Here is a 55612-nt window from a genome sequence, read left to right on the forward strand (position 1 = left end):
TGACGACCATACGCCAGCCGGCCGACATGCTGGCACGGCGCGCGGTCGGGCTCCTCCTGAGCGAACCACCGGGGACAGGAGACGAAATGGTGGACGGGTCGCTGATCGTGCGTGGCTCCAGCGGCCCGTGCCCGCAACCCAAAGCGGATCGCGCCTGACATACAAATTGAAGCAAGGCCAGTGCTGCGGCCATGAGAAAAGGATGGAAGATCAATGCTCAAGGGAATTCGCGCCGAGCTCAACGGCGACATTCTTCAGGCCCTTTGCAACATGGGACACGGCGATTATCTCGTCGTATCCGACACGAACTTTCCATCGGATTCGATAGCCCGCCAGACCCGCCTGGGTAAGCTGCTGACCATGGAAAACATTCCCGCGCCGCAGGCGATCGGCGCGATCCTTTCGGTCTTCCCGCTGGACACGCCGATCCAGCCTTCGGTGGGCCGCATGGAAGTGATCGGCAAACCGGACGAAATTCCGCCGATTCAGCAGGAAGTCCAGGCCGTTGTCGATCATGCCGAAGGCCGGCCGTCGCCCATGTATCCGGTCGAACGGATGGCGTTTTATGACATCGCCAAGAAGGCTTATTGCGTCATAGCAACGGGGGAACTCCGGTTCTACGGATGCTTCCTTCTGACCAAGGGCGTCATTCCGGCGGAGGACGCTTTGAGATGAGCGAGAAAAGCGGGATCGTCATTCTCGGCATTTTTGCCGCCGATACAGCCTACAAGGCAAAGCGCCTGCCCCATATTGCCGAAACGCTGATGGGGTCAGGCTTCACGCTCGGGCCGGGAGGCAAGGGTTCCAACCAGGCGATTGCCGCAGCCAAGGCCGGCGGTAAGGTGACTTTCATCTCCCGCGTCGGCAACGACCCGTTCGGCGAGATGGCTCTTGCGGCCTATGCGGCGGCGGGTGTCAAAGCCAATGTGATGAAAATGGACGGAGTTTCCAGCGGCGCTGCCTTCATCTTCGTCGACGAAGTGACCGGCGATAACGCCATCATCGTCGCGCCGGGTGCCGCGGGCCTCATCGGCATTGAAGATGTCGACGCGAACCGCGCAGAGATCGAAAGCGCCGCCATCTTTATGACCCAGCTCGAGCAGCCGCTCGAGGCCGCCATCCACGGCCTCTCGATGGCGAAGAGGGCAGGAGCCACGACGATCTTTAACCCCGCGCCGGCCCGCGCCATCCCGGACAATATCTACGGCTTGTGCGATTTCATCGTGCCCAATGAGGTGGAAGCGGCCGAATTGGTAGGCCACGCAATCGCAACCGATGAAGAAGTTCGCGCGGCGGGCCGCACGCTGCTGGATCGAGGCGCGGGGGCAGTGATCATCACGCTCGGCGCACGCGGCGCATTTTATCACACCGCCGGGCAGAGCGAGTTCGTGCCCGCATTTTCGGCGGGGGATGTCGTCGACACAACCGGGGCCGGCGACGCCTTCCTCGGTGGCTTCGCGACGGCGATTTCTGAAGGACAGGAGCCGATCGAAGCCCTGCGTTTCGGCTGCGCGACCGCTGCAATCGCTGTGACACGGCCGGGCACGGCCCCGGCAATGCCTTCGCGCGCCGAGATCAGCGCCTTACTGGGCTCCTCCCGGTAGCGCATAGGCAGAATACAAAATGGGCCGGCAGAGCCGGCCCATCCACACTCAATGCTGCTCGACCGGCGCCGGCACCGCGGCCGGCAAAGCCTTCCGTTCAAGCCGGTCGGCGACCAGCATCGACAACATCATTTCCACCAAGCCGTTTGCACCGCCCTTCTCGCCGCCGGCACCGCCGACCTGGATCTGGGGCACGAGCGGCAGCCTGCCGTTCTCGATCGCTTCGGCAAAGCGCATCAGCACCTGCGAATTGAGCTGATAGTCCGGACCGCCGAAGGCGGCGACCTTCTTCTCCGTGGCTTCGGCTTCCGCCAGGCCGACGGCGCGTACCTTCTGGGCGTCGGCGAGACCGGTCGCCTTGATGCGCTCGGCATCGGCAAGCGCGATTGCCTTGATCCGGTCGGCCTCGCCGAGGCCTGCGAGCCGGACCTTTTCCGCTTCGGCCTTGGCGGTGACCTGAATGGTCTCGGCCTGCTGGCGGGTGCGGGCGAGCTGCGCCTTTCCCTCGTTTTCGCTGATCTCGATGGCAAGCGCCGATGTCGTGATCTTGGCCTGCTGCTCGGCCAGCGCCTCCTTCTCGCGCAGCGTCCGCTCCTGGACTGCCGCAGCTTCCTGAAGCTCATAGGTCTCGACCTTTTCGACCGCGATCTGGCGTTCGCGCAACTGGATGAGGATCTGCTCGATGCTGTTCTGGCCATTGGCGGCGCGGGGTGTGCCGATCAGCACTTCCTGCAGTTCGAGACTGTAGGAAGCGAACTTCTCGCGCATTTCATCGCCCGATTTGCGCTGGATTTCGCTGCGCTCCTGCAGGAGTTCGATCAGGGTCTTGGTCTGGGCGATGTTCTTGAAATAGGCCGAGACCATCGGATCGAGCGTCTGCTCGACCAGCCGCTTGATATCGCCGAAGCGCTGCACCACCAGCGGCGCCTTCATATAGTCGATATGCACGACGACCGACAGCGGCAGGACCGGCTCGAATGCGTCCTTGGTAATCAGCGACACTTCCGAAAGATTTTCATCGAGGCGATGTTCGCCGAATTGCTCCTTCGTCCATTTGAGCACGAAGTTGGTCGTCGGCACGATGACGATATTGCCGGCATAGGTGTTGAACGCGTATTTGCCCGGCAGAAGCGGTGTCGACCAGACGCCGCGCGAGCCGCGTTCGACCAGTTCGCCGTGCCTGTAGGACTGGCCCGAAATATCGGCGCTGCGGCGGCCGGTATAGGAGACGACCACACCCACGGTGCCGACGCCGATGATCGTCTTTTCAACAAGTTCGATGGTCGCGAAAATCCGGTTGAGGAAGTAGCTGCCGTCAGCAAGAACCTGCAACTGGCGGCCGCGATAACCGCCGGCAAAGAGGAATTTCTCTGGATCCTGGAAATTGTTGTGAAAATTCGGGTCCCTGGGATCATTGGCAACGGTCGGCGCAATGATCTCGCCGTCCGGCAGTGCCGGGCCATCGTGGATGGTGACGATGCCGATCATGTCATCGGCGTCTCGGATGACGACTGGCTCGAAACCATCGCGATCCGCGATCAACTGCGACATGTCCGAAAACAGCTTCTGTTCGGAGGCGCCCAAGGCCACGGCATAGGTCGACTGCGCGGTGAGCACGATGAATTGCGCGAGATTGATGGCATAGGTGCCTTCACGCAGGATCTTGCGCTGCGGACCCTTCTGGCCGCCTTTTTCCAGAAAAGCGCGCACGTCCTGAAAATCGTCAGCCACGGTATTCGACGCCAACGTCTGGGTTGGTGGTAGCGGGTTGCCATCGCGCGCGAAGACGTAGCCGATCTGGCCCTGCGGAATGGTCACCAGATTGGCACGATGCATTGAATATTGGAACGGCATGAAGAAATGCAGGCCACCGCGCACGACTTCCGGCTGGAAGCCGGCCTCGCCGTTAAGTGCGATGAAGCCATTGTCTACGGAACCGCGGAAGCTCCACAGTTTCTCGAGGATGCCGAGCCTGTCGTTCGGGATGTAGCGGATGACGCCGCTCCACCAGATCAGAATTGCCAGCACGATGATGAGGGCGATGAATTCGATCGCCCGCCATTCCATCGGACTGAGATATTGTACGGTATCCATATTTTTCTCCTATGGGCGCACGGGTTCGTCCACCCGACGGCCGCCCGGTCGGTTGCTGGTTGATAAGACGGGGAGATGGCGCGCCTAAACGTGCGACGCACGAAGTGCGTCGCGAACGTCTGGGTTGCTCATTGTCTGGGAAAATGACCGCGTGTCCCGAATCCCCACCGAGGGACGGCGTGGTCGTGAGTATCTCACATCGGGATTGCCTTGGTAGACATAACGACAGAGGACGTAGGGATTGCGCCTATAGGTTTAAAGATGTTCACCGCGGAAATCAGGCAAGTACTTCCAGCGATTTCGATATTTCGAGCATTCAATTCTACTGAATTATGGTTTTTCCGGTCGATTGTTTCCGGAAGTATTCCCGCGTGAGGCATCCGCAAAGGTTGCCGAGACCGCGCAAGGCATCGTCACAAAACGGTTTCGAATAGCGGGATCAAGGCTGCGCCGATTGCGCCGGGGGCATCGACGACCCGCCCTACGGCAAGGCGGGGAACGTCACGCAGGACGCCGTGCCGCGGCAGATTGTTGAATTCGGTCCGTTCGATGAGCATTTCTGCCAGTGAATGCGGAAGCTCGCCGCCCAGCACGATCAACGCCGGGTCGAAGACCGCGCAGATCGCATTGATGGCGTGATTGTGCGCGGGCGCGACACGGTCGACCCACTCCGCAACGCCGTCCCAATCCACCAGGGCCTCGTTTTTCAAGTCCTTCAACGTCAGATCGGTGCGTCCCTTGGCACGAAGATGCTGAAGCAGAAGGCCGAGGGCAGGGCGATCGTCATAATCCTGGCGCCCGAAGAGAACGGAATATTCGCCGGCATTGCCGAAGCTGCCGCGAAACGGCATGCCTCCGCAGACGAGGCCGCCGCCATATCCGTGAAGATGGGCGATATAGGCGAAATCCGCGACATCGCGGCCGACACCGAAAATGGCTTCCGCCAAAGCGGCGGTTCTGGCGACATTGTCTGCCCAGACCGGTAGGCCGAGCTGTTCCCCAAGCAGAGGTGCCAGATCGATCAATGACCAATGAGCGAGCGGCAGAGGGCAGTTGAATGCCGTTTCCAGCATGCGATGGCCGCTGACTGCGAGGCCCACCCCGAGCACATCGCGTCGCTCGGCCCCGCGGCGGGCAAGAAGCTCTCCGACGGCGGTATCGATCCGCTCCATCTCCACGGAGAGCGACGATCCCTCCTGCGGAATTTCCATATTTTCCAAAGGCTCTCCGAAACCCATCAGGCAGAGTCCGATCGAGCCGACATTCACGGAAATGCCGAGCGTCAGGCACCAATCCTTGCAAAGCGTGAGCTCCGGGCTGGGCGGCCCGGGGCGCCGGGTTTCCGATGTGGAAAAAACAATCATTCCCCGATCGTGAAGCTGCCGGACGATCCTGTGCAACGATTGTTGCGTGAGATCGAGCGGCTCGGTCAGGTCGGAGCGTTCGATTCCTGGGGATTTCCAGATCAGCCGCAAAAGGTCCCGTTCATTGCGGGAAGCCACTCGCGAAGGTTGAAAATCCCGCAAGAAATGTGTCGCAACGTGATCTAATGGAACGTACTTCATTTCTCGATCGTTTTGATTTACACTGCAGGTGTGAAACCTGCTTAGGGAGTGCTTCGCTTTCTGTCAAATCAAGGATTCGATCCCCGATCTGTAGGTCCTGCTTATCTCATGGAGACTGGCCAAGCCAGCCGAGATGAGGGCATTTCGCAGGGACGAGGGGACCGGCCGAGTGGAGGATGGGAGAGGGCGGTTGAACCTGCGGGTTGTGAAGGGCGGAAAGAGCGAACAACATGGTATGGTTGAGATCTCAGAATTCAGCGCGCACTCGCGAGCGTGATTACGGCTTCACCCCGACGCATGAAGGCGATGACTTCGAGTCGATGGTGCAAGCCTTTACCGCAGGCTATGGCGTCTTCGGCGCCAAGCCGCTGGGCGGTGATCGAGCCTTTGCCTGGGCAGCGGATTTGAGGAGGAGTGGGACGCTTACAGCGGTTCATTCGGCTTTTCAGAGTTCCTGGCAAGTTCGAACACTCGACGAGACCCCGCAACACCTTGTGTTCTACATTCCGCACACGGGATCCATCCAACTGACCGTTGGCAAAAGAATGGTCGAGGGCGGAGCGGGCCGCATCATCATCGCCAACAACCATGAGGTTGGCGATCGCATTGTCCAAGGCGACCCGCACCGTTCGGACGCTCTTTGCCTGGATTGGAAAGTGGTGAGGCGAACGCTCTTTTCGCTCTTGGAAACGCCGACCCTCGAGTCGCTTGACCTTGAGCCCGTCGTGGACATGGCATCACCATCGGGCCGGCTTATCGGCAACCTGGTGCAGACGATCGTGCAGGGTATGCGCAATGGCGGCCCGCTTCTATCCTCGCCGCTTGCCGTATCGACGATGAGCGAAACACTCGCCGACCTTGTGATCCGATTTGCCCATCATCGTTTTTCCGGCCACTTTCAAAGGAAGGTGTCGTCGGTCGCGCCTTGGCATGTGCGGCGCGCGATCGACTATATGCACGCCAATATTGCCGAGCCTTTCACCATGTCGATGGTGGCTGATGAAGTCGGGATTTCAGTCCGCGCGCTGCAAACGGGCTTCAAGACATTCAGAGAAACGTCACCTGGCGCTTACCTACGCACGATCAGGCTGAAAGCCGTCCACGACCAGCTGCGGGATCCCTTGAACCAGCAAACACTTCGCGACATCTGCACCACGTGGGGTTTCTTTCATCCCGGCAGGTTCTCTGCGATCTACCGCAGCGCTTTTGGGGAAAGCCCGAGGGATACACGCTTGCGAGCCGCCTTTAGCTCCGGTGTGACGGCACAAGTTCTGAGCGCGTCAATGTGATGCCGGCCGCGAATGCGGCCATCTTTCACATAATATTGAAGAGCTTCTGACATAACGACGCTCTTGGGTCTCCACTGGCGTTTCGACCGCGAGCCTTGAAGCCTTGGTCTTGACGAATGGGATGAAGACGAGGCGGGACGACGCCTGCGCGAGCGGTTAAGCTCAGATCGTCAAACTCCTGCCACACGCCCCTCATTAATTCTTGCGCGACAACCGTTCGAATGGAGATCCGATGCCCGCAATCCTTCGAAAGAAAGCTCACGGCGTTTCCACGCGGGGGCAAGTCGTCGACGGCGCCGAAGACATCGGTGTTGCCTATCAGGTGTTCTCCGACACGGTGGTGGAAGACGTCGTTGTCAAGAATTCTCCTCGCGGCTTCAAATTTCACAATGGCAAGAACCTCGTCGTCAGACGCTGCGAGACCGAGAATGTGGTGGGCGACGGCATTTATCTGACGAAGACGTCAAATGTATTGCTGGAGAACAACCGCATCGGGGCAGCACCGGGAGAAGGTGCCGACTGCTGCCAGTTCGCCTATCAAAACAAGGACAACAATATCAGCTCCGATATCGTGATCCGGGGCAATCTCTTCCTTCAATCGCCGACCAGTACGTCGAACAAGGGGGCGCTGGTCTGCGACAAAACCCGAAACTACCTCGTTGAATACAACTATATCGGGGGAAAGAATTTTTCCTTTTCATCGGTCGGCGACGATGCCGTCGTGCGCAGCAACGTCATGTGCGATGGCCGGATGAATGACTATTCTTTCGGCTACGGCATTGGCGACAAGGTCGATCGCGCCAGGCATCATGTTTACGACAACCGGATCGAGAACAGCAATCGCGGCGTCAGCCTCAGCGGTTTCTCGGACCAAGGGCTGGCCTTTCGCAGAGACATCGACATCCATGACAATGTGATCAGCGAATGCGACATTGCATTCTTCGCCAATCGGCCATGGTCCGGGAGCTTCCGGCGCAACATATTTCTGCGATGCAAGCAGGACATTGTTCTCAGGGCAAACGGTGAGACGACTGCGGGCAAGGTCGAGGACAACTACTTTAACGACGGCAGCTTTCTGAATGTCACCCCGCCGCCGCTTCGTTTCAAAGCCGACGGAAAAGCCTCCGTGGCCTCCGGTGAATGGACATCCGAACCCGACGAGATCCGCATTCAGTGGCGCAACAAGGGGATCGATATTCCCGGCGCCAATCGGCCCTCCATTGCCGTCGAGCCCGGGATGGAATTGTCATGCGTTCTGCTGGCGCGCAAGGAACAGAATTGGATGCTTGCGATCGCTGAGACCGTCTATGACCAGTTCACGCCACGCGCCTGGGAGGAGAAAATGCTACCCTGGCAGAAGCGATATCTCTCGATTTAGCAGCCTGTTGCTTGGCTGGGCTGAGGCAAGGCCCCATTTTCAATTCTTACGTCTCAAGTCTAGTCAGAGGCGGTAGTCTGTGCCTACGACCCGTCATCCGTCTGTGACACCCGAGAGCCGCGGTAACGGGCCGTGACTCGAAAACCACCCCAGTGGGCGATACTCGTCCGGCGAGCCTGGCGGCGAGAAAAAGCCTGCAAACTTCGCATACGAAACCATAAGACCAAAGAATATTACCAGCCCAAAAGCAATGCGCGTGGCGCGCCTTACGTCTTCTCTTCTCATGAGCGCCCCATGTCTACCAGCTTCACAACATCCTCTGAAGAATTACAGAACCACGTGGTATGCAATTTTGTCAAGAAGTTGACGGCGGCAGAAGCGAATGATCTGGCGATCGCGCGGCGCGAAATGAAACCGTCCGAAGAGCCTTGGCTTTCTCCGGAATCACCGCGGCGTCTGCCTGCAGCGCCGCGCGTCTTTTCAGATGCGTAGAGAACGCTGGAGCCCTTTGGATTGCTGCACAATGCATCCTTGAACCGATTCCGGTTTATGGAATAATGCAGGTAGTGGCTCGCTCGGAAAAACATCGAGGACCGGAACCAAAGACCGCCTCTTCCGTTGATTGCCATATTCCGAACCATGCCCGGAAAACCACCCGGCGGCAGGACGCACATGGCACGTCAGACCTTCTGGAAAGGCTATCTCAAGCTCTCGCTCGTCACCGCGGCCGTCTCGCTGACGCCGGCGACAACCGAAAGCAACAAGGTCCGTTTCCACGTCCTCAATCGCCAGACGAAGAACCGCGTCGAAAGCCGATATGTCGACAGCGTCACCCACAAACCGGTGGCCGAGAGAGACCAGGTGAAGGGCTATCCACGCGGCGAGGACGACTATGTTCTTCTCGAAGACGAGGAAATCGAGGAGGTCGGGCTCGAAAGCACCCGCACCATCGATATCGACAGTTTCGTGCCGCGGGGCTCGATCGACTGGATCTGGTACGACAAGCCGCATTTTCTGGCACCCGAGGACAAGGTCGGCGTGGAAGCCTTCTGCGTCATCCGCGAGGCGATGAAGGCAAATGACGTCGTCGGCATCGCGCGCCTGGTTCTGTATCGCCGCGAGCGCGCCGTGCTCCTGGAGCCGCAAGGCAAAGGCATCGTTCTCTGGACCCTGCGCTATGGCGACGAGGTGCGCGAACCGACAGCCGAACTCGACAGCAAAGCCGAGATCGATAGCAAGCTGCTGGCCTTGATGAAGCAGTTGGTGAAGGAGGAGACGAAGGATTGGAGCCCATCCATGGTGCAGGATCCGATCCAGAAACGCCTGAAGTCGATGATCCGCGGCAAGCAGAAGAGCTTGAAGGCGGCGGCACCCGCGAAAAAGCCCGCACCGGTGAAATCGACCGGCAACGTCATCAATATCATGGATGCGTTGAAAAAGAGCCTGGCTGCGGAAGGCGGGCGCAAGCCGGGTTAGCCGGTCGCCAGAGCATCTCCGATCCGCTATCGCTTCTTCGTCTCCAGCGGTTTCGCCGCCGCGAAAAAACCATCCCAGGGATCTCTCGGCAAGGCATTGAGCCGCGTCGGCGTATTGTCGACCGTGAAATAGGCCGGCCCGATGTCGGCGGTGAGTTCATTCCATTCCAGCGGCATCGAGACCGCGGCTCCCGGTCTTGCCCGCGTCGAATAGGGCGCGACAGCCGTGTTGCCGCGGCCGTTGCGGAGATAATCGATGAAAATTCTTCCCCTTCGCTTGGCCTTCGTCGCCGTCGCGAGATAGAGGTCGGGATGGTCGGAAGACATGCTGTCGGCAAGCCATTTGGCGAAGGCCTTCACCCCCACCCAACTGGCCTTCGGGGTCAGCGGCGTCACCACATGCAAGCCTTTGCCGCCCGACGTCTTGACGAAGGCGGCGAGGCCTTCGGCCTCCAGCCGCTCCTTCAATCCGTAAGCGGCGGCTATCACATTCTCCCATGCCACGTCCTCGCCGGGGTCGAGATCCATGGTGATCATGTCCGGTTTTTCCCAATTGTCAGTCGTCGCACCCCAGGGGTGGATTTCAAGCACGGCCGATTGCACCAGCGCCACGACGCCATCGAAATCGGTGATGCGCAGCAGCTTCTCCCCCCGCTTGTCCTTGGGGTCGATGATCTCCCCGATGTGCGGGTTCATGCCCTTCCAGGCGTGTTTCTGGAAGAACCGTTGACGGCCGTTAATGCCGTCGGGCAGGCGCAGCAGCGCCAACGGTCGGTTGACGACATAGGGCGCCATGAAGCGCCAGACCTCGGCGTAGTAGTTCGCCAGCCCCTCCTTCGTTACGCCTTCATCAGGCCAGTAAATGCGGTCGGGATGCGTCAGCGCCACCGCCGATTTCGGTAGCTCGCGCGCTGTGGTCTTTGCCGTCTCGCGCGTCACATCCTTTGCGGGCTTGTCCTCGCGCAGCCCACGAAAGGCGGCATGGCGCAGATTGCCATCGGCCGACCAGGCGCTGAATTCCACCTCGGCGACCAATTGCGGTTTCACATAGATCAGCCCGCGCCGCTCCTCCGATGTCAACTTGTCGTCGAACGATGTCTCGGTCTGCGTCAGGTGTGACAGCCTTTCGTAAAGCAACTGCGCCGTCGCCACCGTGTATCCGGTGCCGACGCGGCCCACATGCTTGAGCTCGCCGTTTTCGTGATAACCCATCGCCAGCGAGCCGATCGCATTCTTCATCGATGTCGACGGCACATAGCCGCCAATGACGAATTCCTGCCGATGTGAGCACTTCGATTTGATCCACTCGCCTGTTCGGCCGGAGGTGTATTTGCTGTCGCGCAGTTTGGAGATGACGCCCTCGAGGCTGAGCCGGCAGGCATGGTCGAGCACCAATCCGCCGCTCTCGTTGAAATGGGCGCTGTAGCGCAGCTTGTTGTCATCGCCGGGCAGCAGGGTTTCGAGCAGATGCTTGCGATCGATGAGTGTCGCATTCAGCAGGCTGTGTCCGTCGAGGTAAAGAAGATCGAAGGCATAGAAGACGAAACGATCGTCGCGGCCCTCGCTCAGATCGTGCTGTAGTGCGGAAAAGTCCGAGGCGCCGGTATCGCGCTCGACGACGATCTCGCCGTCGATCACCGCCGATCGCACCGGTAGGGCTGCAAAGGCATCGAGCACCTCCTTGCCGAATTTCGCCGTCCAGTCGAGCCCGCTGCGGGTCAGCATCGTGACCTCGCCGTCGTCGATCCTGACTTGTAGGCGATAGCCGTCGAACTTGATCTCGTGGATCCAGCGATCGTCTGCCGGCGGCTTCGGTTTCAGCTTGGCAAGGGCAGGCTCGACGAAATCGGGCAGCGCAGCCTTGCGCGCACCCTTGGGCCAATCACGGTCCCGAGGTGTTGGGGCGGTTGCTTTCCGCACCGATTTGTTGACGGCAACCGCCTTGCCGTCCTTCGATTTGGAATTCCAGGTCGCATCGGGATTTTCTGCCACCTGTTCGAGCTGCCGGCCTGTTTTGGCCGATTCGGGCCTCTCGGCGAGGATATCGCCGTCGTGGCGAGCCTCCGCGTCCTCCCCCTTGATCAGCAGCCAGTTCTCGCGCTTTTCGCCGGGCCGGCCGTGCATGCGCACGAGATGCCAGCGGCCTTTCAGCTTCTCGCCGTCGAGTTCGAATTCCATATGGCCCTTTTGATAGGCCTTGCGGGCATCGCCACGCGGCGTCCAGGTGCCGCGATCCCAGACGATGACGGTGCCGCCGCCATATTGTCCTTTCGGGATGATGCCCTCGAAATCGCCATAGGAAAGCGGGTGATCCTCGACATGCACGGCAAGGCGCTTGTCCTCCGGGTTAAGGCTCGGCCCTTTCGTCACCGCCCAGCTCTTCAGCACTCCATCCATCTCCAGGCGGAAATCGTAGTGCAACCGGGTCGCATCGTGTTTCTGGATGACGAAGCTATTGCCGCTGTTGCGGCCCTTCCGGCCGCGCGGCTCGGGGGTCAGCTTGAAGTCGCGCTTCGCCTGATAGGTTTCGAGCGCCATCTCAGCTTGCCTTCTTGCTGCGGCCGTCACCGCGCGCCGGCGCCTTCTTCGCAGGCGGCTTGCTGCTCATCTTCGCGCTCTGGCGCAGCGCCTCCATCAGGTCGACGACCTTGCGTTCCGCCGGCTGTTTCTTCTTCGGCGGTGCGCGGCCTTCGATCTTTGCCTTCACCAGCTCGACGAGGGCGGCTTCGTAGCGGTCGTGGTATTCGCTCGGTTCGAAGCTGCCATGCTTGGTCCCGATGATATGGCCTGCGAGTTCGAGCATCTCCTTGTCGAACTTGATGTCGGGAATGTCCTTGAAGATGGCGTCGGCCGAGCGCACTTCATAGTCGAAGTTCAGCATCGTCGCGACGATGTAATTGTCATGAGGGCGGATCAGCAGCGTTCGGTTGCGCCGGAAAAGCACGGCTTCGGCGAGTGCTACGACCTTGCCGTCATTCATGCCGCTGGCGATCAGAGACAGCGCTTCCTCATCATGCTCGTCCACCGGCGCGAGGTAATAAGGGCGATCGAAAAAAGTCTTGTCGATGGCGTCGGAGGCGATGAAAGCCTTGATGTTGAGGATCTTGTCGCTTTCCGGCATGATTTCGGCAATCTCATCGCCCTCAATGACGATGTATTCGCCATTCTCCATCTGGTAGCCCTTGACCTGGTCGTCGCGCTCGACCGGTTTGCCGGTCTCGCTGTCGACGAATTGCCGTTCCACCCGGTGGCCGGTTCTGCGGTTGATGATGTTGAAAGAGACGCGGTCGGACGAGGAAACGGCAGTGTAAAGCCCGACGGCACAGACAAGGTCGCCCACCTTCAGATGACCTTTCCAGCTTGCCCGAGCGGCCATTCCATCCTCCGTTGCAAATCAGAGCCGACTGTTGCTCTTGTCGGTTTCTAGCTCCTGGAATTCCCAGCCGCCGTCGGGCGAGGGGTAGGCGAGCAGCGCATCGCCGTCACCGATCTTCTGGCGCGAGGCTGCGTCCTTGGCGTGGACGATCGCTTCATCAGCCGTTGCGTAGGTTTCCGAAAGCGTGTCGCCGAGCTTATAGGCCCAGCCGTTGTCATGCGGCACAACATGATAAGTGATATCGGCCATTTCGGATCTCCTCTTAGTTCCGCTTTGGTTTGCGCCTTGCGTCGAGCGCGATGATCTTTTCCAGGGAGGCGATATCCTCGCTGGTGACGACAGGAACAGGATCGGCCGCGATCGCCTCCAGCACCTCCTGGGAGATGGCGCCGTTGCGGATTGCCCATTCCAGCGTCTCGCGCGTTTCCCGCTCGGCCTTCAGTTGCGCATAGAGCGCGACGATCAGCCGATCGCGGGCATCCATCCGCCGGCCCTGGCGATCCATGTTGCCGACATCAGGCATCACAATACACCTTTGTCACTGATTTTGTTCAGATGTAATCAACTGATGACGGATGGAAAGGTTCCGAAGCGGAGGGATGGCTGCCGCCATTGCCGCACAGGGCGGAAATCACTATCTCTGGATGGCCATTTTCAGAGGATTTCATCATGGCCGATCTCAAGGCTCGCCCCCGTCCGACCGGTGCCATCGCCGTTCTCGGCCGCACCGGCTTTCCGCATGTCACCTCCACCACCAAGGGCGAACTCGACATCGTCACCGCGCCGTCGCATCCAGGTTTCAGTCCGCTCGATCTGCTCTATGCCTCGCTTTCGGCCTGCCTCGTGCTCAGCGCCCGCATTGCCGCCAGCCAGATGGGCGTTCTCGACAGGATCAGCGAGATTACCGCCGACGTCACCGGCGAGAAGGCGACGGAAGGCCGATCGCGCGTTGCCAAATTCAACATCGCTTTTTCGATCAAGGGCGATATCGATGAGGAAACCCGGCAGAAAATTGCCCATGCTGCAGAAGACGAGATCTGCACGGTGAGCAATACCATCCGCGGCAATCCCGACTTCTCGACGACGACATCGGGATAAGCATATAAAAATTATAGACAATAGTGGCGCAAGGATTGCGCGACGGCTACCCGGCTTCTATGCTCGCGGTATCGAAAGCAATGATCCCGGCCACCATGCAATCCAAGCCTCTCCCGACGTCTAAGCAGCCCGTCGTAGCCATCATCGGCGGTGGCGTCTCCGGCGCCGGCGTTGCCTATCATCTCGCCAGCGCCAACTGCGGCGAGCGCCCTGTTATTGTGGTCTTCGAGCCACGCGCCGAACTCGGCCGCGGCCTCGCCTATGATACGACAGATCCGGCTCACCGCATCAATGTTCCGGCCGTCAAGATGAGCCTGCAGCCAGACGACGTCGGCGAATTCCAGGCCTGGATCGAAGCGCGCGACGCGGTCGCCGACGATCCTGAGGCAAAGCAGCCCGACGGTCTGCTCTTTCCCCGGCGCCGCCTCTTCGGCGATTATGTCGCCTCCCTGCTGAAACCGCTGCTCGAAGATGGCACCGTGCGTCATTGTCGCGCCACGGTGACCGGCGTCGAGCGCCATGCCGGACGTTGGTCGATCCTCGACGACAAGGGCGGCGTGACGGAGGCCGAAATCGTCGCGATCGCCACCAGCCATCCGCCGCCGGCAGCTCCCGGCCGGCTGGCCGCAAGCCTTGCCGCCCATCCGCGCTTCGTCGCCGATACCACGAAACCGGGTGCCCTCGACGTCATCCGTCCGCAGGACCGGGTATTGGTCATCGGCAACGGCCTGACGGCCGCCGATGTCATTGCCTCGCTGGCCCAACGCGGGCATGCCGGTTCCATGACCGCGATCTCGCGCCGAGGCTTGCGTTCGCGCGGGCATGCACCGGTGCCGCAGCCGCTTTTTGGCGATTTCGTCGATGCGGCGCATTCGGCCGGTTCGCTGCTGACAGCTATCCGCGCAACAATAGACGCAGCGAAGGCGCTGGGCATAAGCTGGCATGGCGTGATCGATCAGGTGCGGGCGCAGGGACATGATCTCTGGCAGGCACTGCCGATTGCCGAACGCCGCCGCCTCGTGCGCCATCTGCGCCCTTATTGGGATGTGCACCGCTTCCGGATCGCGCCGCAGGTCGAGGCCGTGCTCGACGCGGCGGTTGCCACGGGGCGCCTCGAAATCCTTGCCGGTTCCGTCGCCGATGCGCGCGTAGAAGGAGAACGCATCCTCTGCACCCTGCACCCGCGTCATCGGAGCGAACCGCTGGAGGAACGCTATGACGCCGTCGTCGTCACCACGGGCCCGGCGCATGGCGGCATTATCCAAACCCAGCCCTGGCTCGCAGCCCTTGCGGCAAGCGGCCACCTGACACTCGATCCGACCGACCTCGGCCTTGCCTGCACCGAGCGATCGGAGGCGATCGGCTCATCCGGAATGTCAGATCCTTCTCTGCTGATCTCCGGCCCGCTGGCGCGCGGCACCTTCGGTGAGCTGATGGGCCTGCCGCAGGTGACCGAGCATGCCTTCTTCGTCGCCACCGAAATCGCCGCGAAGCTGCGCGCAACCGTGACAACTGCGCATACGGCCTGATTTTCCATCCGAATGTCGTTCTCCGGCTGTCGGGTGCTGCCGACTTCTGGTAATCACCCGGCGGTCAGCATCCCATCGCCCGGGTTTTCAGCCGAGCAAAAGTCGAGATCATGTCGCAGGCTGCCTCTACCGTTTCCGAAGCTTCGCCTTCCAATCGTTTCCCGCTTGCAGTGCTCCTTCTCGGCGGGGCGGCGATCGGCGGTTCGCCGATTTTCGTCAGGCTCTCCGAGGTCGGACCGATGGCCACTGCCTTCTGGCGCGTGGCGCTGGCATTGATCCCGATCTTCATCGTCTCGATGCTGAAGAAGGATGCGGCGCCGAAGCCGCAAAGCCTTTTCGACTACGGCATGCTGATCCTTCCTGGTGTCATGCTGTCGCTCGACCTTGCCGCCTGGCACCTTTCGATCACCATGACATCGGTCGCCAACGCCACGCTGCTTGCCAATCTTGCCCCGGTTTTCGTCACCGTGATCGCCTTCGCCTTTTTCAAGGCGCGGGTCGGTCGGGTCTTCATGCTTGGGCTTGCCTTGGCGCTGGCCGGCGTCGTCATCCTGAAGGGCGGGCCGGCCGCCTTGGCCAATGGCGAACTGCGCGGTGACGGCCTGGCGATGATCGCCGCCTTCTTCTATGCCTGCTACATCCTTGCGCTCGGCAGGCTGCGCAGCCGCTTCGATACGATGCGGATCATGCTGTGGAGCACGGGGTCCGCTGCGATCTGCATCTTTCCGGTCGCCTTCTTGTTTGAGGGCAACATGTTACCGGTGACCATCTATGGCTGGTCGATGGTCTTCGGCCTCGCTTTTATCAGCCATGCCGGCGGGCAGGTGGCGATCACCTATGCGCTCGCCTATCTGCCGCCAGCCTTTTCCTCGCTGACGCTGCTGCTGCAGCCGGTCGTCGCCGCGATCCTCGCCTGGGCGCTGCTCAACGAGACGATCGGCACGATGCAGGCGCTCGGCGCCGCTGTCGTGCTTGCCGGCATCATGGTTGCCCGGGCATCCCGCGTTCAGGCATAGGGCAGCGATGCGCTTTAGGCGCCGCTGATCGTCAGCGGTTTTCCTGCAGCAACCATTTCTGGATGATCGGCACATCAGCATCGCCGAGATCATGGCCGCCGGGAATGACGTCGGAATCGACGGTGGCGCCCGAACTCTTCAGCCTCTCTTCCAACTCGCTCGCATATTTGCCGTAGGCATCCGTCTTGCCGCTGATGACGAGCAGGTCCGTGCCCTTCAGATCGGCATGCGGATAGTCGCTGAGAACAGGCATGGAGCGCAGCAGAACCGCCTTGTGAACCAGGTTCGGGTGCAGGTAGAGCAGCGAGTTCAAGAGATTGGCGCCATTGGAATAGCCGACATAAACGACCTTCTGGGGATCAAGCCCATAGGATTTGACGGCGCCCTCGATAAAGGCCGCGAAGGCCTCCGCCTCGGTCTTGATGTCGTTCTGGTCGAAGGAAAAGGGTGTGATGCGCTTGTACCAGCGCGGAAAGCCTTCCTCCGTCGCCCTGCCGCGCACGCCGAGCAGCGTGGCGCGCGGTGCCGCCTTGTTCAACAGCGGCATCAGCGTCGTCTCGTTGCCTCCGGAGCCGTGCAGCAGCACGAAGACGCTGCCGTCGGGGTCCGGCGGCGTATAGAAGCGATGAACGAATGGCAGTTCGCGATAATTGATGCGCGGCTGACCGGGCATCGAAAACTGCGGCAGCACCACTTTCAGGTCATGAAGGTTGGTGATGGCGTCGGGCGGCGCGAAAAGTTTCTTCCCGAGGGCTGCCTGCTCCTCGTCGACGATCATGCCCGGCTTGTCGGTCGCAAGCTCGATGAGCGTGCCGCCGGGCTCTCGGGCATAGAGCGAACGAAAATATTTGCGATCATGCATGTTGGTCGGCGACGCTTCGGTCGTCTCCAGCGCCTTGCGCACGGAAAGCAGCGTCTCCTCGTCCGCGGCGCGGAAGGCAATATGATCGATCGTGCCGGTGCCCGGCGCGCCGGACCAGAAGCCGCGCGCATCGCGCACGTCGATGATGTCGCCGGATTGCGAAACCAGCCTATCGATCGTGCCGCGGTTGGCCTGGAAGCGGTAACCGAAATGGCTCTCGAGAAAGCCCCGGCTTTCGGCGGGCTTTTCCGTCAGCATGGTTGCGCCGCGCACACGCTGGACGGCATGCTCGACCGGGATCGAGGCACCGTCCCAGGCGGCCGGCGATCTCAGGTCCTTTGCGCCCGCGAGCTTGAGGATGATGTTGTCGGGGTCTTTCAGCCGAAGGACGGGCTCGCCGAATTCGTCGGCCGGCCCCTCGGAGCGCAGGCCGAAGCTCATGGCGCGCGTCAGCCAGTAGCCGATGCTTGCGGGGTTGATCGACAGTGATATTTCGCTGATCTGGCCATAGCCGGCGCGGCCGGGCGAGCCATCTTCCCAGACGAGGAAGGTGAGCAGCGAACCCGGCGCCCCCGCGGCATCGCCGTAGAAAAGGTGAAGCTGCGTCGCGTCCTCGTAACCGGCCGTCTGCTTGACGACCCGCATGCCGAGAAAGCCTGCGTAGAAGTCCACGTTCGCCTGGACCTTGCGGGTGACAGCGGTGACGTGATGTATGCCTGATACCATCGAGAGCAGTCCTGATTGAAGCGGCGTCAGGAGCGCGAGTATGAGTGCTGCGACAGTCATACCGTTGCGAATGACCATCGCTTAGTTTTGTTCCGCACAAAGCGCAAGTGAATCGCCGCGCTGCAGCAATTCCAAATGATCGACATCCTCGAGTGCCTCTTCCAACTGCTGCAGCGTTGGCGGCTTGACCATATAGGCGAATGCGCCGAGATCCCTGGCCCGCCGCATATCGGTCTCGTCGCTTGAGGTGCTGAGGATGCAGACGGGAATCTGCTTGAGGCGGGCATCGGCCGAAAGCGCATGCAGTACCTCGAAACCGTCCATGATCGGCATGTTGATGTCGAGCAGCATCAGGTCGATCTGCGGCACATCGGCGATGCCGGCGCGTTCTTCGAGCAGCCGCATCGCCTCGCGCCCGTTGGTGGCGACATGCAGGTTGAAATTCACTTTTTCCCGCCGCATCAGCTTGATCTTCAGAAGCTGGATGTCGGCCGGGCTGTCTTCTACCAGCAGCACCTCGGCGAGCCTGCCCGCGCCTTCACCCGGATGCTCGGCCGATTTGCCGCTGTGCGGGACGGCTGACGCGGCGGGCGGCGCGGATATTGCCTCGGCGAGCGGCACTTCGACGATGAAGGTGGCGCCGGCCCCATCCTCTGCTTCGCACCAGATGGAGCCGCCATGCAGCTGCGCGATGCGGCGGCAGATGGCAAGGCCGAGCCCGGTGCCCTCGATGCCGCGGCCGACGAGACGTTTGAACGGTTGGAAGATCAGTTCGCGATGCTGGGGATCGATGCCAGGCCCGTTGTCACGCACGGTGAGGCGGCACATGTCGCCATACGCTTCGCCCGAGATCGTGACCTCGGGAACCCTATGCTCGCAATAGCGGATGGCGTTCGACACGAGGTTCTGCAGGAGTTGGGTCAAGAGCGTCGCATCGCCCATGACTTCGGGCAGTACCCCGCGAATGATGACGGCGCCGCGGCTTTCGATCTGCTGGCGCAGATTATTCTCCACCTGGTCGAGCACATCAGACAGCGAAACCGGCTTCAGCTGCGGCCCGCCGGAGGCCTCGAGCTTGGTGAAGCCCGAGACCTTGACGATCAGGTCTTCCATATGGTCGGCGGCACTCAGCACGTAATCGAGCAGTTCCCGGTCTTCGGCGGGCAGCGCTGATGAACCATGCAGGATGCGGCTGAAGGATTTGATCGTCCGCAGCGGCTCCTTCAGATCGTGGGCCATGGCGCGGGTGAAGATCTCAAGCGATTGCCGCTTCTGCTCCAGCTTTGCCTCCAGCACGCCGTGCATGATGGCGTTCTGGATGCAGCGATGCAGTGTTTCAGGCGAAAGCGAATCCTTGGTCAGATAGTCGCGCGCGCCGCTCTTCATCACCTCGACGGCGACGGTTTCGCTGCCCTGGCCGGTCAGCATGATGACGTTGGCGGTGGGATCGTCCTCCAGGATATCGGCAAGAACGCCGAGCCCGTCGCGCCCAGGCAGGGAATAGTCAAGCAGGATGCAGTTCGGCCGTCTCCGGTGGTTCAGCGCAAGGCCTTCTTGGCCCGTCTCAGCCTCGACGACCCTGTAAGCCGTGCTGGTGACACGGCCGAGTATGCGGCGATAGACCTCGCGATCGTCGATGTTGTCGTCGATGATGAGGATAGAGCAGTCTTCCGCCAATCTGTCAGTCCTCGAGCGGCAGGATCGCGATTTCGAACCAGTATTCCTTCAGCCGCTGGATCGCGGCAAACAGCCCGTCGAGATCAACCGGTTTCTGCACATAAGTATTGGCGCCGAGCGCATAGCAGCCTTCGATATCACGCTCGTCGTCCGAGGTCGTCAGGATGACGACGGGGATCTTGCGCCAGCCGTCATTCGACTTGATCGCTTCCAGCGTTTTGCGGCCGTCAAGGCCGGGCATGTTGAGATCGAGCAGGATCAGCCCCGGCTTCGGCACCATCGTGGCGAGCATGTCGAGCGCTTCCTGACCGGAGGCGGCCCAGCGAATCGAGTTGCGCAGATTGGTGCGTTTGAAGGCGCGCATCGTCGCTTCGAAATCGTCTTCGCTATCCTCGACGATCAGGATCGGTTGCGTGTCACGCTGCTGCATTCTGTCCCTCACGCTTTTTCCCCAAGGTGAAATAGAATGTGGTCCCGACGCCGACCTCCGATTCCAGCCAGATATCGCCATTGTGACGGGCGATGATCTTGCGGACGAAGGTGAGGCCTGCTCCGGTTCCGTCATCGGATTCCTGCGACTTTTCGAGCCGCTTGAAAATGCGGAAAATGTCCTCGTGGAACTCCTCCGGAATACCCTTGCCGTTATCCTTAACAAAAAACACGTTGCGGGCAACCGTGCCGTCCTTCCCGACGAACCGGTCGAGGTAGCCTATTGAGACAAGTGGCGCCGGCTTGTCGTTGTATTTGATCGCATTGGTGATGAGGTTGCGGAACACTTCGGTCAGCCGCGGCGCATCGCAGATCACCTCCGGCAGCCGGCCGTCGATGATGACCCTGGCATGCCGGTCTTCCAGGAGGAGCTCCATCGTTGCGGCGACATCCTTGACGATCAGGCCGATATCGGTGCGTCTGACTGCCAGCTGCTGCCGCCCGAGCCGGGAGAAATAGAGGAGGTCGTTGACGAGCTTCTCCATGCGTTGGCTGAGGCGCACCAGCCGGTTCAGCCGGCGCACGCCATCGACGTCGAGCTTGTCTTCATAGTCTTCCAAGAGGAAGCGGGAATGGTTGTGCAGGCCGCGCAGCGGTTCCTTGAGATCGTGCGAGGCGATATAGGCGAATTCATCGAGGTCGTGGTTGCTGCGCTCGAGTTCGGCCGTGTAGGCCTCGAGCTGGGCAAGCGTGGTTTTCATCCGCTCGTCCTGCCGGGCGCGCTCGCTGATATCGCGCACGATGCCGACGAAAGTCTTCGTATTGCCGGTGACGACAGCGCTGATGGAAACGTCGATCGGAAAGACGATGCCGTTCTTGCGTCGTCCCGAGACCATGCGCGTCGTGCCGATGATTCGCTCCTCGCCGGTCTGCCGGTAATGAGCGAGATAACCGTCATGCTCGGAATGGTAGGGTTCGGGCATCAGCATCTTGATGTTCCGGCCGATCGTCTCCTGCGGCGAATAACCGAACATGCTTTCGGCCGCTGGATTGAAGCTTGCGATCGTTCCACGCTCGTCGATGACGATGACGGCATCGGGCGTGCTGCGCATAAGCGCGCCGAAGCGGACACGCTCGTTTTCCAGGTGGTGGGTGTTGCGCATGAAATAAAAGATGAGAATGGCGATCAGCCAAAGCGTCGCGGCCGTGATGGCGCGGTTGGCGATCTCCTGCCAGAACACGGCTTCGTCGTGTTTGACGGCGAAGAAGCCGAGCATCAGCAGCACGGTGCAGGCAAAGGCAAAGAAAAGCGGCGCGTCCCTGTTGCCGAACCAGAGCGCCGTCAGCACCAGTGGCACGTAGAGAATGCCGTTGGCGACACCGAGCGGCGTATAGAGATCGACGAGAAGGCCGGTGAAGCAGACCGCAGCCGGGATCCAGAGCGGGATCTGCGCCCGGTTCGCCGGCTGCATCAGCCAGGATCTGGCAAGAAGCCCCGAGCCGAAAGCGACCATGCCGACCGCGGTATGCAGCGCCATCGCTGCGTAGATGCCCCAGCGATAGCCCTGTTCGGCATCGGTGACATAGCCGGCGAGCGCGATCATGCCGAGTGTGATGACGATGTAGCTCGTCAGCTCCTGCACCACCTGGCTTTTCGATCTTTCAGCCCGCAGCGAGAGCAATAGCGAAAGATTGCCGATCAGGAAGATCAGCGCCGTATTCGGTCCCATGCCGCCGCCGATCTTTGCCATGAAATCGGGGGAGATCAGGAATTGCGACACCAATATATCGACATTGTGGAAGGTACGGCCGAGGGTAACAATCTCTACGAGCCGGGCTGCTGCGATTGCCGCCGCCAGTCCTGCAGTGATTGCTGCCGCCACCCGAAAACGGCGGGCGTCGAGCGTCGAGGTGACGAGTCCCGCGCCGGAAAGCACAAAGCAGAGCGCGGTGTTGAAGGCCATCGAGGGAAAACCGGGAGCGACGGAAATGATCAGCTCGATCTGCAGCAGCCAGCCGGCAAGAACGGTGACGCCGAGAAGCACCATCAGGCAGCCGACGACAATCGCGAAGGCACGATAGCGCCACCGCCTCGGCTGGTCCTGCAGGTTCAAATCGCTCCTGTCCTGCACCCGCGTATCCTCCTCGGTTCGCGCGGTCATTTTTTCCGAAATCGAGGAATACTCAATAGCCAAGCCGAGGCTGTGCCGTGCTTTTTGCGAAACGATTCACGCTGAGCTATATCGAATTTTAGCAAAACGGCGTTATCGTGATGTGTAAGGACAGCGAGGATCATTCGAACAATATCTGGGTTGCGGTGCTGGATGCCTACTTTATTTTACGTCGACGACAGCAGAGATGACCTCTTCTATCTCGACTATATCAGCAGAAAACAGCAGGTAGATGTCGATCTATTCTGTTTTCCGACCGCCGAGGCGGCATTTGAGGCGCTGGAGCAGCGCGTGGCGGAAGGCAAGGGCCCGCCCGAGCTGCTGATCGCCGATCTTTATATGCCGCTGGACAGCGGCATTGGATTGATAGGCCGGCTGCGCCTCGATGATCGGTTCAAGGCAATGCGGCTTGCCATCTGCAGCGGATCGGATGCCGACGAGGATCGCGCGCGTGCGCTCGAGGCGGGTGCCGATTTCTATCTGGAAAAGCCGCTTGACCTTGCCGTCATTATTCTCAATCTTGAAGTGTAGGAAACGGCGGAAGCTCCGAGGCCGATTCTCCGCCGTTCGTCCGAGCCGTGTGACAAACCGCAATTGACAAGGTCGAGCACGCATCCCAAGATGCAACCGAAGCGAAGACAAGGGAACGCAAAATAAGCGCTGAGAGAACCGATCTACCCGCGTTCGCCGCCACGAACATCAGCCAACCCCTTAGCTGAATGGGCCTATCGGCTCTCTCGCGCTTACGTCTGGCACTGCCTTCTCGCATTCATGGATGTTGAATGCAGGAAGAGATACGATACCCAGGTAAGAACTACTGCCCTCAGTAAAATCTGCCCGTGCATCACCTGTAGTTGAGATAATTGATGATATCCGCCTTACATATCGAAAGTCCCCGTTTTCGATACTTGTCATCAACCGTCTCGCAATTTTTGTAGCTCTTCGCGTTTAAGAGGTATATCCCAAGATTTCGGGATCGAAGGGATTGGCGGGAGGAGAGGAAGAGTGGGAATGAACAATGCCCCGGCAATTCCCTTTCATGCCGGACCGGAGCTGAGCCGGGCGATCAACCGCACCGATTTTTTCCGTCTGCTAAAGGCGGCGGCGCAGCACTATAACTTCGAAAATTTTGCGCTTGCCCGCATTTCCGAGGCTTCGGCCCCCTTCGGCGAACGCGATATCGTCATCACCAATGTCGCCGAGCGGCGCGTCGGTCTTTTCATCACGACGTTGAAGGAGGCGCTCGGGACGGCGCGGGCAAAATCCGCCCAGTTCCTGGCGACGCCGGTGCACGGACGGAGCGCCCAGCCGGAAGGTTACTCGTCCGATCTCGTTTTCAACGAGTTCCGCAGCGGCGTCTTTCTCTTCATTCCATTGTTCACGCCGGAAGGGCGGCGATATTGCCTCGTGCTCAGCGGCGCGCGCCAGGAGCCGGACCAGAGCGAGATCGCCGACATCCTGCTCGACGCCATGCGCATCTTCGACAAGCTCTACGAGGAAATTCTGACGCAGGAAATGTCCGGGCGGCTGACGCAGCGCGAATCGGAAATCGTCAAATGGACGAGCGAAGGTAAGACGTCGGCGGAAATCGCCATCATCCTCGGTCTCTCCGAACATACGGTCAATTCGCACATCACCGCAGCCGCGCGCAAACTTGACGCCGTGAACCGCGTTCATATGGTGGCGATCGCGTTGAGAAACGGATTGGTGTCGTGAAGCTGGTTTCGGGATTGGGGAAATTAAGAGGATGACCGCCGAAACAACTCGAAGGGGTCAGGTAAAGGTTCTCTTTGTGGACGACGAATTCATTGAATTCCGCGCGCTCAAGAAGAAGATCGCCGATCTCTCGGAGCCTGCCATCGAGCTCGAATATTCGCAATCGATCGGCGATGCGCTGGAAAAGGTCCGGGCGGCGCGCTTCGACCTCATCCTGCTCGACAACCGCCTCCTGCCCAATGCCGATTTCCGCGACACGGTGCCGGAGCTGCGCGGCATCGGCTATACCGGCCCGATCGGCGTCGTCTCGACCGATATTTCGGGCGGCTATTTCCAGGAATTCCCGAATTACGGCGTCGATTTCCGTATCGGCAAGGACGAAATCGACGTCCAGGCGCTGCAGCATATCATCCGCGAATATGTGACCTACGCCGTTCCGGATTTCTGGAAAGACGACTACAGCATCTAAGCAATCCCGGCAAAAGGACTGCACGCTTTCGGCATCATGCTTTGGCCATCAGGCGATGGGAAGGCGGATGGTGAAGCGGCTGCCGCTTTCATCCGAATGCTCGAGGCTGATGTCGCCACTAAGCGCCGTCAGAAACTCTCGCGCCGTCGTCAGCCCGAGACCGGCGCCGGGAACGGTTCCCGCCTTTGGCAATTTCCAGAAGGCCTCGAAGATCCGTTCCCGATAAGCGGGATCGATGCCCGTCCCGTTGTCGGAAATCCGGATGAACCAGTCCGTCCCCTCCCGCTCTGCCGTGATGGTCACATGCGGCGGCTGCTCGCTGCGAAAGGTGAGGGCGTTCGACATGAGATGGCGCAGCGCGAGACCAAGCAGGGCGGGGTCGGTGCGGATGGAGGGCAGGCCTTCGCTCGCCAGCGTAGCATCGTGCACTGCTGTCTCGTCGGTCAGTTCGCCCCAGATTGTCTCAACCAGTGCCTGCAGATCGACGTCTTCAGGCGTCACCTGAGGGGCTCCTCCGGCAAGGCTCATCAACGACTTGGTTAGGCGCTGGGCCGTCTGCGCCTTCTCCATGATCATCCTGAGGCTTTGAAGCTGTTCGCCGTCGAGCGTCTCCTCGAGGTCGTCCAGAAGCAGCTCGGCATACATGGCAATGTGGCGTAGCGGCGATTGCAAATCGTGCGAGGCTGTTGCGAGAAAACGCTTGATTCGCTCCTCGCTTTCGCTGGCCGCATTGGTGTCCAACAGTCTCGTCGGGTTGGATGACATTTGGCAATTTCCCGATCTTCGTAGCCGACAATAGAAAAAGGGCGCCGGTTGTGCAACCGGCGCCCTCCTCAAGGATGCGTTAACAACCGCGTTTAGCTGGCAGACTTGCGCGGGCGACCCTGTTCTGGCGGGATGATTTCGACATCGCTTCCCGGTGCGGCCTTGGCATGGCGGCGGCGCCAGTCGCCGAGGAAGAGCAGGATGGGCGCCGCGATGAAGATCGACGAGGCGCCGGCGACGAGGATGCCGAAGACCATCGGGATCGCGAAGCTCGACACCGCACTGCCGCCCCAGATTGCCATCGGCACCAGCGCGAGGAAGGCCGTCGCATTGGTGTAGAGGCTTCGCGCCAGGGTCTCGTTGATCGACTTGTCGATGATCTCGCGCAGCGGCATCGACTTGTAGAGCCGCATGTTTTCACGCATGCGGTCGTAAACGACGACCTTGTCGTTCACGGAGTAACCGACGAGCGTCAGGATGGCGGCGATAGCCGTCAGGTTGAAGTCGAGACCGGTGATCGCGAAGAAGCCGATCGCCTTGGTGACGTCGAGCACCAGAGTGACGATAGCCCCGACGGCGAACGGCCATTCGAACCGCACCCAGATATAGATCAGCATCGCGAAGCTTGCGATCACGACCGACAGGATACCAGCCGAGGCAAGCTCGCCGCTGACCTTCGGGCCGATGACATCGGTGCCTTCGACGGTTGCGCTCGGATCGATCTTGGCGACTTCGGCCTTCAGCTTGGTCACTGCTGCCGTCTGCGCTTCCTCGCCGCCTTCCTGCCGCTGCGCGCGAACGAGAATGCTGTTGTTGTCGCCGAAGGACTGAAGCGTGATTTCGCCGAGGCCCAGACTATCAAGGCCCTCGCGGAACTTCGCAAGATCGGCCGCGCCCTGGGTCTTGACGGCCATCTGAATGCCGCCGCGGAAGTCGACGCCGTAGTTGAGGCCGGGATGGATGAAGAGCACGACAGAGGCGATCGAAAGCAGCGCCGAAACGGTGACGCCGAAGAAGCGCGCCTTCATGAACTGGATGTGCTTGTCATAGGGGCTGAACGGGATCAGCGGCCGGATGTTCAGCACCTTGAGTTTGCGGCGGCGGGTGATCTCGATCATCGCGACGCGCACGAAGGCGACCGAGGTGAACATCGAGATGATGAGGCCGAGCGCCATGGTCACGGCAAAGCCGCGGACCGGTCCGGAGCCGAAGTAGAACAGGATGGCCGCAGCGATTAGGGCCGTCATGTTGCCGTCGATAATGGTCGAATAGGCGCGGCGGAAGCCGGTATCGATGGCGGCGAAGGCGCTCTTGCCCTTGCGCGTTTCTTCGCGGATGCGCTCGTTGATGAGAACGTTCGCGTCGACCGCAAGGCCGATGCCGAGAACGACGCCGGCGATACCCGGTAGCGTCAGCGTCGCGCCGACCAGCGTGAGCGCCGAGAAGGTCAGGATCGTATGGATCAGCAGCGCCACGTTCGCCAGGACACCCCAGGTGCCGTAGAGAACGAGGATGAAGGCTGCGACGAGGATAAAGCCGACGATGCCGGAATAGATACCCATCTTGATGGCATCGGCGCCGAGGTCGGCGCCGACGGTGCGTTCTTCGATGACCGTCAGCTTGGCGGGCAGGGCGCCGGCGCGCAGCATGGCGGCAAGCGTCGTTGCGCTGTCGGCCGAGAAGCTGCCGGAGATCTGGCCCGAGCCGCCGGTGATCGGCTCGCGGATGACCGGCGCGCTCAGCACCTTGTCGTCGAGGACGATGGCGAAGGGATTGCCGACATTCTGACGGGTGATTTCGGCAAAGCGGGTGGCGCCGGCGCTGTCGAATCGGAAGCTGACGACCGGCTCATGCGTGTTCGGGTCGAAGCTGACGCGGGCATCCGACAGGCGGTCGCCTGATATTTCGACGCGGTCGAGGACCGGATAGGTTCTGCCTTCGGCGTCGTTCAGCATGGTGACGCCGGGGCCAGGCTGGTTGTTCGGCGAAAGCATGTGGAACGACATCTTCGCCGTGGAGCCGAGAAGCTCGCGCAGGCGCGACGGATCCTGCGCGCCCGGAAGCTGGACGAGCACGCGATTTCCGCCGATGCGCTGGATGGTCGGCTCGGAAACGCCGACCTGGTCGACGCGCTGGCGAATGACTTCAAGGCTCTGCTGGACGGCATTGTCGACATTGGCGGAGATACCGGCCGGCGAGAAGCCGACGGTGATGGTGGCTCCGTTCGCCGTGACGTCGAGATCGGTCTGGCCGGCGCTGATGCCGGTGCTGATCGGGTTGGCGAGCGTCTTGAGGTCAGTGACGGCTGCATCGCTCTGCGAGGCGTCGGCGAGCGTCACGACGATCTGGTTCTGGCTGCGGACGACGGCCTTCGGCTGGATGCCCTTTTCGCGCAGCACACGGCGCGCGTCCTGAAGCAGCGACTGCAGCCGCTCCTTGGTGAGATCGGCTTCATCGACTTCCAGAACGAGGTGCGAACCGCCGCGCAGGTCGAGGCCAAGCGAAACCTGGTCGTGCGGCAGCCATGCCGGCACGCGCTGGAGGACGGATTGCGGCAGGACGTTCGGTAGGGCGATCAATAGGCCGAGAAAGATGATCACCGTATAGGTGAGCACCAGCCATGGTGAAGTACGCATGTTGTATTCCTTGATAATCGGGGGCCTGCGCTCGGGCGCTGGCGGCATGTCGTCAATGGCAGGAAGCGCCGCTCGGCGCAGGCGTCAGGCTGCTGCCGGCGGTGCGCGCGGCTGATGGGTCCTGAAAACTGCGGCATGAAGCTGCGCTTCGAATGCCGGAAGAGGGGCGGCCGTGTTCCAGCCGGCGAACTCGAGGGAGGGCGCGCTGGCAAGGGCAGACGGTCCGGCGTCATGCGCCGTCTGTTTCGGCGCAAGCTTGCGCTCGGCGGCAAGCACGCCCCGCACCGCATCGCGCGCGGTCAGTTGCGGCGGTTGCGGATCCCGGCCGGATGAGGAAAGCGTGTTGATGGCGGCGGCAGGCGAAATCAGCAGATTGCCGCCGAAGAGCAGGCCGAGATAAGCAAGGATGGCGACGAGCAAGGAAGCGGCGACACGACTGGTCAGACGGCGCTGGTCCAGCTCCATCTCCTCCGTTCCGGCGATCTCACTCCCGTATCGGCTCAAAAGCGCGCCAATCTCTCATTCTTTTTCCGGCGGAGCAGTGCCCGTCGGAATAATTGTATCAGGCTCATGTCTGTCTTCATAGGGCACACTCTCATGATGCACTTGAGCGAGCCGGTCAACCATGCCAAGGGCGATTTCACGTTCTCCCATGATGACCGTGTCGGCGCCATATTGCTTCAATTCGTCGACCTCCGCGTCGGAATGGGCTCGGGCGACGATGAGGATCGAGGGGTTGACGCTGCGCGCTTGCTCGGCGATGCGGCAGGCCTCGAAGGCGTTCGGGATGGCGATGGCAATGCTGCGCGCAGTCGAAAGATTGGCAAGATCAAGCGTTTCTCTCGCCACCGCGTTGCCCATGAAGGCTTCGATGCCCTGCGCCTTCAATTCGCCGATGCGTTTGTCGGAATCCTCGATGACGAGGAACGGCGTGCCCGATGATTTGAGGTTCTGCCCGACGATCCTGCCGACGCGCCCATAGCCGATGAGGATGGCGTGGCCGGTAAGCGTGGTTGGATGCACGTCGTCGTCTTCGGCCGGCAGCTGCTCCTGAGCGGTGGCCGCATCCGCGGCGGGAGCGGGCTCGGCAGCGGCCTCCTCGCGTTTTGCCCCTTCGAGAAGCGGTCGTACCCGGTCGCAGAGGAAGAACAGCAGCGGATTGAGGACGATCGAGATGATGGCACCGGCAAGGATCAGATCGCGGCCTTCCTCCGGCAGCAGCCCGAGTTCGACGCCGAGGGCGGCGAGGATGAAGGAGAATTCGCCGATCTGGCCGAGGCTCGCCGAAATCGTCAGCGCCGTGCCGAGCGGCTTCTTGAAGGCAAGCACGATCAGAAGGGCGGCGACCGACTTGCCGATGACGATGATGAAGATGGTGGCGAGGATCGGCAGCGGCTTGTCGATCAGGATATTCGGATCGAACAGCATGCCGACCGAGACGAAGAAGAGCACGGCGAAGGCATCGCGCAGCGGCAGGCTTTCCTGCGCGGCGCGATGGCTGAGCTCGCTTTCGGCCAGCACCATGCCGGCAAAGAAAGCGCCGAGCGCCAGCGACACGCCGAAGAGCTTCGCCGCGCCGAAGGCGACGCCGAGCGCGATCGCCAGCACGCCGAGCCGGAAAAGTTCGCGCGAACCGGTATGGGCGATGCGGTGCATCGTCCAGGGAATGAGCTTGCGGCCGAAAACCAGCATCAGCGCCACGAACAGCGCCACCTTCACCAGCGTCATGGCGATCATGCCGCCGACGCCGAGATCGAGGCCGAGCAGACGGTTCAGCCCCGCCGAAAGCGGCTCGGCCGGACCATGGCCGCCGCCGATGCCGGCGGCAGCCGGGATCAGCACCAGCGCCAGCACCATGGCGAGATCCTCGACGATCAGCCAGCCGACGGCGATCCTGCCGCGCTCCGTCTCGACGAGCCGCCGCTCCTGCAGCGCTTTCAACAGCACGACGGTGGAGGCAACCGACAAAGCCAGGCCGAAGACCAGGCTGCCGCCGGTCGGCCAGCCCATGAAGGCGCCGAGCCCCCAGCCGAGCAGTGTGGCAAAGGCGATCTGCGCGATCGCGCCGGGCACGGCGATGCCGCGCACCGACAGCAGGTCTTTCAGGGAGAAATGCAGCCCGACGCCGAACATCAGCAGGATGACGCCGATTTCGGCAAGCTCCGGGGCAAGGCTCTGGTCCGCCACGTAACCCGGCGTGTGCGGGCCGACCAGCACGCCGGCGATCAAATAGCCCACCAGCGGCGGCATGCGCAGCCGGTGGGCGATGGCGCCGAAGATGAAAGCCAGCACAAGGCCGCCGACGATTGTTGAAATCAAGGGCGTGTCGTGTGGCATAATCGTCTCCCGATCTGGAAACCCCGGTCGCAATGTGACATATATGGTCTATATAGACCAATATGGGTGAGTTGAAATCATGGGTCAAGGCGCCAGGGAAACAATTCTGAGCCCCGCTCTCTGCCGTGCTGCACGTGGCCTGCTCGACTGGACCCAGACCGAGCTTGCTGACAGGGCGGCCGTCTCGCGCAGCACGATCCGCGATTACGAGGGCCGCCACCACGATATCCATCGTGCGACCGAGGCGCAGCTGCGCCTCGCCTTCGAGGAGGGCGGCGTCAAATTCGTGGAGATCGAAGGGGCCGGCACCGGTCTCTGCCTGCCCAAGCCGATGAGTTGATCTCGCTCAGGGCGCCAGGCAGGCGGCGGAAACCTTGTAGATATAGAGCGCCTTGCCCTTGTAATAGCCCGCTGTCGGCCGCCAGTTCTTCAGCACTTCAGGCGTTTCAGTGGCGCAGGTGAAGGGGCTGTCCGTCAGGAAGAGCACCTTGCCGGTAATGTCGGCAGGCAGGGCGAATTCCTGTTCGTAATAGCTCTCGGGGAGGCCCGCCGGCGCCCGCGCATAGATTCTGTAGGATGTGTCGCGCAGCGTATAGAACAGATCGGCGACCATGTCGCGATCGTCGGTGACGATGATATCGGTGCCGGCCTGGCCTGCAAGTGCTGCCGCTTCGCGGCTGATTTCGGCGCGACCGAGATAACGCTTCATCAGTTCGTCGCCGTTCGGTAGCAACACCTGCTGCGGGAAGATCGTCGCCAGCGGAAAGAGCAGGCTTGCAATGCCGTTGATGGTGAGCGACAGCCTGAGCCCCTTCGGCCACAGCCGATAAAGCAGCCAGACGGCAAGAATGGTTCCCGCGACATAGGCGGTCACCGCCCAGTTGGCATAGGCCTTAGCGACCGTTGCCTGCAGGGTGATGAGCAAGACCACCGGCATCGACAACCAGACCAGCATCTTCTCCCGGTCGTCGCTCCGGCCTTTGATCATGCGATAGACCGCCCAGAGGATTGCGAAGAAGATGATCGGCCCGACGACGCCGAACTGGGCGGCGAAGAATTCAAGGCCGCCGCGCAGATTGATGCCGAGTTCGCTCCAATGCGCGATGTCCTGCGTGTGCCGCACCGTCGTATTGTCGTGCTGCAAGTTCCACCAGAGGTTCGGCAGGGCAACGACCGCCGCGACCGCGACCGCGATGACGAAATCCCGAATGGCGATGCGCGCCGCCGGAATGAGAAGGAGGGCAATCGCGCCGCCCGGAACGACGAACAGCACGGCATATTTCGTCAAGAAGGCAAGGCCGACGCCGAGGCCCATGACGAGCGCCAGCCCGACAGAACGTCGCTGCGTCAAGCCGAAATAGGCAAGCAGGGCGACTGCGATGAAGAACAGCAGGATCACATCGGTCGAGAAGAACACCGAGGAAAGCGCCACACCCGGCAGCGTAATGTAGGCGGCGCCCGTCCATCCTTCGATTTCCGGTCCGACAAAGCGCTTTGCCGTCTTCATTAGCACCAGTGCCGCCGCCATATGGATCAGCGGTCCGAGCAGCCTGATCCAATAGATGGCGTTGGAGCCGGAAAGCTCGGTCATCGCCCGGATCACCCAGGCGATCATCGGCGGCTTCGAGTAGTAGCCGAGATCGAGATTCTGCGACCAGAACCAGTACTGCGCCTCATCGACGAAAAGGTCCGTTGCATCGAAATGGAGCGTGACGACGCGCCAGAGCGTAAAGCCGAGGACGATGAGGAGACCAGATCTGGGGGACATGAACCGATAGTTCCGCTGACATGAAAGGCGCGAGTGCGATACACCAAAGGTGCCGGACTGCCAACGGGGAAGGGGAGAGATGAGCCGGATCTGAAAGATGCGGCCGCGCTTTAGAACACCCGGAGCGCGCGGATATCGCGGTTTGCGGCGATGGAATCGAGGCGGGCGACGGCTGCGAGCACCGTCATTGCGATCAAGCAGGAACCCAATGCGAGAACAATCATTGCTCTGTCCTTGTCGACGTCATGTCTTGGTTGTCGACCGGCCTATAACACGGAGCTTGCGTGTGCCTTGTAGCAGCCATGCAACTGCGCGGCAGTATTTCTGGCGAACTGCCTTGAATTGCTTCAAAAGCCGGCACCGCGAGAGGCTTATTAACCTTCAGGCAAGGAATTAACCATAAACATTGGTTTACACGTCGGAATGGGAAGATGCACTCGTTCCCACCAGGCATGACGCCGTCCCGCCGTACCGGGTTGATCCGGTATCCATCTCTTCAGACAGCTCCGAAACATAGCTGATCAGGGGGCTTCGATCCGCCGGTTTTGGCAGGCGGTGACGACGGTCTCCACGATTTGTGTCCATCGGATGCTGCGAAAGTTTTTGGCCGGGCATTCGCCCGGAACGTGGTTGGGGACAGGCGTTGAGGCAGGATATGCCATCAGATCAGGCTCGTGGAGCGCAGGCAGGCAGCTTGCGCGACCGCCTGCGCTTTGCCGGCCTCGATGCCGAGCAGTGCGAGCTGGTGCGTCGCAACCGGCCGGCTCTCGAAGCGCATCTGAAGGCCGGTCTGCGCGACCTCTTCCACCGGTTTCAGTCCTTTCCCGACGCCGCGCGCAATTTCGAGAGCGAACGCCAGGTCGACCGCCTGCATGATCTGCAGTCCTCGCACTGGGACGTGCTGACGGATGCGCGGTTCGACAGCCTCTATGCCGAGCGCGTCAAGGTTCTCTCCGATACCGAAAGCAAGATGGGGCTCGATCCGCGCTGGCACGTGGCCGGTCATGGCGTCATGCTCGAGCATGTCGTTTCCGGTCTCGCACAAGAGATCGCGGGCCGCCCCTTGCTGCCGTCGGCCAAGCGCCGCGCGCGCGAAATCTCCGACCTGATGACGACGATCATCCGCATCGTCATGGTCGATGTGGAAATCGCCGTCTCACTCCGTTTCAATGCGCTGAGGGCCACCCAGACCCGGGCGCTCGCCGATCAGCGCGCCGAAAATGAGGCTGAGATCGCCAGGATCTTCGGCGATGTCATCGAAGGCCTTTCGGCCCGCGACCTGACGCGGCGTGCGCCCGTCGAGGACGACGGCGCCTATGCGGGGATCGCCGCCGCGCTGAACGGCGCGCTGGATGGGCTTCAAGCCGAATTCACCGCTATCACCGAGCGCACTGATAAGGCCGAGGCGGCGACAGGCTCGCTTGCCGGCCTGTCGCGGCAGTTCGCCGGTACCGCTTCCGGTCAGGCCGACCGGCTGCAGCTTTCTGCCGCTGCCCTTGCCGGCATCGCCGGCAGCGTGCGCGACGGTGCCGCCGATAGCCGCGCCGCCGAACAGGCGGCCGCCTCGACGCGCGCTGCGGTCGAGGAAAGCGGCGAGGTCGTCGGTCGTGCGATCAGTGCCATGGCCGATATCGAGCAATCGGCCGAAAAGATCGGCCAGATTATCGGCGCGATCGACGAAATCGCCTTCCAGACCAATCTGCTGGCGCTGAATGCCGGTATCGAGGCCGCTCGCGCCGGTGAATCCGGTCGTGGTTTCGCCGTCGTTGCCCAGGAAGTCCGCGCCCTTGCCCAGCGCTCGGCCGAAGCCGCCCGCGAAATCAAGACGCTGGTGACGACCACCAAGGCGCAGGTCGACGCCGGCGTGCAGATGGTCGGCCGCACACAGGATTCGATCGGCAGCATCGTTCGTCAGGTCACTGACATCAACGCCGCCATCGCCGGCATCGCCACGAAGACCGGCGAGCATGCTGCAAGCCTCGACAGCGTGACGTCAGACGTCAAGGGCCTGGGCGCCGAGGTGGCCGATAGCGCAGGCTTTGCCGAGCGCTCGGCGCAAGGCGCCGACGATCTCCACACGGTCATTCTCGAGCTCGGCCAGACGATTCGCGAATTCCGCATCGCCCGGGAACACGCCCATGCCGGGCGCCCGGCGCCGGTTCACGTTGCGCCGCCGCGCGCAATCGAAGCGGCCGCCCGTCCGGCAGCGGTCGAGGACGAATATGAAAATGACGATTTTGGCCTTCCGCGGCCCTTCGCAAGCGTCGGAGGTGGGCGGAATGTTTACTAACCTATCGGATTATCGCCTCAGCTCGTCTTCTCGGGCTGGGGACAAGGGGACAAGGAAAAGCTGATGGTAGCAAAGAAGAGTGGCAAGACGCTGAATTTGACAGCGGTGCTCGATCTCAACGAGGCTTCCGCCTTGCGCGACAAACTCCTTTCGCTGAGGGGCAGCGGTCTTTCGATCGACGCATCGGGCGTCGAGCGGATCGGTGCTCTTTGCGCCCAGGTTCTGATGTCCGCCGAGAAGACCTGGGAGCAGGACAAGCAGCCGTTCACCTTCTCCAAGGTGTCCGACGCATTTCAGAAAACCATGCAGCTGGTTGGCGTCAATATTGACCACCTGCTCGCCAAGGAGATTCGGCAATGAAGAAAAAAGTTCTTACCGTGGATGACTCCCGCACCATCCGAAACATGCTTCTCGTGACGCTGAACAATGCGGGCTTCGAGACGATCCAGGCCGAAGACGGCGTCGAGGGCCTCGAGGTTCTCGAAGAGTCCAATCCCGACGTCATCGTGACCGACATCAACATGCCGCGTCTCGACGGCTTCGGCTTTATCGAAGGTGTGCGCCGCAACGAGAAATACCGGGCGATCCCGATTCTGGTTCTGACGACCGAAAGCGACGCGGAAAAGAAGAACCGCGCCCGCCAGGCCGGCGCCACAGGCTGGATCGTCAAGCCTTTCGACCCGGCCAAGCTGATCGATGCCATTGAGCGCGTAACCGCTTAAACCCAGGATTTTCTCCTATGGATATGAACGAAATCAAAGAGATCTTTTTCCAGGAGTGCGAGGAACAGCTCGCGGAGCTGGAATCCGGTCTTCTGAAAATGAATGATGGCGATCGCGATCCGGAAACCGTCAACGCGGTGTTCCGTGCCGTGCATTCGATCAAGGGTGGCGCCGGCGCCTTCGGCCTTGATGATCTGGTAGCCTTCGCCCATGTTTTTGAGACCACTCTCGATTGCGTTCGTTCCAACAAGCTCGAGCCGACCCAGGACGTCCTGAAGGTGATGCTGAAGTCGGCTGACGTGCTCGCCGACCTGACGAATGCTGCGCGCGACGGCGGCAGCGTCGATGAAAGCCGCAGCCGCGGTCTCGTCAAGGAGCTCGAGGCGCTGGCCAACGGTGAATTGCCGTCTCCCTCGGCAGCCTCCGAAGCCCCCGCGCCGAAGGCCGCCGCCAAGCCGGCGGCACCGGCTGCCGCTCCGAAGCCGACCGACGACAGCGGCTTCCAGCCCGTTCCCTTCTCTTTTGACGATTTCGGCGGCGAGGGTGGTACCGACTCCGAGCTGCCGGCCTATGAAGTCATCTTCAAGCCGCGCTACGAACTCTATTCCAAGGGCAATGACGCCACGCTGCTGCTGCGTGATCTCTCGCGCCTCGGCGAAATGACCATCTATTGCAATACGGATGAGCTGCCAGGCCTCGAGGAACTCGATCCGGAAGGCGCTTATCTCTTCTGGAACGTCACGATCAAGACGGGCAAGGGCGAAGACGCCATTCGCACGGTCTTCGAATTCGCCGAATGGGATTGTGAACTGACGGTGAAAGCTGTCGAGGAAGCAAGAGCTAGCGCGACCAGCAACGAAGAACTGCCGATGGTGCCGGTTCCCTTCGATCTGTCGATCCTGGATGAAACGGGCGCAGTGGAAGAAGTTTCCGGCGCTGCCGCCGAGACCGCAGCTGCCGTTGCCGCCGCCGAGACCGCCTCTAACGTCACGCAGATGGCCGCAGCCGCCGCCCGCGTCGAAAAGAAGGAATCGGCAGCTGCCGCCGCAGCGGCAGCCGCAAGCGCCGCGGCCCAGAACAATGCCGCAGGTGCCGGCCAGACGATCCGCGTCGATCTCGACCGCGTCGACCGCCTTATCAACCTCGTCGGCGAATTGGTCATCAACCAGGCGATGCTGTCGCAGAGTGTCATCGAAAACGACACGACCGGCACTTCCTCGATCAACATGGGCCTGGAAGAGCTGCAGCAGCTCACCCGCGAGATCCAGGACTCGGTCATGGCGATCCGCGCGCAGCCGGTGAAGCCGGTCTTCCAGCGCATGTCGCGTATCGTCCGCGAAATCGCCGACATGACCGGCAAGTCGATCCGCCTGATCACGGAAGGTGAAAACACCGAAGTCGACAAGACTGTTATCGACAAGCTGGCCGAGCCGCTGACCCACATGATCCGCAATGCCGTCGACCATGGCATTGAAACGCCCGAAAAGCGCGCTGCCGCCGGCAAGAACACGGAAGGCACGGTTCGCCTCACCGCCAAGCATCGTTCGGGCCGCATCCTGATCGAGCTTGCCGACGACGGCGCCGGCATCAACCGCGAGAAGGTCCGCCAGAAGGCGATCGACAACGATCTCATCCCGGCCGACGCCAACTTGTCGGACGAGGAAATCGACAACCTGATCTTCCTGCCGGGCTTCTCGACGGCCGACAAGATCTCCGACATATCAGGCCGCGGCGTCGGCATGGACGTCGTCAAGCGGTCGATCCAGGCGCTCGGCGGACGCATCAACATCACCTCGAAGCCGGGTCACGGCTCGGTCTTCACCATGAGCCTGCCGCTGACGCTCGCCGTCCTCGACGGCATGGTGGTCACCGTCGCCGGCCAGACGCTGGTCGTGCCGCTGACCGCGATCGTCGAAACCCTGCAGCCGGAAGCCGCCGCGATCCACTCCTTCGGTGCCAACCACCGGCTGATCTCGATCCGCAACTCGTTCTGCCCGCTGGTCGATGTCGGCCGCATCCTGAACTTCCGCGCGACCCAGGCCAATCCGGTGGAAGGTGTCGCGCTTCTGGTTGAATCCGAAGGCGGCGGCCAGCGCGCCCTGATGGTCGATGCCATTCAGGGGCAGCGCCAGGTGGTCATCAAGAGCCTGGAAGCAAACTACACGCACGTGCCGGGCATCGCCGCCGCCACCATTCTCGGCGACGGTCGCGTGGCTCTCATCCTCGATGTCGATGCGGTTGTCGGCGCCTCGCGCGGCCAGTCGCTCAAAGCGGAAATGTCGTTAGCAGCGGTAGGATAAGGCAATGTCGTACACTGTAAAAAATCTGAACCAGGGGGATCGCGAGCTGATTGCGTTCCGCATCGGGGATCAGGAATTTTGCGTGAACATCATGTCGGTTCGCGAAATCCGGGGCTGGACCCCGGCCACCGCGATGCCGCATTCGCCGACCTATATGCTGGGTGTCATCAACCTGCGCGGCGCAGTGCTGCCGATCATCGACCTTTCGGCCCGGCTCGGCATGAAGCCGGCCGATCCGACCGCCCGTCATGTCATCATCGTCGCCCAGGTCCGGCGCAAGGTCGTCGGCCTCCTGGTCGACGCCGTTTCCGACATCCTGACCGTCACCGACGAGATCATCCAGCCGACGCCCGATATCTCCTCCGAACTCGAGCGTCAATTTGCCCGTGGCGTTCTCGCCATCGAGAAGCGCATGATCTGCCTGATCGAGCTCGAAGCTCTCATTTCCGAAACCGAAAGCGAAGCCGCATGAATGCAATAGGCGCAAAAGATCAGCGGCAGGGAGCCGACGAGGTCCTGGCGAGCGGAGAATACCCGCTGACGCGCCGTGACCTCACGGAAATCGCCGCGATGATCTATTCGGATGCCGGCATCTTCCTCAACGAGACGAAGGCTTCGCTCGTCTATTCCCGTCTGTCAAAACATATCCGCAATCTTGGCCTCTCCGGCTTCCGGGAGTATTGCGCCCTCGTCGCATCGCCGGCCGGCGCTGCGGCGCGGCGCGAAATGCTTTCGCATCTGACGACCAATTTCACCCGCTTCTTCCGCGAAAACCATCATTTCGATCATCTGCGCGACCACGTCCTGCCGGAGCTTCTGCAACGGGCGAGAGCGGGCGGCAGAGTGCGCATCTGGTCGGCGGCCTCCTCCGACGGGCAGGAGCCCTATTCGATTGCGCTGACCGTGCTGTCGCTGATGCCGAACGTCGCCGATTACGACTTCAAGATCCTGGCGACCGACATCGACCCCAAGATTCTCGCGATCGCCCGCGCCGGCGCCTATGACGAGAGCGCGCTCGAGACCGTGTCGCCCGCCATGCGCAAGCAATGGTTTAGCGAAGTCGAGGTGCAGGGACGCCGGAAGTTCCAGGTCGACGACCGCGTCAAGCGGCTGATCACCTATAACGAGCTGAACCTGATGGCGCAGTGGCCGTTCAAGGGCAAGTTCGATGTCATCTTTTGCCGCAACGTCGTCATCTATTTCGACGAGCCGACGCAGATGAAGATCTGGCAGCGTTTCGCCGGCCTGCTGCCGGAAGGCGGCCATCTCTATATCGGCCATTCCGAGCGTGTGTCGGGTGAGGCGAAACACGTCTTCGACAATATCGGCATCACGACCTATCGCTACACCGCCAAGGGTCCCGGGAGGAAGGCATGAGTGCGCCGGCAAGGGTTCTCGTTGTAGACGACTCGCCGACGATGCGCGGCCTGATCACCGCCGTCCTGAGTTCGGACCCCGAAGTCAACGTCATCGGCCAGGCCGGCGACGCACTGGAAGCGCGCGAGGCGATCAAGCGGCTGAACCCGGATGTCGTGACGCTCGACATCGAGATGCCGAACATGAACGGTCTCGATTTCCTCGAAAAGATCATGACGCTGCGGCCGATGCCCGTCATCATGGTCTCCACGATGACGCATCGCGGCGCCGAGGCCACACTTGCGGCGCTTGAGATCGGCGCCTTCGATTGCGTCGGCAAGCCGGCGCCGGGCGAACCCAGGCCCTTCGGCGACCTCGCCGAAAAGGTCAAGGCCGCCGCGCGCACGCAACGCCAGTTCTCCCAGCCGGTGGCTGCCCCTACGCCGCCGCTTGCCGTCGCCGATTTCCGCGTCGGCCGCAAGATCGTCGCGATCGGCTCGTCGACCGGCGGCGTCGAGGCACTGATCGCCGTGCTGCAGAAGTTTCCGGCGAATTGCCCGCCGACTGTCATCACCCAGCATATGCCGCCGACCTTCACCAAGAGCTTCGCCGAGCGTTTGAACCGCCTCTGTGCGCCGGTGGTGCAGGAAGCGACCGACGGCGCCCGTCTCGAAATCGGCAAGATCTATCTGGCACCCGGCGGCGAGCGTCATCTCCAGGTCAGCAATGCCTCCGCACCGTGCTGCCGTCTCGTCGACCGGCCGCCGGTCAATGGTCACCGCCCGTCGGTCGATGTGCTGTTTGATTCGGTCGCGGAACTGGCAGGCCGCAACGCTGTCGGCGTAATCCTGACCGGAATGGGTCGCGATGGTGCGGCCGGATTGTTGAAAATGCGCCACGCCGGCGCCAGAACACTCGGCCAGAACGAAAAAACCTGTGTCGTTTACGGAATGCCAAGGGTTGCCCACGAACTTGGCGCCGTTGAGCAGCAGCTGCCCCTGTCTGCCATCGGTGACGAAATATTGAAAATGACAGCCGCCCGAAAGGAAGGGACCGAATAATGTCGATCGCGGAGAAAATCAAAGTTCTGATCGTTGACGATCAGGTAACGAGCCGGTTGCTGCTCAGCGATGCGCTGACCCAGCTCGGGTTCAAGCAGATCACGTCTGCAGGCGACGGCGAGCAGGGCATGAAGATCATGGCCGAGCAACCGCATCACCTGGTGATCTCGGACTTCAACATGCCGAAGATGGATGGCATCGGCTTCCTTCAGGCCGTGCGCACCAATCCCAACACCAAGAAGGCGGCCTTCATCATCCTGACCGCCCAGGGCGACCGCGCTCTGGTCCAGAAGGCGGCCCAGCTCGGCGCCAACAACGTGCTCGCCAAGCCGTTCACGATCGAAAAGATGAAGGCGGCTATCGAAGCCGTGTTTGGAGCCTTGAAATGATCACTGAGGGGGCAGCCCGCCGCGTGCACATCATTCAGGGCGAGTACAAGGTTCTGAGCGACCCGAATGCGGTGCTCTCGACCATTCTCGGCTCGTGCGTGGCTGCGTGCCTCCGAGACCCGGTCGCTGGTGTCGGCGGCATGAACCACTTCCTGCTGCCCGGTACGGCGACCTCGCCGACATCAGGCGGCGATGCCACGCGCTATGGCGTGCATCTGATGGAACTGCTGATCAACGGTCTCCTGAAGCAGGGCGCCCGGCGCGACCGGCTGGAGGCAAAGATTTTCGGCGGCGCGAAGACGATCTCGACATTCTCCAATGTCGGTGAGCAAAACGCGGCTTTCGCCATGCAGTTCCTGAGAGATGAAGGCATTCCGGTGGTCGGTTCCTCCACCGGCGGAGATCATGGACGCAAGCTTGAATATTGGCCGGTCTCCGGTCGTGCCCGGCAATACCCCCTGACCGGCGCCGAAACCCAGAGAACCGTCGCTCTCGAGCAGCGTCCCGCGGCTCCGCAGAAGCCCGTCGAAACCAGTATCGAATTTTTTTGATGGCGAGGATTTTCATATGACATTTACTCCGGTGATGGAGCCGCCCGCGCCTGTCGAAGCGCTGAGCGACATCCTGATGCGCATCGTTTCCGAACTGCACGATGTCGCCTACCTCATCGAGCGTATCGAGCCGCAGCTTCTCGACCTCGGCGGTGGCGCCGAGGTGCTGAATTCGCCGGACGCCATGAAGGTCATGCAGGGTATCGATCTGGCTGTGCAGAAATCGCGCGGCCTTGCCGAATTCATCGACACCATCACCGGCGAAATCCCACACGGGTGGACGGTCGATGTCGCGACCGCCCTCAGCCTCGTCAAGCTGGCGGAGATGCAGAAGGCACTCGGCGGCGCGACACGCCACGGCCACTCCCAGCCGCTCAGCAAGGCAGCCGGCGACTTCGATTTCTTCTAATGCATGTCGCCCGGAAGCGTGCCGCGGTTCCGGGATAACGACATGCATGAAACGAGGAGCCCTTTCGCTCCGCACGCGCTTCACGAAACGCTCGCACAAGTTTCGCCGATTATTCGTCAGATGAGGCAATAAGCCTGCTTTGTCGTTGACGGATCGCGCGAGAACAGAATGAATCTGTTAAATCAATTAGTTCAGATTTTTAAGAACTTTGGTGCCCTAGGCCGAACACGCCTGATGATTCTGGGAGGCGTCGGCGCCGTTTCCATCGCAATCGTCCTGGCGGCTGCCCTTTTCGTCAACAAACCGGCACAGGAAACGCTCTATGTCGGCCTGGATTCGCCCGATCTCAACCAGATCAGCATGGCGTTGGCCGAAGCGAACATCAATTTCCAGGTCGGCACGGATGGCACCAGCATCACCGTCCCCGCGGGGATGACGGGCAAGGCCCGCCTGATGCTTGCCGAGCGCGGCCTGCCGAACAGCGCCAATGCCGGTTACGAACTCTTCGACAATGTCGGCTCTCTCGGCCTGACCTCCTTCATGCAGGAGGTGACACGGGTTCGGGCGCTGGAAGGCGAAATCGCCCGTACCATCCAGTCGATCTCGGGCATAACAGCCGCCCGCGTCCATATCGTCATGCCGGAGGTCGGAAACTTCCGGAAGGCGGAGCAGAAGCCGACCGCCTCCGTGATGATTCGCGCAAGTGCCGTCACCGGGCGCAGCGCCGCCACCTCGATCCGCCACCTCGTCGCCTCGGCCGTGCCGGGGCTTGACGTCGATGACGTGACGATCCTCGATTCCGCCGGCCAGCTGCTTGCATCAGGCGACGAGGCGAGCAACAGCTCGCTGAATCGCTCGCTCGGCATCGTCCAGAACGTCCAGCAGGAAGTCGAATCCAACATCGACAAGGCGCTGGCACCGTTCCTCGGCATGGACAATTTCCGCTCCAGCGTCACCGCTGATCTGAACACGGACGCTCAGCAGATCCAGGAAACCACTTACGATCCGGAATCCAAGGTCGAACGCTCGGTCCGTTCGACCAAGGAAGCCCAGCAGTCCCAGCAGAAGCAGTCCGACAGCGCGACGACCGTCGAGCAGAACATTCCGCAGGCTGCTCCCCAAGCAGGCGGCTCCGCAGGACCCGAATCGCAGGACAAGTCCGACAAGCGCGAAGAGCAGACCAACTACGAAATCAACAGCAAGACGACGGCGACGACCCGCAACAGCTACAAGGTCGAGAAGCTTTCGATCGCGGTGGTCGTCAACAAGGGTCGCATCGCCAAGATGGTCGGCGAACCGGCAGACCAGGCCAAGATCGACGCCTATCTCGCAGAGATGAAAAGCATCGTCGCCTCGGCCGCCGGCATCGATGCCAAGCGCGGCGACGTCGTCACCGTCACGGCCATGGACTTCCTCGAGAACCAGCTGCTCGAAGAGGCCAGCGGCGGTGTCCATGTCATGGATATGCTGAGCCGCAACCTTGCCGGCATCATCAACTCGCTCGCCTTCGTCGCAGTCGCCTTCGTGGTGGTCTGGATGGGCCTGCGGCCTCTGGTGCGCAGCGTCAGCGGCAACTCCACCGCGGTTCTCGGCGACGCCACGCCGGAAGCGGCCGGCCTCGAGCTTCCCGACTTTGCGCCGGCGGCCGGAGTGCCCGGAGGGGCTCTCATGGACGGCTTCGGGTCCGATTTCGGCTTCGACAGCACAGAGGATCTTCTCAGTCTCGGCGACGACGACGGCAACTTCAACCGCCGCGTCAAGGAAGGTCCGGAACGCAAGCTCGCCCGTATGGTTGAGATCAACGAGGAACGCGCAGCGAAAATCCTCAGGAAATGGGCGATCGACGACGCAGCGTAAGAAAAGGCCGGGCAACCGGCCTTTTTTCATGTCCTGGCCGCATTTTTTTTCCCATAACGAGATTGTTATCGGCCCCCGCAAAGCAAGCAAGACCTGTTGCGTCGCAGATTATCGAAATCCCGAGACTAGAGATGCAAAGCTTTCGTGTTTTTGTAAGTATCGGGCAGCTGAAAAGGTCGGTTCCGTATGGTCGGAAAAAATATCAAGGCTACATCGCGGAGATGGTCTCCGGATCTACTCCGATATAGCCAATGCGGGGAACCTAAGTAGAAATATAGTGTCAGTTGCATTGACGTGGCGCTGTGCAAAGAGGGATAAACTGGTTGAGGGACACTCGCGTAAAACGCGAATTAAGTTGCGGCACAGCCAGAATCATCTTAGCCTCCCCTATATCTTGAGGGGCGCAATTGGTGCTCGAATCACGGCATGACGGGCGGCTGATGTAAATCCCCAGAAGTCGGAGATGGTGATTTACATCGGCTGGCTTACCCTTGAGTGATTCGAAATGGGATTCGAGTGGGACTTTGAATTGAATCCTTTAGACAAAAAATGCTGTTGCACCGAGTTTGATCGTTCCTCAGCCGCAGGAAATTGCCAATGGATATGAACCTAGTTCAGGCGAGCAGGGGCGAGAGGCAGATGGTGAATTTCGCGAGTGTGGCGGCGCCGGGTCTATTGCCGCGCGATGAACTGATTCAACGCCTGCACGGTGTCGCCGACACCGGCAGGTTGCAGTCCGGGCTGCGGGCCTTGATGGAATATGTCGGTGCTTCGCACTACCTGCTGGCGCGCTGCGATCTGATCCAGGAAAGCGGTCTCGACTTCATCGTTTCGTCGGATTGGCCCTTCGATCTGGTCAAGGATATCGCCAATGACCTGGTCAGTGGCTATGCTCGTTCGACCGAGCTGGAAAAATGCATGCAGGTCTTCCAGCCGAATTTCGCTCTTCTGCCCGATCATGCCAATGTGCCTGATGGCGCCAGCCGGCAATATTGTTCATTGACCTTCAATGTCGGTCGATCACGGCTCGCCCTGATGTTCCTGTTCGGCGAAGGCTTCATCCTTTCGCCTGAGCGTCTGCGGGATGTGGGCCTGCTTGCAGGCTATGTCGCGAGCTTCCTTCGGTGCGGCGGCACAAGGGTCGACCGCGATTTCGAATTGACGGACCGCGAGCTCGAATGCCTGTTCTGGATCGCCGAGGGCAAGACCAGCGACGAGATCGCGATGATCCTCGGAATCTCCCGCAATACGATCAACAACTACATCACCAGCGTGATGCGCAAGACGGCGACCAAGACCCGGTCCGAGGCCATTGCCTTCGCCGTCCGCAATAATCTCGTATAGGGGGATCCATGGGACATCCATCAGCCAGGGTGATGAGCAGTGCGGATCAGCTGCGCATGGTGCGTGTGAGCAGGATTTCCAGCCGGTCTGATCTCTTTCCGCGGTTAATCGCGATGCAGAAGCTCGCCGATGCTCAGGGCTTCGCGATCTATCGTGTCAGCGGCTCAGGCCTGCCGGCAAAGCAACGCCTGGTCTGCGAGCTTGAGAACTGGGGTTCGGCCAATGCCGGTTTCGCCAAGGCCTTCACGGATGCCTATGGCGACATTCTCCTCGATCATATCGACAAGTCGCTGCTGCCGCTTTCATGGGCCGGCGGTTACGACCGAGCGGCGCCCGGCCCGGCTGACTTCTCGCCATTCATGACGCGGTTGAAGGACGGTATCCTACCCTTTTCCGGCCTTGCCTTTCCGGTGCGGCTTGGCGCCATCGGCAACGGCTTCATCCTTTTCACAGGCGATGAGCTCGACCCCTCGAGCGATACGATCGTCGAACTACACGGCCGCTGCTGCCACATCATGATGGATCTGCTTTCGCTCGACGAGCGCCGCGCGGCTACCGCCGAGGCGCTCAGCGAACGCGAGATCGCCTGTCTGCAGCTCGCCGGCGACGGCCGCATCAGCGAAGAGATCGCTGACAAACTCGGCCTCTCCGTGCACACGGTGAACGCCTATCTCGGTTCGGCGACCATCAAGCTCGATTCCGTCAATCGCATCCAGGCGATCGCCAAGGCGATCCGGCTCGGCTATATCAGCTGAAACCACGTGCGCCCTCCGTTGTCGAAGGGCGCATCGGATCTTCATTGTCGTGAGAGAAGGTCAGCCCGCCAGCGCCTGCGGCGGCTGGTTCACGTTATAGCGTGATTCCCGAAGGCTCTTTTCCAGGAAGACGGTATTTTCGTCGGGATCGGCCGAAGGATTCTGGAAAGCGATATGGTTGATCTCGATGCCGGCGTGATCTTCGGCAAGGGTGAGCTGCGCATAGACGGTGACGCCGCGCGGCTTGATTTCGAGATCGAGAACGACTTCGGGCTTGCCACCCCACTCCAGCGTATAGTTTCCGCCCAGGCCGAAATTCACCGTGCCCGGGTGAAAGAAAAGTTCCGCGGCCGAAGCGACGAGATCGGAGAGGTTGCCGTAATACTCGAAGCGCAGCAGTGAAATAAGGTCAGAGGCATCCAGAAGACGCAGTTCCGTGGCGACCGGGCTGATCGCGACTGCGAGGATCTTTTCACGCTGGGCAGAGTGAGGGCATTTTTTCATTCGGCTTATCTTACCCGTTTGTTCTTGGCGTCTGCGGCGTAGACCCGGTGGATCAGTTCCGCAACGGCCTTATAGAAGACTGACGGGATGACACTATCGATCGAGACTTGCGCAAACATGGAGCGCGCAAGCGGCGGATCCTCGAACACCGGTATGCCGTTCTGCTCGGCGATCTCTCTGATTTTTAACGCAATGAGGTCCTGGCCCTTGGCCAGCACCACCGGCGCATCGTTTTCCTCACGCGCATAACGCAGCGCCACCGCATAGTGCGTCGGGTTGGCGATGACGAGCGTTGCGCGGTGTACATTGGCAATCATGCGCCGGCGCGCGCGGTCGCGCATCAGCGAGCGCTGCCGGCTCTTGACGAAGGGATCGCCCTGGGCCTGCTTGTTTTCTTCCTTCACTTCGTGCCGCGTCATCTTCAGCTCGGTGAACCAATGATGGCGCGTCCAGAAAAGGTCGGCGATCGCGACGATTGCGGTGGCGATCAGCATGACGATGATGATCTTGCGCATCGCCGTCGTCATCCGCACGAGGATCGTCTGCGGATCGGAGAACATCGCGTCGATCGAGCTGAAATATTCGCTCCTCAGCACGAAGAACAGGATGACCCCGACGACGACGACCTTGAACAGCGATTTGCCGAATTCGATCAGGCCGGGCAGGCTGAACAGCCGTGACCAGCCCTTGGTGGGAGAGATGCGCGAGGCCTGCGGCCGGATACGTTCGAGCACCGGCGTCGGCAGGTTCTGGAAGATGGAGGAGGCGATGCCGAAAACCATGAGCAGGATGAAGGCGGGCGCCAGCAGCGCCGCACTTGCCCAGCCGAGCCGAACGAAGAGCGCCAGAATATCCGGCCCTGTCTCGATCTTCCACTGGTCGGGCTGCTCGAAGATGTCGCGCAACGTCTCGGTTAAGCGCCCGACGCTTTCGGGAAGGAAGAACACCAGGTAAATGAACGTGGCCAGAATGGTCGCGAAGATCGACAGTTCGCGCGAAGATGGGACGTTGCCTTTCTCCGCTGCATCGGCGCGCTTTTTCGCGGTCGGGGCTTCTGTTTTGCTGTCCTTGTCATCGTCTGCCAAGTCGCGGCCCTCCGTCAAAGAAAGAGGCAGCAGCTAAATGCATGTCGCCCAAAATGTGCAGCGGTTTTGGGATGACGACATGCATCAAAACAAAGACCTAAAGCGCGTCGCAGGAACCGAGTTCCATGCAACGCGCTTTAGAGCGCAGCCTATACTGAGAAGGGTAGTCGCCTGTGCGGCGGCGATCAACAGCTGCCTTGCGGCATGCCGGATTTGTCAACAGTCTCGAAATGCCGATGCATGTCGCCCGGAAGTGTGCAGCAGTTCCGGGATAACGACATGCATGAAACAAGGAGCTAAAACGAGTCGCATAGATCAGTTCACTGCGACGCGTTTCAGGCGGCCGCCGAAGCGTCGCCTTCCTTCTCCTTCAGTTCGATCTGGCCTGAGTTGGCCAGACGAATCGCCTCCTGCGCCACGGCGCGCCGCGCGATGGCAATCTCGCGCGGATTGGTGCCGCCCATGCCGCTCTGCAGATCCGATTCGATCATGCGGCGCTGGCGCGGACTGATGGCGGAGAGAACCGATTCGCGGATCTCGGCAGGCGCGCCGCGCAGCGCGACGGTGAGTACATCCGTCGAGATGTCGTTGAGCAGCATGACGCGGCTGCGCTGCGGCATGTACATGAGATCCTCGAAGAGGAAGATCTTCGGGCGGACCTTGTTGACCGATTCGCGGCTGATCGATTCGAGCGAGGTGAGCAGCGTATCGACCTGCGGCTTGTCGAGCTCGTTCATGAGGTCGGCGACCTTCGTCGAGCCGGCCGCATTGCGCTCTGCCTCGACTTCGGCAAGCAGCGTCATGACCTGGTTCTCGATGATCTGCGCCGCTTTCGGGCTGACGGTCTTCATGTTGACCGTGCGGTTCATGATGTCGGCGCGACGGTTGTCGGGAAGCTGCAGCAGCACCTTGGCGCCGAAGGAGGAGGGCATCATCGACAGAATATAAGCGACGGTCTGCGGGTGTTCGCGCAGCAGGAACTGGGCGACGAACGTCGGCTCTGCCTCGCTGAGGCGATCCCAGATCGATGTCTCGTAGGCCTGGAATGCGGTGCGGCGGCCGAGCAGGCTGTCGACCTCGTCAGGCGTCAGGCCCTCTTCCAGAATGGCTTCGATCGCTTTGGCGTTGTCCATCAGGCCGGCGCCCTCGGTGAAGAGGTCTTCGAACTCGCCGACAAGCGAAAGGAGCTCGTCCGGCGGAATGGCGCGCAACGACTGAGCCGATGAGATAATGGTCTGCAGTTCGGCCTGGGTGAAATATTTCAACAGCCGGCCGGCGACTCCTTTTCCCATCGCGAGAAGAACAGCCGCCGCCTTTTCAGCCTGGGTCAACGGTTTCCCGGCTAGCGCGCCGCCGAAATCGTCAAAGTCCATCATGGTCTAACCTCTCCGTCCCACACAGGGATCAGGCTTTTTTCGTACTCAAAACTTCTATCAGTTTCACACCGAATCGGGTGTCGTCGTTATCAAGCACCGTAATCTCGCCGCGTGCAATCCTGCGGCCGTTCACCATGATTTCGACCGGTTCACCGATCTTCTTGTCGAGGGCGATCGTCGCCCCTTCATTCAGGTTCATCAGGCCGGAGACCTGCATGCGGCTGGTGCCGAGCATGATCTGAACATCGATCGGGATATCCATGATCAGGTCGAGGTTGGAGGTCAGCGCGCTGCCGAGCGGAGCCGGCGAGGCGTCGAAGGAAGCGCTGTCGCCGAAATCCATGCCTGCGGCGGGGCTCGCAGTGCCGCCGAAATCGCCGCCGCCGAATTCACCCCCGAAATCGTCGCTGCCGAAAGGGGTTTCCGAAGCCTCGCCGCCGAAGGGCGACAGATCGGTTCCCGCTGCGAAGGGGTCGTCCTGCACGTCGCCGCCAAACTGCGACAGGTCGCCGTGGGAATCCTTCTTCAGGACGCCGCGCAGATCGTCGATCGCCTGGTCGAGATCGGCCTCGCTGCCTGGAACGTCCAGGGGGAAGTCACTGTTCTGCTGTGTTTTCTTCGTAGCCATGAAATCACTATTCCAGTTGAAACTTGCCTCAAACTGCCTTTGCAGCCCAAAAGCCAGAGAACCGATTAATTCATTAAATGACGGATGAGCTCGTCATCCGAGTTCATCGTATCCTTGACGCGGACCATGTAGTTTTCACCTGAACGCCCGAACTCGCACACATACAATTCCTTGCTGTTGGCGCTGACTTCGACGCGCACGTCGCCGCCGTCGCGGAACGGAATGACGTCGCCGACCATCAGCTTCGATATCGTGCGCAGAGTCAGGTCCTGCAGCCTGATCTTGGCTTCCAGCGTGACATGAGAGCGGCGGACCTGGTCGCCGAGCTGTTCGGTCCATTCCTGCGATTTGCCGCCGGCCTGGCGCTTCGGTTTCGGCGGCGTCACCGTGGTCTTGAGCAGCGCCGTCTGCGGAATGATCAGGGAGAATTCCGAAACGATGCCGGCAAGCGTGATCGACATGTTGATGGCGGCGGCGAATTCGTCCGGACGGTCTTCCGGCGGCTTGGCGCGCGCGTCATGGGCATGCGGGGCCGTAAGGCTCGGTTCGAAACCGCCAGGCGCGTTGACGGCCGAGCGCAGTACCTTGGCGATCTTGTCGAAGACCATGACCGCCAGGTCGAGTTCGATGATCGACAGCAGCCGATCGGCCGGCTCCTCGATCGTATCGGCCGTGGCGCCGAGCAGATGCTCCATCAGCGTGATGACGAAACCGTTGCCGCAGGCGACGGTAATGTTCTGCGACCAGTTGCGCAGCGTCGCATCGACGAGCGTGACGTTCGGGCTGAGGTCGTCGATCAGGTGGTTCTTGTAGCCGATCTCGCAGCCGACATAGTTGACCGTCACGTCGAGCCCGGTTTCGCTCTTGATGACGTCGGGAAAGAATTCGCTGTAGATATCGCCGAAGGAACTGCAGATCTTGGCGACCCTGCCTCTGTCGCCGAGCCCGCCCGTCAGCTTGGCGAGAAGGGCTGGATCCATAGCCGGTTTGTCATGCGAAGCATTGCTCATAGTCATTTAAGCCGCCTTGTTTTCGCCGCCTGGGTTCATCATTTCCTGCTCGACCGCATCGATGGAGGGACGCTCGTAAGCCGAGATCGTCTTGCGGCCGTATTCGAGAGCGACCTGCGGCACCGACCCGTTCATATAGGCAAGCAGCGTCTGCTTGACGATGACGTAAAGGCGGTGCTGCTTGCCACGCACGACCTTGATCTGGGAGACCAGCGGCGAGCAGACGCAGTAGGACAAGAGAATGCCGAGGAAGGTGCCGACGAGCGCCGAGCCGATCAGGTGGCCGAGCACCTCGGGCGAATCGTTGATGTGAGCCATCGCCTTGATGACGCCGAGAACGGCCGCGACGATACCGATCGCCGGGAAGGAATCGCCCATGATCTGGATCGCATGGTAGGGCTTCATCTTGTCGTGCATGATGGTGTTGAGCTCTTCGTCCATCAGCGCTTCGATCTCGTGGCTGCGGGCGTTGCCGATGATGATCAAGCGAACGTAGTCGCAGATGAACGCCGTCAGTTCCTTGTTCTTCAGAACGGTCGGAGCCAACTGAAAGATGGTCGATTCGGCCGGGTTGTCGATATGGGCTTCGATTTCGTTTCGTGACTTGGTGCGCAGGTCGCGCATCAGCGAATAGAGCACGCCGAGCGTATCGAGGTAGTTGCGTTCCTTCGGCACGGCATGCTTGAAGGCTTCGCCGAGCGCCTTGCCGGAGTCCTTCACCACCTTCATCGGGTTTGCCATGATGAAGCTGCCGAGGCCGGCGCCGCCGATGATGAGAAATTCGAAGGGCTGGAACAGCGCGTTCACTTCGCCGCCCATCGCCATGAAGCTGCCGACGATGCAGCCGCAGACAACAATAAATCCGATAATAATATTCATCGTCAGCCCAATCTGAACGTTGCTTTTCCCTGAGACGGATAGGGTTTCTGCCTTGCGTGAGGCTGATGAAATGGCCGGTCGCGGGCTATTTGCGTGTGCCAGCTTCGCGCAAGCATCTGCCGTCAGGCTAAAGGAGACGAATGGGTGTGCTCACCCTTTTCTGAGATGCCGCCTCAGCGAAATTCCGGCCGAACCAGACAGACGACGCCCGGCTTTTCGTTCCGTTCATCGCCAAATGCTTGGAGTTTACCGACATGCAATCCGGTCTTTATGTTTCTCTGTCGTCGCAGATGGCTCTGGAAAAGCGCCTGAACACCATCGCGGACAACATGGCGAACGTGAACACGACCGGTTTCCGCGCTACTGAGGTGAAGTTCGACGAGATGGTGGCGAACACCAAGAACAAGCTGAACACCAAGGTCGCCTTCGTTTCCCAGGGCAACGACTATCTGAACGAGCAGAATGGCGAACTTCAGCACACCGGCAACATGCTCGATTTCGCCATCAAGGGCGATGCCTGGTTTTCGCTCGATACGCCGGCCGGCCGCGTTCTGACGCGGGACGGCCGCTTCACGATGAGGGATACCGGCGAGCTCGTCTCGATCAGGGGATATCCCGTGCTCGATGCCGGCGGCTCGCCGATCCAGCTCAACACGAAGGGCGGCGAGCCGGCCGTCGGCACCGACGGCATCATTTATCAGGACAAACGCCAGGTCGCTTCGCTCGGCCTGTTCGAGGCTGATGTCAGCAAGGGTTACCTGCGCTACGAGAACAGCGGCATCATGACCACCGAGCAGCCGCGCGCCGTTGTCGACCGATTCAATGTCGGCGTCGAGCAGGGTTATCTCGAAAACTCCAACGTCAATGCGATGCGCGAGATCACTCAGCTGATCGAAGTCAACCGCGCCTTCGAAAGCGTCTCCTCGCTGATGCGCGACAGCGAAGATTCGTTCAAGGAAGCCGTCCAGACGCTCGGGGGCAGCCGCTAGGCGAAAGTTTGAAGCATGAGCACCACGCTGCTGTCCGAAAATAACCTTTCCCCGAAGCTGGCGCACCTGGCGGACCTCGTCGACCGATATGTCTCGCCGGAGTTTGCCGTTGCCCATGGCGGTCGCGTGCAGACCATCGCCGCCGGTCACTACACCGTCCACGGCCTCTCCCGCCACGTTCGCCTCGGAGAGTTCGTGGCTCATAAATCGGCCACCGGCATCCATCTCGGCGAGGTCGTACGCGTCGAACCGGAATTGATCTATGTTTGCCCGATCGAGCCGGGCGAGCCGATCGGCATCCACGATACGGTCATCCGCAAGGGCGCCTTCCGCATTTCACCGTCGGATAGCTGGTGCGGGCGCACCCTCAACTCGCTCTGCGAGCCGATCGACGGGCTGGGTCCGATCACCGAGGGGCTCGATCGCCGCTCGATTTCAAATACCGCGCCGCCGTCGATGACCCGCAAGCGGGTCGAGACCGGCTTCAAGACAGGCGTACGGGCGATCGACATCTTCTCGCCGCTGTGCCTTGGGCAGCGCCTCGGCATTTTCGCCGGTTCCGGCGTCGGCAAGTCGACGCTGTTGTCGATGCTCGCCCGGGCCGATGCCTTCGACAAGGTGGTGATCGCGCTCGTCGGCGAACGCGGCCGCGAGGTGCGCGAATTCATCGAGGATACGCTCGGCAGCAATATGAAAAAGGCGATTGCCGTCGTCGCCACCAGCGACGAGAGCCCGATGCTGCGCAAGATGGCGCCGCTGACGGCCGTCACCATCGCCGAGCATTTCCGCGACAAGGGCGAAAACGTCCTCTTCATCGTCGACAGCGTCACGCGTTTTGCCCATGCGATCCGCGAAGTGGCGACCGCTTCCGGCGAGCCGCCGATCGCCCGCGGTTATCCCGCTTCCGTCTTCACCGAACTGCCGCGCCTTCTGGAACGCGCAGGTCCCGGTCCCGAGGGCGCCGGCACCATCACGGCGATCATCTCGATCCTCGTCGATGGCGACAACCACAACGACCCGATCGCCGATTCGACGCGCGGCATCCTCGACGGTCATATCGTCCTGCAGCGGAGTCTTGCCGAAGAAGGGCGCTACCCGCCGATCGATCCGCTCGCGTCGATCTCGCGTCTTGCCCGCAAGGCCTGGACGCCGGACCAGGAAAAGCTGGTGTCTCGGCTGAAGGTGCTGATCCATCGCTTCGAAGAGACGCGCGACCTGCGCATGATCGGTGGTTACCGCCAAGGCGCCGATCCCGATCTCGACATGGCGATCAAGCAGGTGCCGATCATTTACGACGTCCTGAAGCAGTCGCCGGGCGATCGCGACTCGCCTGATGCCTTTGCCGATCTCGCCGGCGCGCTCAAAGCCGCAGCCGGTATGGGCAATCAGGGCGGACCCATCCAGAGGAGATAGACGTGGCTGAATTCGACGACGAACGCATCGCTTCCTTGAAGCAGCGCAAGAAGACCGCCATGCTGGATCGGTTTCTGACCTTCGCTGGCCTGGCGCTTGCCGGCGCCTCCGCCTTCTTCCCCTGGTACGTCTTCTTCAACGAGGACAAATTCGGCATCAATGTCGCCGCGAGCAGCAATGCGCGCGAGCTGCCGGATTGGCCGGCCCGCAACGTCTTCAGTGTCTCGCCGCTTGCCATGGTCAACAAGAACGAGCCGGACAAGAAAGCCCCGCCGATCGATCCGCTGACGACGGCGACGGTCTCCGACCTTGGCAAGGAACGCGATGGCCGCCCCATACAGGAGGATCAGCCTTTTCCCGGCAACTCTTCCTTCCGCCTGCTGCACGTCTCCAACGGCCGGGCGCTGATCGAAGACCCCTCGGGCATGTATGTGGTGCGCATCGGCTCGATCCTGCCCGACGAGAGCCGCCTTGCGGCACTCGAGCAGCGCGACGGCAAATGGGTGATCGTCACCTCCAAGGGCGATACCTACCAGAACAATTGAACCTGTCCGCAAACGGTAACAGGGCTCCGCCGCGAACCGGCCGGAGCCCTGTTCTTTTGATAGCGACGGCCTTCGCTGAAAAGCGTCTTGAAGCCTGAATTCCCGTAAGTCCCACGCAAGATTACCGCACTAGGTTCGGGACAGTAAAAACGGAGAGTTCTCATGCAACCGATCCAACTTTTCGACTTGGCTTCGCGACAGGCGGAATGGCTGACGATCCGTCAGCAGGTTGTTGCCGGCAACATCGCGAATGCCAACACCCCAAAGTTCCACGCCAAGGACGTCACGCCCTTTGACGCCGTGCTCGATAAGTCCGACATCACCATGGCCCGCACCAATCCGGCGCATCTGAGCGGCAATGATTTCAGCCAGAGCGGCGACATCGACGTCAAGGAGGCCGCACTCGACCAGGAAATCGGCGTCCAGGAATCCGGCAACACGGTCGGTTTGGCCGAGGAGCTCTCCAAGTCTGGCGATATCAAGCGCCAATACGATCTGAACACCTCGCTGGTCAGTTCCTTCAACCGCATGATGTTGATGACCGTCAGGAAGTAAAAGTCATGGATCCGCTTTCAGCAGCAATGAAAATCGCCGGTTCGGGGCTCGAGGCGCAGTCGACGCGTCTGCGCATCGTCTCGGAAAACATCGCGAACGCCCGTTCGACCGGCGACACGCCCGGCGCCGACCCCTATCGCCGCAAGACGATCACCTTCGGCCAGCAGATGGACCGCACGAGTGGCGTCGAAACCGTCAACGTTAAGAAGGTCGGCGTCGACGAAGGCGATTTCAGCACCGAATTCGACCCCAGCAATCCGGCTGCGAACGAAAAGGGTGTCGTCAAGCTGCCGAACGTCAACATTCTGGTCGAGATGGCCGACATGCGCGAAGCCAACCGCTCGTATGACGCCAACCTGCAGACCATCAAGCAGACCCGCGACCTCGTGTCGTCCACGATCGATCTTCTGAAGAGCCAATAATAAATGATCAGCAGCGTCCAGAATGTCAGCAATCTTTCGATGACCCGTGCGCTCGGCGCCGTCGACACCGAAAATTCCGCCTCGTCGTCCGCCGCCACCATGCCGGGCACCGCCGGTGCCACGAATGGCCTGAGCTTCGCCTCCGTCATGGGCAACATGGCGACCGACGCGGTCAACAGCCTGAAGGGCGCGGAAAGCATGTCCTTTGCCGGCATCAAGGGCACGGCGACGACGCGCGAAGTCGTCGATTCGATGCTCCAGGCCGAGCAGACGCTGCAGACCGCAATTGCCATCCGCGACAAGGTCGTCTCGGCCTTTCTCGAAGTCACCAAGATGCAGATGTAACTGATTTGAGGACGAACACATGAGAGCGCTCGCCATCGCAGCAACGGGCATGGATGCCCAGCAGACCAATCTGGAAGTTATCGCGAACAACATCGCGAACATCAATACGACGGGCTTCAAGCGTGCCCGCGCCGAGTTCACTGACCTTCTCTACCAGACCGAACGTGCCAAGGGCGTTGCCAACCGCGCTAACCAGGCCGTCGTTCCGGAAGGCGCCAATATCGGCCTCGGCGTCCAGACCTCGGCTGTGCGCAACCTGCATCTCCAGGGCGAACTGACCCAAACCGGCAACGACCTTGACGTGGCGCTGATCGGCAAGGGCTTCTTCCAGATCCAGTCGACCGATGGCACCACGCTCTATACCCGCGCCGGCGCCTTCAACAAGAACGACCAGGGGCAGCTCGTCACCACAGACGGCTATGAAGTCCTTCCGGGCATCACCATCCCGCAGGGCTCCACCGAACTGACGATCAGCCGCTCCGGCCAGGTGAGCGCCAAGCTGCCCGGCCAGACCGATCCGACCACACTCGGCCAACTGACGCTTGCCGACTTCGTCAACGAGGCGGGTCTCCAGCCGATCGGCGACAACCTCTTCCAGCAGACCCCGGCATCCGGCGACGCCGTCATCGGCAACCCTGATGAAGAAGGCTTCGCCTACATGAAGCAGGGTTACCTGGAATCCTCGAACGTCGACCCGGTGAAGGAAATCACCGAGCTGATATCGGCCCAGCGTGCTTACGAAATGAATTCCAAGGTGATCACCACCGCTGATGAAATGGCCTCCATCGTCAGCAAGAACCTGAAGTAAAGGGAAGGGCCGAAACATGATGTTTTGCCGGGCAGGACG

Annotated in this window: 56 protein-coding genes (2 of these 56 running past the window's edge); 35 read left to right on the top strand and 21 right to left on the bottom strand. The window is 61.0% G+C overall.

What is annotated here, in order from left to right; all coding sequences use genetic code 11:
- The 3 genes in view from EFQ99_RS06065 to EFQ99_RS06075 are tightly spaced (at most 55 nt apart) and all read left to right on the top strand, a layout consistent with a single transcriptional unit that may run on beyond the window.
- A protein-coding gene (locus EFQ99_RS06065; protein WP_126919812.1) for a LacI family DNA-binding transcriptional regulator crosses the window boundary here: on the top strand, nucleotides 1–158 show its 3' end. It extends 859 nt beyond the left edge of the window; the window shows 158 of its 1017 coding nt (coding positions 860–1017); the start codon falls outside the window, past its left edge; its stop codon occupies nucleotides 156–158.
- Nucleotides 159–213: 55 nt separating this feature from the next.
- Nucleotides 214–675, top strand: a complete 462-nt coding sequence (locus EFQ99_RS06070) for an RbsD/FucU family protein (protein ID WP_126919814.1) — start codon at nucleotides 214–216, stop codon at nucleotides 673–675.
- Nucleotides 672–1604, top strand: a complete 933-nt coding sequence (locus EFQ99_RS06075; protein WP_126919816.1) for a ribokinase — start codon at nucleotides 672–674, stop codon at nucleotides 1602–1604. The genes EFQ99_RS06070 and EFQ99_RS06075 overlap by 4 nt, the downstream gene beginning before the upstream one ends.
- 48 nt (nucleotides 1605–1652) lie before the next feature.
- Here EFQ99_RS06075 and EFQ99_RS06080 read toward each other — a convergent pair whose 3' ends face one another.
- Both EFQ99_RS06080 and EFQ99_RS06085 read right to left on the bottom strand, forming a co-directional pair.
- Entirely contained in the window at nucleotides 1653–3698 is a 2046-nt protein-coding gene (locus EFQ99_RS06080; protein WP_126919818.1) for an SPFH domain-containing protein, read from the bottom strand.
- A gap of 413 nt (nucleotides 3699–4111) precedes the next feature.
- Nucleotides 4112–5263: an ROK family transcriptional regulator gene (locus EFQ99_RS06085; RefSeq protein WP_126919820.1), complete on the bottom strand. Its 1152-nt coding sequence runs from the start codon at nucleotides 5261–5263 to the stop codon at nucleotides 4112–4114.
- 239 nt (nucleotides 5264–5502) lie between these two features.
- On the opposite strand from EFQ99_RS06085, the gene EFQ99_RS06090 reads away from it, so the two are divergent.
- From EFQ99_RS06090 to ku (EFQ99_RS06105), 4 genes are all read left to right on the top strand, one after another.
- A complete protein-coding gene (locus EFQ99_RS06090; RefSeq protein WP_483475683.1) occupies nucleotides 5503–6552 on the top strand; it encodes an AraC family transcriptional regulator in 1050 nt (349 codons plus the stop codon).
- Nucleotides 6553–6784: 232 nt separating this feature from the next.
- Nucleotides 6785–7930 carry a NosD domain-containing protein gene (locus tag EFQ99_RS06095; RefSeq protein WP_126919824.1) on the top strand — a complete coding sequence of 382 codons (1146 nt, stop codon included), beginning with the start codon at nucleotides 6785–6787 and terminating at the stop codon, nucleotides 7928–7930.
- A 294-nt stretch (nucleotides 7931–8224) separates the two neighbouring features.
- Nucleotides 8225–8422, top strand: coding sequence for a hypothetical protein (locus EFQ99_RS06100; RefSeq protein ID WP_126919826.1), 198 nt, complete (start codon nucleotides 8225–8227; stop codon nucleotides 8420–8422).
- Between the two features lie 180 nt (nucleotides 8423–8602).
- The gene (ku, locus tag EFQ99_RS06105) at nucleotides 8603–9406 is read left to right on the top strand and encodes a non-homologous end joining protein Ku (protein WP_126919828.1); all 804 of its coding nucleotides are present in this window, start codon (nucleotides 8603–8605) and stop codon (nucleotides 9404–9406) included.
- A gap of 26 nt (nucleotides 9407–9432) precedes the next feature.
- Here the strand turns inward: ku (EFQ99_RS06105) and ligD are convergent, their stop codons facing one another.
- From ligD to EFQ99_RS06125, 4 genes are read right to left on the bottom strand one after another with little or no spacing between them, the layout of a single operon-like run.
- A complete protein-coding gene (gene ligD / locus EFQ99_RS06110; RefSeq protein ID WP_126919830.1) occupies nucleotides 9433–11943 on the bottom strand; it encodes a DNA ligase D in 2511 nt (836 codons plus the stop codon).
- A gap of 1 nt (nucleotide 11944) precedes the next feature.
- Entirely contained in the window at nucleotides 11945–12781 is an 837-nt protein-coding gene (gene ku, locus EFQ99_RS06115; protein WP_126919832.1) for a non-homologous end joining protein Ku, read from the bottom strand.
- A gap of 18 nt (nucleotides 12782–12799) precedes the next feature.
- The gene (locus EFQ99_RS06120) at nucleotides 12800–13030 is read right to left on the bottom strand and encodes a DUF2188 domain-containing protein (RefSeq protein ID WP_126919834.1); all 231 of its coding nucleotides are present in this window, start codon (nucleotides 13028–13030) and stop codon (nucleotides 12800–12802) included.
- Nucleotides 13031–13043: 13 nt separating this feature from the next.
- Entirely contained in the window at nucleotides 13044–13304 is a 261-nt protein-coding gene (locus tag EFQ99_RS06125; RefSeq protein ID WP_126919836.1) for a hypothetical protein, read from the bottom strand.
- Between the two features lie 146 nt (nucleotides 13305–13450).
- Between EFQ99_RS06125 and EFQ99_RS06130 the strand changes: the two genes are divergently transcribed.
- The 3 genes from EFQ99_RS06130 to EFQ99_RS06140 all read left to right on the top strand — a co-directional run bounded on the left by EFQ99_RS06130 (nucleotide 13451) and on the right by EFQ99_RS06140 (nucleotide 16424).
- Complete coding sequence (locus EFQ99_RS06130) at nucleotides 13451–13879, top strand: OsmC family protein (protein ID WP_126919838.1); 429 nt, start codon at nucleotides 13451–13453, stop codon at nucleotides 13877–13879.
- 80 nt (nucleotides 13880–13959) lie between these two features.
- Entirely contained in the window at nucleotides 13960–15408 is a 1449-nt protein-coding gene (locus EFQ99_RS06135; protein ID WP_208722725.1) for an FAD/NAD(P)-binding protein, read from the top strand.
- A 110-nt stretch (nucleotides 15409–15518) separates the two neighbouring features.
- Nucleotides 15519–16424 carry a DMT family transporter gene (locus EFQ99_RS06140; protein WP_126919843.1) on the top strand — a complete coding sequence of 302 codons (906 nt, stop codon included), beginning with the start codon at nucleotides 15519–15521 and terminating at the stop codon, nucleotides 16422–16424.
- A 31-nt stretch (nucleotides 16425–16455) separates the two neighbouring features.
- On the opposite strand, the gene EFQ99_RS06145 is transcribed toward EFQ99_RS06140, so the two are convergent.
- The 4 genes from EFQ99_RS06145 to EFQ99_RS06160 are packed head-to-tail and all read right to left on the bottom strand — an operon-like array spanning nucleotide 16456 to nucleotide 22280.
- A complete protein-coding gene (locus EFQ99_RS06145) occupies nucleotides 16456–18072 on the bottom strand; it encodes a VOC family protein (protein WP_208722735.1) in 1617 nt (538 codons plus the stop codon).
- 21 nt (nucleotides 18073–18093) lie between these two features.
- Complete coding sequence (locus EFQ99_RS06150) at nucleotides 18094–19689, bottom strand: response regulator (protein ID WP_126919845.1); 1596 nt, start codon at nucleotides 19687–19689, stop codon at nucleotides 18094–18096.
- A gap of 4 nt (nucleotides 19690–19693) precedes the next feature.
- The gene (locus EFQ99_RS06155) at nucleotides 19694–20119 is read right to left on the bottom strand and encodes a response regulator (protein WP_064681164.1); all 426 of its coding nucleotides are present in this window, start codon (nucleotides 20117–20119) and stop codon (nucleotides 19694–19696) included.
- The gene (locus EFQ99_RS06160) at nucleotides 20106–22280 is read right to left on the bottom strand and encodes a sensor histidine kinase (protein ID WP_425376263.1); all 2175 of its coding nucleotides are present in this window, start codon (nucleotides 22278–22280) and stop codon (nucleotides 20106–20108) included. The genes EFQ99_RS06155 and EFQ99_RS06160 overlap by 14 nt, the downstream gene beginning before the upstream one ends.
- Nucleotides 22281–22442: 162 nt before the next feature.
- Between EFQ99_RS06160 and EFQ99_RS06165 the strand changes: the two genes are divergently transcribed.
- From EFQ99_RS06165 to EFQ99_RS06175, 3 genes are all read left to right on the top strand, one after another.
- Nucleotides 22443–22820 carry a response regulator gene (locus EFQ99_RS06165; RefSeq protein ID WP_126919847.1) on the top strand — a complete coding sequence of 126 codons (378 nt, stop codon included), beginning with the start codon at nucleotides 22443–22445 and terminating at the stop codon, nucleotides 22818–22820.
- A 480-nt stretch (nucleotides 22821–23300) separates the two neighbouring features.
- On the top strand, nucleotides 23301–24005 hold the full coding sequence (locus tag EFQ99_RS06170; RefSeq protein ID WP_126919849.1) for a helix-turn-helix transcriptional regulator: 705 nt from the start codon (nucleotides 23301–23303) through the stop codon (nucleotides 24003–24005).
- A 31-nt stretch (nucleotides 24006–24036) separates the two neighbouring features.
- Nucleotides 24037–24474 (top strand): response regulator, encoded by a 438-nt coding sequence (locus EFQ99_RS06175; protein ID WP_126919851.1) that lies wholly within the window; start codon nucleotides 24037–24039, stop codon nucleotides 24472–24474.
- Between the two features lie 48 nt (nucleotides 24475–24522).
- On the opposite strand, the gene EFQ99_RS06180 is transcribed toward EFQ99_RS06175, so the two are convergent.
- The 4 genes from EFQ99_RS06180 to ybaL all read right to left on the bottom strand — a co-directional run bounded on the left by EFQ99_RS06180 (nucleotide 24523) and on the right by ybaL (nucleotide 30212).
- Entirely contained in the window at nucleotides 24523–25239 is a 717-nt protein-coding gene (locus tag EFQ99_RS06180) for a sensor histidine kinase (RefSeq protein WP_126919853.1), read from the bottom strand.
- A gap of 92 nt (nucleotides 25240–25331) precedes the next feature.
- Nucleotides 25332–27875, bottom strand: coding sequence for a protein translocase subunit SecD (secD, locus tag EFQ99_RS06185; protein ID WP_126919855.1), 2544 nt, complete (start codon nucleotides 27873–27875; stop codon nucleotides 25332–25334).
- Nucleotides 27876–27959: 84 nt separating this feature from the next.
- Nucleotides 27960–28340 carry a hypothetical protein gene (locus EFQ99_RS06190; RefSeq protein WP_126919857.1) on the bottom strand — a complete coding sequence of 127 codons (381 nt, stop codon included), beginning with the start codon at nucleotides 28338–28340 and terminating at the stop codon, nucleotides 27960–27962.
- Nucleotides 28341–28394: 54 nt separating this feature from the next.
- On the bottom strand, nucleotides 28395–30212 hold the full coding sequence (gene ybaL, locus EFQ99_RS06195; protein ID WP_126919859.1) for a YbaL family putative K(+) efflux transporter: 1818 nt from the start codon (nucleotides 30210–30212) through the stop codon (nucleotides 28395–28397).
- A gap of 79 nt (nucleotides 30213–30291) precedes the next feature.
- Here ybaL and EFQ99_RS06200 point away from each other — a divergent pair, with 79 nt between their 5' ends.
- A complete protein-coding gene (locus tag EFQ99_RS06200) occupies nucleotides 30292–30552 on the top strand; it encodes a helix-turn-helix transcriptional regulator (protein ID WP_126919861.1) in 261 nt (86 codons plus the stop codon).
- Nucleotides 30553–30558: 6 nt separating this feature from the next.
- On the opposite strand, the gene EFQ99_RS06205 is transcribed toward EFQ99_RS06200, so the two are convergent.
- A complete protein-coding gene (locus EFQ99_RS06205; protein ID WP_126919863.1) occupies nucleotides 30559–31980 on the bottom strand; it encodes an ArnT family glycosyltransferase in 1422 nt (473 codons plus the stop codon).
- A 655-nt stretch (nucleotides 31981–32635) separates the two neighbouring features.
- Between EFQ99_RS06205 and EFQ99_RS06210 the strand changes: the two genes are divergently transcribed.
- The 13 genes from EFQ99_RS06210 (at nucleotide 32636) to visR (ending at nucleotide 45014) form a co-directional block, all read left to right on the top strand.
- On the top strand, nucleotides 32636–34270 hold the full coding sequence (locus EFQ99_RS06210; RefSeq protein WP_126919865.1) for a globin-coupled sensor protein: 1635 nt from the start codon (nucleotides 32636–32638) through the stop codon (nucleotides 34268–34270).
- Between the two features lie 63 nt (nucleotides 34271–34333).
- Complete coding sequence (locus EFQ99_RS06215) at nucleotides 34334–34630, top strand: STAS domain-containing protein (protein WP_088680415.1); 297 nt, start codon at nucleotides 34334–34336, stop codon at nucleotides 34628–34630.
- Nucleotides 34627–34992, top strand: coding sequence for a chemotaxis response regulator CheY1 (cheY1, locus tag EFQ99_RS06220; protein WP_003570362.1), 366 nt, complete (start codon nucleotides 34627–34629; stop codon nucleotides 34990–34992). Before EFQ99_RS06215 ends, cheY1 begins: the two co-directional genes overlap by 4 nt.
- A gap of 17 nt (nucleotides 34993–35009) precedes the next feature.
- Entirely contained in the window at nucleotides 35010–37292 is a 2283-nt protein-coding gene (locus EFQ99_RS06225) for a chemotaxis protein CheA (protein ID WP_126919867.1), read from the top strand.
- Nucleotides 37293–37296: 4 nt separating this feature from the next.
- Entirely contained in the window at nucleotides 37297–37764 is a 468-nt protein-coding gene (locus EFQ99_RS06230; protein WP_126919869.1) for a chemotaxis protein CheW, read from the top strand.
- Complete coding sequence (gene cheR, locus EFQ99_RS06235; protein ID WP_126919871.1) at nucleotides 37761–38669, top strand: protein-glutamate O-methyltransferase CheR; 909 nt, start codon at nucleotides 37761–37763, stop codon at nucleotides 38667–38669. The genes EFQ99_RS06230 and cheR overlap by 4 nt, the downstream gene beginning before the upstream one ends.
- Complete coding sequence (gene cheB, locus EFQ99_RS06240; RefSeq protein WP_126919873.1) at nucleotides 38666–39709, top strand: protein-glutamate O-methylesterase CheB; 1044 nt, start codon at nucleotides 38666–38668, stop codon at nucleotides 39707–39709. The genes cheR and cheB overlap by 4 nt, the downstream gene beginning before the upstream one ends.
- Nucleotides 39709–40098: a response regulator gene (locus EFQ99_RS06245; RefSeq protein WP_003556488.1), complete on the top strand. Its 390-nt coding sequence runs from the start codon at nucleotides 39709–39711 to the stop codon at nucleotides 40096–40098. The genes cheB and EFQ99_RS06245 overlap by 1 nt, the downstream gene beginning before the upstream one ends.
- Nucleotides 40095–40649: a chemoreceptor glutamine deamidase CheD gene (gene cheD / locus EFQ99_RS06250; protein WP_126919875.1), complete on the top strand. Its 555-nt coding sequence runs from the start codon at nucleotides 40095–40097 to the stop codon at nucleotides 40647–40649. The genes EFQ99_RS06245 and cheD overlap by 4 nt, the downstream gene beginning before the upstream one ends.
- A 16-nt stretch (nucleotides 40650–40665) precedes the next feature.
- A complete protein-coding gene (gene cheT / locus EFQ99_RS06255; protein WP_126919877.1) occupies nucleotides 40666–41058 on the top strand; it encodes a chemotaxis protein CheT in 393 nt (130 codons plus the stop codon).
- 168 nt (nucleotides 41059–41226) lie between these two features.
- Complete coding sequence (fliF, locus tag EFQ99_RS06260) at nucleotides 41227–42915, top strand: flagellar basal-body MS-ring/collar protein FliF (RefSeq protein ID WP_126919879.1); 1689 nt, start codon at nucleotides 41227–41229, stop codon at nucleotides 42913–42915.
- A gap of 597 nt (nucleotides 42916–43512) precedes the next feature.
- The gene (visN, locus tag EFQ99_RS06265) at nucleotides 43513–44259 is read left to right on the top strand and encodes a transcriptional regulator VisN (protein ID WP_126919881.1); all 747 of its coding nucleotides are present in this window, start codon (nucleotides 43513–43515) and stop codon (nucleotides 44257–44259) included.
- Between the two features lie 8 nt (nucleotides 44260–44267).
- Nucleotides 44268–45014, top strand: a complete 747-nt coding sequence (gene visR, locus EFQ99_RS06270) for a transcriptional regulator VisR (RefSeq protein WP_126919883.1) — start codon at nucleotides 44268–44270, stop codon at nucleotides 45012–45014.
- 60 nt (nucleotides 45015–45074) lie between these two features.
- On the opposite strand, the gene EFQ99_RS06275 is transcribed toward visR, so the two are convergent.
- The 6 genes from EFQ99_RS06275 to motA all read right to left on the bottom strand — a co-directional run bounded on the left by EFQ99_RS06275 (nucleotide 45075) and on the right by motA (nucleotide 50496).
- Nucleotides 45075–45518: a hypothetical protein gene (locus tag EFQ99_RS06275; protein ID WP_126919885.1), complete on the bottom strand. Its 444-nt coding sequence runs from the start codon at nucleotides 45516–45518 to the stop codon at nucleotides 45075–45077.
- 5 nt (nucleotides 45519–45523) lie between these two features.
- Nucleotides 45524–46603, bottom strand: coding sequence for a flagellar biosynthesis protein FlhB (flhB, locus tag EFQ99_RS06280; protein WP_126919887.1), 1080 nt, complete (start codon nucleotides 46601–46603; stop codon nucleotides 45524–45526).
- 335 nt (nucleotides 46604–46938) lie between these two features.
- Nucleotides 46939–47979, bottom strand: coding sequence for a flagellar motor switch protein FliG (gene fliG / locus EFQ99_RS06285; RefSeq protein ID WP_126919889.1), 1041 nt, complete (start codon nucleotides 47977–47979; stop codon nucleotides 46939–46941).
- 28 nt (nucleotides 47980–48007) lie between these two features.
- Complete coding sequence (gene fliN, locus EFQ99_RS06290; protein ID WP_126919891.1) at nucleotides 48008–48607, bottom strand: flagellar motor switch protein FliN; 600 nt, start codon at nucleotides 48605–48607, stop codon at nucleotides 48008–48010.
- 65 nt (nucleotides 48608–48672) lie between these two features.
- Entirely contained in the window at nucleotides 48673–49623 is a 951-nt protein-coding gene (locus EFQ99_RS06295; protein WP_126919893.1) for a FliM/FliN family flagellar motor switch protein, read from the bottom strand.
- Nucleotides 49624–50496 (bottom strand): flagellar motor stator protein MotA, encoded by an 873-nt coding sequence (motA, locus tag EFQ99_RS06300; RefSeq protein ID WP_125842544.1) that lies wholly within the window; start codon nucleotides 50494–50496, stop codon nucleotides 49624–49626.
- 254 nt (nucleotides 50497–50750) lie between these two features.
- Between motA and flgF the strand changes: the two genes are divergently transcribed.
- The 8 genes from flgF to flgA all read left to right on the top strand — a co-directional run.
- Nucleotides 50751–51485 (top strand): flagellar basal-body rod protein FlgF, encoded by a 735-nt coding sequence (flgF, locus tag EFQ99_RS06305; protein ID WP_126919895.1) that lies wholly within the window; start codon nucleotides 50751–50753, stop codon nucleotides 51483–51485.
- 15 nt (nucleotides 51486–51500) lie between these two features.
- Nucleotides 51501–52898 carry a flagellar protein export ATPase FliI gene (gene fliI / locus EFQ99_RS06310; RefSeq protein ID WP_126919897.1) on the top strand — a complete coding sequence of 466 codons (1398 nt, stop codon included), beginning with the start codon at nucleotides 51501–51503 and terminating at the stop codon, nucleotides 52896–52898.
- Between the two features lie 2 nt (nucleotides 52899–52900).
- Nucleotides 52901–53443 (top strand): flagellar protein, encoded by a 543-nt coding sequence (locus tag EFQ99_RS06315; RefSeq protein WP_126919899.1) that lies wholly within the window; start codon nucleotides 52901–52903, stop codon nucleotides 53441–53443.
- A gap of 162 nt (nucleotides 53444–53605) precedes the next feature.
- A complete protein-coding gene (gene flgB, locus EFQ99_RS06320) occupies nucleotides 53606–53998 on the top strand; it encodes a flagellar basal body rod protein FlgB (protein ID WP_126919901.1) in 393 nt (130 codons plus the stop codon).
- Between the two features lie 5 nt (nucleotides 53999–54003).
- Nucleotides 54004–54420: a flagellar basal body rod protein FlgC gene (gene flgC, locus EFQ99_RS06325; protein WP_126919903.1), complete on the top strand. Its 417-nt coding sequence runs from the start codon at nucleotides 54004–54006 to the stop codon at nucleotides 54418–54420.
- A gap of 3 nt (nucleotides 54421–54423) precedes the next feature.
- A complete protein-coding gene (fliE, locus tag EFQ99_RS06330; protein WP_126919905.1) occupies nucleotides 54424–54765 on the top strand; it encodes a flagellar hook-basal body complex protein FliE in 342 nt (113 codons plus the stop codon).
- 19 nt (nucleotides 54766–54784) lie between these two features.
- On the top strand, nucleotides 54785–55573 hold the full coding sequence (flgG, locus tag EFQ99_RS06335) for a flagellar basal-body rod protein FlgG (protein WP_126919907.1): 789 nt from the start codon (nucleotides 54785–54787) through the stop codon (nucleotides 55571–55573).
- Nucleotides 55574–55589: 16 nt separating this feature from the next.
- On the top strand, nucleotides 55590–55612 hold the start of the coding sequence (flgA, locus tag EFQ99_RS06340) for a flagellar basal body P-ring formation chaperone FlgA (RefSeq protein WP_126919909.1). It continues 460 nt past the right edge of the window; the window shows 23 of its 483 coding nt (coding positions 1–23); the start codon lies at nucleotides 55590–55592; its stop codon lies beyond the right edge, outside the window.

The sequence above is a fragment of the Rhizobium vallis genome (assembly GCF_003985155.1).
Lineage (GTDB): Bacteria > Pseudomonadota > Alphaproteobacteria > Rhizobiales > Rhizobiaceae > Rhizobium > Rhizobium vallis.

What these genes read in the sequence shown, in the direction of transcription:
- EFQ99_RS06070 (WP_126919814.1), top strand. Translation starts at nt 214, where the DNA reads ATGCTCAAGGGAATTCGCGCCGAGCTCAACGGCGACATTCTTCAGGCC.
- EFQ99_RS06075 (WP_126919816.1), top strand. Translation starts at nt 672, where the DNA reads ATGAGCGAGAAAAGCGGGATCGTCATTCTCGGCATTTTTGCCGCCGAT.
- EFQ99_RS06080 (WP_126919818.1), bottom strand. Translation starts at nt 3,698, where the DNA reads ATGGATACCGTACAATATCTCAGTCCGATGGAATGGCGGGCGATCGAA.
- EFQ99_RS06085 (WP_126919820.1), bottom strand. Translation starts at nt 5,263, where the DNA reads ATGAAGTACGTTCCATTAGATCACGTTGCGACACATTTCTTGCGGGAT.
- EFQ99_RS06095 (WP_126919824.1), top strand. Translation starts at nt 6,785, where the DNA reads ATGCCCGCAATCCTTCGAAAGAAAGCTCACGGCGTTTCCACGCGGGGG.
- EFQ99_RS06100 (WP_126919826.1), top strand. Translation starts at nt 8,225, where the DNA reads ATGTCTACCAGCTTCACAACATCCTCTGAAGAATTACAGAACCACGTG.
- ku (WP_126919828.1), top strand. Translation starts at nt 8,603, where the DNA reads ATGGCACGTCAGACCTTCTGGAAAGGCTATCTCAAGCTCTCGCTCGTC.
- ligD (WP_126919830.1), bottom strand. Translation starts at nt 11,943, where the DNA reads ATGGCGCTCGAAACCTATCAGGCGAAGCGCGACTTCAAGCTGACCCCC.
- ku (WP_126919832.1), bottom strand. Translation starts at nt 12,781, where the DNA reads ATGGCCGCTCGGGCAAGCTGGAAAGGTCATCTGAAGGTGGGCGACCTT.
- EFQ99_RS06120 (WP_126919834.1), bottom strand. Translation starts at nt 13,030, where the DNA reads ATGGCCGATATCACTTATCATGTTGTGCCGCATGACAACGGCTGGGCC.
- EFQ99_RS06125 (WP_126919836.1), bottom strand. Translation starts at nt 13,304, where the DNA reads ATGCCTGATGTCGGCAACATGGATCGCCAGGGCCGGCGGATGGATGCC.
- EFQ99_RS06130 (WP_126919838.1), top strand. Translation starts at nt 13,451, where the DNA reads ATGGCCGATCTCAAGGCTCGCCCCCGTCCGACCGGTGCCATCGCCGTT.
- EFQ99_RS06135 (WP_208722725.1), top strand. Translation starts at nt 13,960, where the DNA reads ATGATCCCGGCCACCATGCAATCCAAGCCTCTCCCGACGTCTAAGCAG.
- EFQ99_RS06140 (WP_126919843.1), top strand. Translation starts at nt 15,519, where the DNA reads ATGTCGCAGGCTGCCTCTACCGTTTCCGAAGCTTCGCCTTCCAATCGT.
- EFQ99_RS06145 (WP_208722735.1), bottom strand. Translation starts at nt 18,072, where the DNA reads ATGACTGTCGCAGCACTCATACTCGCGCTCCTGACGCCGCTTCAATCA.
- EFQ99_RS06155 (WP_064681164.1), bottom strand. Translation starts at nt 20,119, where the DNA reads ATGCAGCAGCGTGACACGCAACCGATCCTGATCGTCGAGGATAGCGAA.
- EFQ99_RS06160 (WP_425376263.1), bottom strand. Translation starts at nt 22,280, where the DNA reads ATGACCGCGCGAACCGAGGAGGATACGCGGGTGCAGGACAGGAGCGAT.
- EFQ99_RS06165 (WP_126919847.1), top strand. Translation starts at nt 22,443, where the DNA reads ATGCCTACTTTATTTTACGTCGACGACAGCAGAGATGACCTCTTCTAT.
- EFQ99_RS06170 (WP_126919849.1), top strand. Translation starts at nt 23,301, where the DNA reads ATGAACAATGCCCCGGCAATTCCCTTTCATGCCGGACCGGAGCTGAGC.
- EFQ99_RS06175 (WP_126919851.1), top strand. Translation starts at nt 24,037, where the DNA reads ATGACCGCCGAAACAACTCGAAGGGGTCAGGTAAAGGTTCTCTTTGTG.
- EFQ99_RS06180 (WP_126919853.1), bottom strand. Translation starts at nt 25,239, where the DNA reads ATGTCATCCAACCCGACGAGACTGTTGGACACCAATGCGGCCAGCGAA.
- secD (WP_126919855.1), bottom strand. Translation starts at nt 27,875, where the DNA reads ATGCGTACTTCACCATGGCTGGTGCTCACCTATACGGTGATCATCTTT.
- EFQ99_RS06190 (WP_126919857.1), bottom strand. Translation starts at nt 28,340, where the DNA reads ATGGAGCTGGACCAGCGCCGTCTGACCAGTCGTGTCGCCGCTTCCTTG.
- ybaL (WP_126919859.1), bottom strand. Translation starts at nt 30,212, where the DNA reads ATGCCACACGACACGCCCTTGATTTCAACAATCGTCGGCGGCCTTGTG.
- EFQ99_RS06200 (WP_126919861.1), top strand. Translation starts at nt 30,292, where the DNA reads ATGGGTCAAGGCGCCAGGGAAACAATTCTGAGCCCCGCTCTCTGCCGT.
- EFQ99_RS06205 (WP_126919863.1), bottom strand. Translation starts at nt 31,980, where the DNA reads ATGTCCCCCAGATCTGGTCTCCTCATCGTCCTCGGCTTTACGCTCTGG.
- EFQ99_RS06210 (WP_126919865.1), top strand. Translation starts at nt 32,636, where the DNA reads ATGCCATCAGATCAGGCTCGTGGAGCGCAGGCAGGCAGCTTGCGCGAC.
- EFQ99_RS06215 (WP_088680415.1), top strand. Translation starts at nt 34,334, where the DNA reads ATGGTAGCAAAGAAGAGTGGCAAGACGCTGAATTTGACAGCGGTGCTC.
- cheY1 (WP_003570362.1), top strand. Translation starts at nt 34,627, where the DNA reads ATGAAGAAAAAAGTTCTTACCGTGGATGACTCCCGCACCATCCGAAAC.
- EFQ99_RS06225 (WP_126919867.1), top strand. Translation starts at nt 35,010, where the DNA reads ATGGATATGAACGAAATCAAAGAGATCTTTTTCCAGGAGTGCGAGGAA.
- EFQ99_RS06230 (WP_126919869.1), top strand. Translation starts at nt 37,297, where the DNA reads ATGTCGTACACTGTAAAAAATCTGAACCAGGGGGATCGCGAGCTGATT.
- cheR (WP_126919871.1), top strand. Translation starts at nt 37,761, where the DNA reads ATGAATGCAATAGGCGCAAAAGATCAGCGGCAGGGAGCCGACGAGGTC.
- cheB (WP_126919873.1), top strand. Translation starts at nt 38,666, where the DNA reads ATGAGTGCGCCGGCAAGGGTTCTCGTTGTAGACGACTCGCCGACGATG.
- EFQ99_RS06245 (WP_003556488.1), top strand. Translation starts at nt 39,709, where the DNA reads ATGTCGATCGCGGAGAAAATCAAAGTTCTGATCGTTGACGATCAGGTA.
- cheD (WP_126919875.1), top strand. Translation starts at nt 40,095, where the DNA reads ATGATCACTGAGGGGGCAGCCCGCCGCGTGCACATCATTCAGGGCGAG.
- cheT (WP_126919877.1), top strand. Translation starts at nt 40,666, where the DNA reads ATGACATTTACTCCGGTGATGGAGCCGCCCGCGCCTGTCGAAGCGCTG.
- fliF (WP_126919879.1), top strand. Translation starts at nt 41,227, where the DNA reads ATGAATCTGTTAAATCAATTAGTTCAGATTTTTAAGAACTTTGGTGCC.
- visN (WP_126919881.1), top strand. Translation starts at nt 43,513, where the DNA reads ATGGATATGAACCTAGTTCAGGCGAGCAGGGGCGAGAGGCAGATGGTG.
- visR (WP_126919883.1), top strand. Translation starts at nt 44,268, where the DNA reads ATGGGACATCCATCAGCCAGGGTGATGAGCAGTGCGGATCAGCTGCGC.
- EFQ99_RS06275 (WP_126919885.1), bottom strand. Translation starts at nt 45,518, where the DNA reads ATGAAAAAATGCCCTCACTCTGCCCAGCGTGAAAAGATCCTCGCAGTC.
- fliG (WP_126919889.1), bottom strand. Translation starts at nt 47,979, where the DNA reads ATGATGGACTTTGACGATTTCGGCGGCGCGCTAGCCGGGAAACCGTTG.
- fliN (WP_126919891.1), bottom strand. Translation starts at nt 48,607, where the DNA reads ATGGCTACGAAGAAAACACAGCAGAACAGTGACTTCCCCCTGGACGTT.
- EFQ99_RS06295 (WP_126919893.1), bottom strand. Translation starts at nt 49,623, where the DNA reads ATGACTATGAGCAATGCTTCGCATGACAAACCGGCTATGGATCCAGCC.
- motA (WP_125842544.1), bottom strand. Translation starts at nt 50,496, where the DNA reads ATGAATATTATTATCGGATTTATTGTTGTCTGCGGCTGCATCGTCGGC.
- flgF (WP_126919895.1), top strand. Translation starts at nt 50,751, where the DNA reads ATGCAATCCGGTCTTTATGTTTCTCTGTCGTCGCAGATGGCTCTGGAA.
- fliI (WP_126919897.1), top strand. Translation starts at nt 51,501, where the DNA reads ATGAGCACCACGCTGCTGTCCGAAAATAACCTTTCCCCGAAGCTGGCG.
- flgB (WP_126919901.1), top strand. Translation starts at nt 53,606, where the DNA reads ATGCAACCGATCCAACTTTTCGACTTGGCTTCGCGACAGGCGGAATGG.
- flgC (WP_126919903.1), top strand. Translation starts at nt 54,004, where the DNA reads ATGGATCCGCTTTCAGCAGCAATGAAAATCGCCGGTTCGGGGCTCGAG.
- fliE (WP_126919905.1), top strand. Translation starts at nt 54,424, where the DNA reads ATGATCAGCAGCGTCCAGAATGTCAGCAATCTTTCGATGACCCGTGCG.
- flgG (WP_126919907.1), top strand. Translation starts at nt 54,785, where the DNA reads ATGAGAGCGCTCGCCATCGCAGCAACGGGCATGGATGCCCAGCAGACC.